Here is a 57,671-nt window from a genome sequence, read left to right as displayed (position 1 = left end):
ACAAGATCAAGGTCCCGAACTTCACGTTCAAGGACTGGCGTTCCGTGCAGAAGTGCCTACAGGCGTCCGGCTGGCGGTACGACAAGCGCACGATCGACGAGAACACCTACGGGAAGGACACCGTCATGGTGCAGTCCCCCAAGGAGGACTCGGACATCGACCCGAAGGACGTGAAGATCGAGTTCACCCTCTCCACGGGCAACCCGTCCTGAACGGCTTCAGCGCCTGACGCGAGGCGCGGCATCTGACGCGAAGGGCCCGGTCACCTTGTGACCGGGCCCTTCGCTTTTCTGGTACCGCTTATCGGCTGTCGGCTGTCGGCTGTCGGCTGTCGCTTAGAGGTAAGGCCCTCCGGACCGTCCCGCGATACCGCCGTCCTCTTCCTCCTCGCCACCGCCCACACCGGGCGGCAACGCGCGCCGCATCGACTCGAGCTGCGCCCGCGCGGCCATCTGCTGCGCGAAGAGAGCCGTCTGGATCCCGTGGAAGAGTCCCTCCAGCCAGCCCACGAGCTGGGCCTGCGCGATGCGCAGTTCGGCGTCGCTGGGCACTCCCTCGTCGGTGAAGGGCAGGGAGAGCCGTTCCAGTTCCTCGACGAGCTCGGGGGCGAGACCGTCCTCGAGCTCCTTGACCGAACTGGCGTGGATCTCCTTGAGCCGTACCCGGCTCGCCTCGTCCAGAGGTGCCGCCCGCACTTCCTCGAGCAGCTGCTTGATCATGCTGCCGATGCGCATGACCTTCGCCGGCTGTTCGACCATGTCCGTCACCGGGACCTCGCGGGATTCATCGTCTCCGCCGCCGCCGAGCGCCATTCCGTCCTGTCCGACAACCAGGACCTGGGGGCTCTCCGGCGACCTTTCGTTCCTCGGCATCTCCATGCCGCCATTCTCTCGCACGCGTACATCACACATCGGTGGTGCCCCCATTTGCCGCTGATCCACCGTGTACGAGGGGCCCGGTCGTGTCAGCCGCGGCGCAGCCGCACGGCGAGGAAGGCGAGACCGAGGCCGATGAGAACGAGCCCGCTGCCGAGCGGCAGGACGCGAAGGCCGGGGACGACCGGTCCCGCAGCGGTCCGCCGGATGGCTTCGCCCTGCTTGTCGGCCTGATCGACGGGGGGCGGCTTCGGCCTGTGGTCCGGTAGGGACAGCGCCGGAGAGGGCGGCGAGGACGGCGGCGGGGGCGGTGGCGGCACCGGATCGGCACGCCCCGGCCGGACCCGGCCCTCGCCAGGAACGCTTCCGGCACGGGTCTCGCTGGGGGAGGGATCAGCGGCGTACGAGAGTGATATCGGTGAGACGGATGAGACGGCCAGGAGCACCGCCAGGATCAGCAAGGGGCGAAGCCATGGATTCGTCGTCACGCCGGCCCCCTCCCGCTACCGGGTCGCCAAGATCAAGAGAGATCACTGAAGCTGCACCAAGCGTCACACAGCGGCACAACTCCGGCATCTCGACCGTCTCGGCAACCCGGCGGCGGGGTGAGTGCTCAGCGAACGAGCAGCACCTTCCCGATGTGCGAGCTCTCCTCCAGTACGCGGTGGGCGGTCGCCGCGTCACTCATCGCCACCGTCTGGTCGACGATCGGGCGTACGTGGCCCGCGGCGATCAGCGGCCACACGTGCTCGCGCACCGCCGCGACGATCGTTGCCTTCTCCGCGGCGGGACGGCCGCGCAGGGAGGTCGCGGTGACGGCGGCACGCTTGGTCAGGAGCGTGGCGATGTTCAGCTCGCCCTTGACGCCACCCTGCATACCGATGATCGCGAGCCGTCCGTTGATGGCGAGGGACTGCACGTTCCGGTCCAGGTACTTGGCGCCCATGTTGTCGAGGATGACGTCCGCGCCCGCGCCGTCCGTGGCGTTCTTGAGCTCCTCGACGAAGTCCTGCTCGCGGTAGTTGACGAGGATGTCCGCGCCGAGCTCCCGGCAGAAGTCGAGCTTCTCCTTGCTGCCCGCCGTGACCGCCACCTTGGCGCCGACGGCCTTCGCCAGCTGGATCGCCATGGTGCCGATACCGCTGGAGCCGCCGTGCACGAGGAACGTCTCGCCGGGACGGAGGTGGGAAATCATGAAGACGTTGGACCAGACCGTCGAGGTCACCTCGGGCAGCGCGGCCGCCGTGACGAGGTCGACGCCTTCGGGTACGGGCAGCAGCTGGCCGGCGGGGACGACGACCTGCTCGGCGTAGCCGCCACCGGCGAGCAGCGCGCACACCTCGTCGCCGATCTTCCATCCGGAGACACCGGCACCGATGTCGGTGACGCGGCCCGCGCACTCGAGCCCCGGATAGGGGGACGAGCCGGGTGGTGGGTTGTAGAAGCCCTGGCGCTGGAGCAGGTCGGCGCGGTTCACGGCGCTGGCGACGACGTCGACCAGCACCTCGCCCTCGCCGGGTACGGGATCGGGGACCTCGGCCCATACGAGCGCTTCGGGTCCACCGGCTTCGGGGATCGTGATCGCATGCATGCGGGCGAGGCTACTCTCTGCGGATTCCGGCCGGTCCGACTACGTGCGCAGACCGCCGCGCGGCGGTGTCCGACTACGTACGCAGTCCGCCGCGCGGCGGATTCGACCGGGCGTCGGGGGCCATCGGTGACGTCGGCGTAGCCCGCACGATGGTGATGAGACGGTCCATCAACTGCAGCTTCCCGACGGCAGGATCGTCGTACCCGAGCACCCGATGCCCGCGTACGACACTCACGACGAGGTCGTCCGTCTCGCGGACCCCCATCCCCACCTCGGCCTTTATCACCGGCCGTTCGACGAGATCGAGCCCGCTGCCCTGCTGGATCAGGTCCTCCATGACCATGCCCGCGCTGGGGCTGAGCACGGAGAGGCCGAGCAGCCGTCCCGCCGCACTGGCACTGGTGATCACCGCGTCGGCGCCGGACTGCCGAAGGAGGGGCGCGTTCTCCTCCTCGCGCACCGCGGCCACGATCTTCGCCGCGCGGTTCATCTGCCGGGCGGTCAGCGTGACCAGGACCGCGGTGTCGTCGCGCTGGGTCGCGATGATGATCTGCCGGGCGCGCTGCACCTCGGCACGGAGCAGCACATCGCTGCGCGTCGCATCACCGATGACACCCGCGTAGCCCTCCGCCGTGGCGGCGTCGACGACCTTCGCGCTCGGGTCGACGACCACGATCTGCTCGGGCTTCAGGCCGGTGGCGCAGACGGTCTGGATCGCGGAGCGGCCCTTCGTACCGAAGCCGACGACGACGGTGTGTTCACGCAAGTTGGACCTCCAGCGGTTCAGGCGCCATTCCTCGCGCGTACGTTCCGTGAGCACTTCGAGAGTGGTGCCGACCAGGATGATCAGGAAGAGCACGCGCAGCGGCGTGATCAGGAGGATGTTGCAGAGCCGCGCGCTGTCGCTGTACGGAACGATATCGCCGTAGCCGGTGGTGGAGAGCGTGACGGTGGAGTAGTAGGCGGCGTCGAGGAAGTCGAGCGCGTCGTCCGAGTTGTCGTGGTAGCCGCCGCGGTCGATCCAGACGATGAAGGTCGTCAGGGCGAGCACCGCGAGCGCCATGAGGAGCCGCTTGCCGACCTGCAGCAGGGGTCGCTCGACGACTCGGCGGGGCAGCTTGATGCGGTGGGTGACGAGGTGTTCGTCGGGGTGGCGGGCGATGGCGTCGTGTCCGGGAAGTTTCACGTGAAACACTCCCCGGCCACCGCGTCCGCACCCCACGGGAGGTCCAGGACCTCCAGCTCTTGGCCCTGCCGCCCGCCACCCGGCGCGACGACCGCGAGGCCGTCGGCCACCGCGATCCCGCGCAGCATGGCCGGACCGTTGTAGTGCAGCGGCACCGCGTGGTCGGCGCGGAGGGTGACGGGGACGAGCCGGGTGTCGTACGGGTGCCCGTGCACGTCCTCGCTCAGAGCAGCGGTGTACGGCGATGAGGCGGGGCGCCCCGAGAGCGTACGCAGCAGGGGCTCGGCCAGGGTCAGGAGGCCGGAGACCGCGGCGAGCGGATTGCCGGGCAGGCCGACGAGGTGCTGGTCGGGGCGGATGCGGGCGAGCAGCATGGGGTGCCCGGGGCGTACCGCGACGCCGTCCACGAGGAGTTCGGCGCCGATGCGGCGCAGGATGGGGTGGACGTGGTCGACCGGTCCTGACGCGGTGCCGCCGGTGGTGACGATGAGGTCGGCGGTCGAGGTGGTGATGGCCTCGTGGAGCGCATCGGCGTCGTCACCGAGCCTGCGCACTCCGATGACTTCCGCGCCGAGCGAGCGCAGCCAGGGCGGAAGCATGGGCCCGAGCGCGTCACGGATGAGGCCGTCGTGGGGGAGCCCGTCGGTCAGCAACTCGTCGCCCAGGATCAGCACTTCGGCTCTGGGCCGGGGCACCACGGGCAGTTCGTCGTACCCCGCCGCTGCCGCGAGGCCGAGCACCGCCGGGGTCACCGGGGTGCCCAGTGGCAGGAGTTGATCGCCGGAGCGGCACTCCTGGCCGCGCGGGCGGATGTCCTGCCCCTGCGTGACGTCCCGCCGGGGGTGCAGCCGCTCCTTGTCGTCGGTGAGGCCGTGCTCGCTGCGGATGACGGCGGTGGCCTCTCGCGGAATCCGTGCCCCGGTCGCGATCCGTACGGCCTCGCCGTCGGAGAGCGGGTCCGGCCGCCCGTGCCCGGCAAGAATCCCGTCGGCCCGAACGTCCCAGGGTCCGGGCCCGGCTACGGCCCAGCCGTCCATCGCGGAGGTGTCGAAGGAGGGCAGATCGGTGAGGGCGACGAGGGGCGCGGCAAGAACGAGGCCGAGCGCTTGGCCCAGGGGGACGGTGCTCGGCTCGGCGGCGGAGGGAACGGGCCGGGGAGCGCGTCCGGCAGCAGTGCGGGCTGCGGGCCAGGGGGTGATGTCGCGGTGCTCGGGTTGGGTGGTGGGGTTGCTGAGAGTGGGGTTGCTGAGGGTGGAGTTGCCGCTGGGTCCACTCTCGGCGGGGGGTGCGGCGGGTGCCGCAGGACCGGACGGAGGCTGGGGCAGGGATTCGTTCCCCGGGTCACCCGAGGTGGCCGAGGTGCTCCGAAGGTCGCCGCCGCCTACGGGCGCACCGCCGGCGCGCCCGCCGGACCTGCGGTCATGGTCGTCGTTCACCAGGGCGAGAGCCTCGTCGAGCTCGGCGTCCGGCGCGGGCCGCCCACTCATCCGGCGTCCGGCCGCATGTCGGACCGTGCGTCCTGCCCCGGGTCGGGGCGGTCCACCTGCGGCGCCACGTCAGGCGCGGAGCCCGGTGGCGTCACGGCCGGGGCGGAGCCTGGTGCCGCCGCGTCAGGCGCGGCATCCGGCTTCTCGCCGGGGACGGCATCCGGCTTCCCGCCAGACCCCGTGTCGGTGCCGTCACCCTCCTCCGCCCACCGCGTGGCCAGCGCCGCCGCCTTGCGGGTGGCTTCGGCCACCGCCTCGGGCCCGCCGCCCTCGGCCCGCGCCGCCGCGTACCCCACCAGGAAGGTGGTCAGCGGAGCCGCAGGCCTGGCCACGCCGTGTGCGGCGTCGCGGGCGAGGTCGAGCAGCAAGCCGGTGTCGACGTCGAGCTCGATGCCCAGTTCGTCCTTGACTGCGGAAATCCATTCATCCAACACGTGCCCATGCTCCCTGATGCGCGCCCGTGCGGCGGCGATGTCGTCCCAGGTGTCGCAGTCGAAGGACGCGACCGGGTCAGCGACCCGGGTGAGTTCGAGCCGCGCGGTGAGCGACTTCAGCGGAAGCCCCGTCAGACCGTCGTGCTCAGCGGCGAGCAGCGTCATCCCGCGCTTCAGCGAGGCGCTGCGGTAGGCGGCGACCAGCGGCTGGTCCCGGCCTCCGGGGTCCCTCAGCACCGCGCCGTCCGCGCCGCTCTCCCGCAGCGCGACGAGAAGGCTCCGGACCGTCCGCTCCTCCAGGAACGGCAGATCGGCGGAGAGCACCACCACCTGCTTCGCCCCCGTGCGCCGCAGCCCCGCGTCGAGCGCGGCGAGCGGCCCCGCCCCGGCGGGTTCCTCGCGCGCCCACACCACGGGGCGCGCGGTCGGCCGGGGCCCGGCGACGACCACCGTCGTCCCCGCTCCGGAACACGCGCCGAGCACCCGGTCGAGCAGTGCCCGGCCGCCCACCCGTACGCCGGGCTTGTCCGCGCCGCCGAGCCGTCTGGCGCCGCCACCCGCGAGCACCACGGCGTCATACGGGGCGTCGTGCCGATCGTCGGGCGGGGCATCGGTCGGGGGGGCGTGCGAGGCGGCGGATACGGCGCCACCCGGAGCCCTCTGCGCGGTCATCCCCCGAGTATGGGCGCACGAAGGATCAATACCACCCCTCGGTGCACCCCTCTGTAGGGGGACTCACATCACCAGGGGGACACCGCGCCGAGGCTCACGACGCTGCCCCGAGCCTCCTCACACCGCCCGCAACAACACCGCGGGCTGCTCCACGCAGTCCGCCACGAACCGCAGGAACCCGCCCGCCGTACCGCCGTCGCACACCCGGTGATCGAAGGTGAGCGAGAGCTGCACGACGTGACGCACCGCCAACTCGCCCTGGTGTACCCACGGCTTGGGCACGATCCGGCCCACTCCGAGCATGGCCGCCTCGGGGTGATTGATGATCGGCGTGGAGCCGTCGACCCCGAACACGCCGTAGTTGTTCAACGTGAACGTGCCGCCCGTCAGTTCCCCCGGTGTCAGCTTCCCGTCCCGCGCCGCCTCCGTGAGCCGGATCAGCTCGGTGTTGACGGAGTCGGTGGTCCGCTTGTTCGTGTTCCGGACCACGGGGACGACCAGACCGCGGTCGGTCTGCGCGGCGAAGCCGAGATGGACGTCGGCGAGCCGGACCACCTCGCGCGCCTCCATGTCCACGGTGGAGTTGAGCATCGGGTAGCGGGCAAGGGCGGCCACGCTGATGCGGGCGAACAGCGCGAGCAGCGAGATCTTCCGCCCGTCGCCCTCCTTCACGGCGGCGTTCATCGCGGCGCGCGCCGCGAGCAGTTCGGTCGCGTCGGCGTCGACCCAGCAGGTGGCTTCCGGTATCTCACGCCTGCTGCGGGACATCTTGTCCGCGACGAGGCCCCTGATGCCGGTCAGCGGATAGCGGTCCTCCGCCGTCGGGTGCGTGAGCGTGTCCTCGTGCGGGGCGGTCTCCTGCGCGGTCGACTGGTGCGCGGTCGTCTCGTGCGCGGTCGCGGTCGTCCGGCCTTCCACGATGGCCGTCTCCACGTCGGCCCGCATGATCAGCCCGTCCGGACCCGTGCCCGTCAACTCCCGCAGCTCCACGCCGTTCTCACGGGCCAGCTTCCGCACGAGGGGCGAGATCACCGGTATCGGGCCGTCCGCGTGCGGGCGGTTGGCCGAACCAGCGGCCTCGGGCGTCCCGGCAGGCTCCCGCAGCCTCGGCGGCTGCTCCTGCCGTGCGGGCTGCCGTACGGAGCGTGGGGCGGGCTGCGGGGCAGGCTTCGGGGCGAACTGTGTGGCGGGCCCCGTCGACCGCACCCTTCTGCGCCGTGCGGGCGCCGCGGCCGTGCCGTACCCGACCAGGACGTTGCCGGAGGACTCCTCGGCGGCAGCCGCTTGCAGGGCCCGCTCCGCGGGCTCCTGCGGAGCCGGATCCGCGTTCCCTGCCGGGGCGCCGACGGCGACCGTCAACAGCGTCGATCCCACCGGAAGTTCCGTACCCTCTTCACCGAAGCGGGCCGTCACCACGCCTCCGTACGGGCAGGGCACCTCCACCATCGCCTTGGCCGTCTCCACCTCGACGACGGGCTGGTCCACGGCGACGACATCGCCGACCTGGACGAGCCAGCGGGTGATCTCCGCCTCCGTGAGCCCCTCGCCGAGGTCGGGCAGCTTGAACTCGAGGCTGTTCACGTTCAGACCGGGCGCCATCAGCTGTCCGCCTCCCACTGCAACCGCGCGACCGCGTCCAGGATCCGGTCCACGCCGGGCAGGTGATGCCGCTCGAGCATCGGCGGCGGATAAGGAATGTCGAACCCGGCGACGCGCAGGACCGGAGCCTGAAGGTGGTGGAAGCACCGCTCGGTGACGCGTGCGGCGATCTCCCCTCCGGGACCGCCGAACCCGCCCGACTCGTGCACGACGACCGCGCGCCCGGTCCGCCGCACGGAAGCGGCCACCGTCTCGTCGTCGAAGGGCACGAGGGAGCGCAGATCGACCACTTCGAGGTCCCAGCCCTCGGCGACCGCCGCCTCGGCAGCCTCCAGGCAGACGGGCACGGAAGGCCCGTACGTGAGGAGCGTGGCGCTGCGCCCGGTGCGCCGCACCACTGCCTTGCCGATGGGGTCGACGGCCTGCGGCGCGTCCGGGTTCCAGTCGGCCTTGGACCAGTAGAGACGCTTCGGCTCCAGGAAGACGACCGGGTCGTCGGAGGCGATGGAGGCCCGCAGCAGGCCATAGGCGTCGGCGACCGTGGCGGGCGTGACGACATGGAGCCCCGGGGTCGCCATGTAGTAGGCCTCGGAGGAGTCGCTGTGGTGCTCGACGCCTCCGATGCCACCGCCGTAGGGCACGCGCACCGTGATGGGCAGCGGCATCGCGCCCCGCGTGCGGTTCCGCATCCGCGCCACGTGGGAGATCAGCTGCTCGAAGGCGGGGTAGGCGAACGCGTCGAACTGCATCTCGACGACGGGCCGGAGCCCGTACATCGCCATGCCGACGGCCGTCCCCAGGATGCCCGCCTCGGCGAGCGGTGTGTCCGTACAGCGGTCCTCGCCGAACTCCTTGGTGAGTCCGTCGGTGACCCGGAAGACCCCGCCGAGCGCCCCGACGTCCTCTCCGAGGACGTGTACGGACGGGTCATCGGCCAGGGAGTCGCGCAGCGCGCGCCCGAGCGCCTGCGCCATGGTGGCCGGTTTGGCTGTCTTCTTGGTGGCCCGTTCGGCCGCGACCGTGCTCATCGCGCGTTCCCCTCGCCGTCCGCGTTCTCCGCGTCGTCTTCTGCCTCAAGTTCGGCCCGCAGCTGGGCCGCCTGCTCACGCAGTTGGGTGGTCTGCTCGGCGTACACATGGCTGAAGAGGTCCATGGGGTCCAGCGCGGGGTCCCGGTTCATGCGTTCGCGCAGGTCGGCTGCCATGGCCTCGGCGTCGTCGCGGACCGCCCGCGTCCGGTCCTCGTCGAGGAGGCCGCGCTCGGTCAGCTCCCGCTCCAGGAGCAGGATCGGGTCGTGCGCGCGCCAGGCCTCGACCTCGGCGTCCCCGCGGTATCGCGTGGCGTCATCGGCGTTCGTGTGGGCCTCCATGCGGTACGTCACCGCTTCGACGAGCGTGGGGCCGCCGCCCTGACGCGCGCGGGACACCGCGTCGCTCAGCACCTCGTGCACCGCCGCCGCGTCGTTGCCGTCCACCAGGCGTCCCGGCATTCCGTACCCGACGGCCTTGTGGGCGAGGGACGGGGCCGCCGTCTGCTTGTCGAGCGGCACGGAGATCGCGAAGCCGTTGTTCTGCACCAGGAAGACGACGGGCGCCTGCCAGACGGCCGCGAAGTTCAGTGCCTCGTGGAAGTCGCCCTCACTGGTGCCGCCGTCGCCGACCATGGCGAGCGCGACCACGTCGTCGCCCTTCAGGCGGGCGGCGTGCGCGAGCCCCACGGCGTGCGGGAGCTGGGTCGCGAGAGGGGTGCACAAGGGCGCTATGCGGTGCTCACGCGGGTCGTACCCGGTGTGCCAGTCGCCGCGCAGCAGGGTCAGCGCCTGGACGGGGTCGAGGCCACGGGCGACAGCGGCGAGCGTGTCCCGGTAGCTGGGAAAGAGCCAGTCCTGCTCCTGAAGGACGAGCGCGGCGGCCACCTCGCACGCCTCCTGGCCGGTGCTCGAGGGGTAGACGGCGAGCCTGCCCTGCTTCGTGAGGGCGGTCGCCTGCGTGTTGTACCGCCGTCCGCGCACCAGCTGTGCGTACAGGCGGCCCAGGAGCTCCTCGTCGGCCTTGCCGGCGGCCTCCGTGCCCAGGACGCGGTACGGCTCCGCGTCGGGCAGCAGCGGCGCGGGATCGGTCCTGAGCTGCCATGCGGGTGGCGGAGTGGGCCGGTAGACGCCCCGTTGCTCCATGACCGTCATGTCGGCACCTCCGTGTGGCAGCGATCTCCTCGTGGGAGCGGCAAAGAGGCACGACAACGTGAGGCGCCTCACCTACCGATTGTTCGGTCGTCGGCACATTTTGGCTACAGGCACCTCCAGGCTGTGGACAAACGGTTCTCCACAGCCTGGGATGGATGCAGTACGTCCATGGTAGGGAGGCGGGGGGACATGGCATCTGAACGAATGGCCGACGGGCGCGACGGTGATCGTCCGGAAAGCGGGTCCGGCGACCGCCAAGAGGGCCTGCCCCGCCCGCTCGACCCGATCGATCGCGACATCCTGCACATCCTGCACACGGACGGTCGCGCGTCGATACGGTCCGTGGCCGAGCGGGTCCATGTGTCACGGGCCAACGCGTACGCGCGCATCAACCGGCTCATCGACGATGGTGTGATCCGCGGCTTCGGCGCCCGGATCAACCACGAACGGGCAGGTCAGGGCGCGTCCGCGTACATCACACTCAAGATCGTCCAGAACACCTGGCGCACGGTGCGCGAGCACCTGCGCACGCTGCCGGGCGCCTCTCACATCGCGCTGGTCAGCGGTGACTTCGACGTGCTGCTCCTGGTGCACACACCGGACAACCGCGCGCTGCGCGAGCTGGTCCTGACCCGGCTGCAGTCCATCCCCGAAGTGCTCAGCACGCGTACGTTGCTGGTCTTCGAGGAGGACGACCTGGACCCGGAGAGCTGAGGAGAGCTGACCCGTCAGCCGCCGCTGCGCAGGCCCGCGAAGGCCAGTTGCACGACGGCGTCGGCGACCTGCTCGCCCGACGAGGCGCCACGGGCGTCGGGCTTGTACCACTCCACGATGGAGTTGATCATGCCGAAGAGCAGCCGGGTGGCGAGGCGCAGCTCGACGTCCGAGCGCAGGTCGCCGTCGGCGATGGCCTCCTTGAGCAGATCGGCGACCTGCTGGTCGAACTCCCTGCGCCGCTCCATGGCCCACCGCTCGGTGTCCGTGTTGCCGCGCACGCGAAGGAGCAGCGTCACATAGGGCAGCTCGGCGATCAGCACCTCGACGGTGCGGCGCGTGACGTGCTCCAGGCGCTGCACGGCGGTGCCCACGCGCGCGTGCTCCTCGGCGAGGATCCCGAAGAGCCCGTCGAGCGCCCGGCTCACCGCGCGGCGCAGCAACTCCTCCTTGCCGGACACATGGTGGTAGATCGAGGACTTGGAGATTCCGGCCGCCTTGGAGAGGTGCTCCATGGACGTGCCGTCGTATCCGCGCTCGTTGAAGACCCGGACCGCCACCGCCAGGAGGGTCTCCGGGGTATAGGTGTCGCGCCTGGTGGTGGTCATGCGGTGAGGTCCTCTCGCGCTGCCGCGCGGCGAAGCGCTCGGGACGGTGCGTAGCGGCCGGTGGGGTACTCCTGGTGCAGGCATTCCAGGATGTTGATGGCCCAGTGCAGGTTGAGCGCCTCGCCCCATTCGATCGGTCCACGCGGGTAGTTGACGCCCAGGAGCATCGCCGTGTCGATGTCCTCTCTGCTGGCGACACCGCGCGCGACGGCGTCCTGGGCGAAGTCGACGAGCATGGCGACGGTGCGGGACACGATCATCCCCGGGACATCGGCGATGACACTGACCTGCTTGCCCAGTGCCTGGAAGAGGCCCACGGCCTCGTGGAGCTGGTCCTCGCTCACCGCCACGGAGGGGGCCAGGGCGATCCTGGTCGCGGAACGGTAGTCCAGCGCGAGATCGAACTGGATCACCGCCCCCTCGGCGTCGTCCCCGGTGGAACCGTCACTCAGGAACATCCGCACACCGCTGGGCAGTTCGATATAGCCGGGGCGGTCGGGGTCGAAGGGCTCCTTGTACGGGATGTCGATCCCGGCTTCGTCGATCAGCTTGGCGACGTCGTGCGCCTGGAACAGGTCTCCGTGCAGCGTGACGGACGCCGGGGCCGGTGCGGGCGCCGCCGTGTGGGGCTCGGCGCGCGGGGTGTCGTCCCCGTACGCGTACCAGCCCTGACCCGACTTACGGCCCAGGCGGCGTGATTCGACGAGGCGGCGCTGGGCGAGCGACGGCGTGAACTTGGGGTCCTGGAAGAAGGACTCCCACACGGAGCGGGTGACGGCCTCGTTCACGTCCTGGCCGATGAGGTCCGTGAGTTCGAAGGGGCCCATCTTGAAGCCGCCGGATTCGCGCAGGACGGCGTCGATGGTGGCCGGGTCGGCGGCCCGCTCCTCATGGAGGCGCAGCGCCTCGGCGTAGAAGGGGCGGGCGATCCGGTTGACGATGAAGCCGGGGGTGTCCGCGCTGCGTACCGGCGTCTTGCCCCAGGCCCGCGCCGTCTCGTACGCGCGCGTGGCGGCCGTTTCGTCGGTCGCGGAGCCGCTGACGACCTCGACGAGGGGGAGGAGCGGCGCCGGATTGAAGAAGTGGAGGCCGACGAATCGGCCGGGCTTCTCGAGCGTGCCCGCGATGGCGGTGACGGAGAGGGAAGAGGTGTTGGTGGCGAGGAGACAGTCCTCGCCGACGATCTTTTCCAGCTCTTCGAAGAGGCTCTGCTTGACGGGCAGTTGTTCCAGGATTGCCTCGATGACGAGTCCGCACCCGGCAAGACCGGCGAGGCTGTCGACCGGTGTGATCCGGCTCCCGGCGGCCGACCGGTCGTCGGGGGTGAGCCTGCCCTTCTCGACGAGCCGGTCCAGGCGTGCGCCGATCGCGGCTGCCGCGGTCTTCGCCTGTCCCGCCACGGCGTCGTACAGCCGCACGGGATGGCCGGCCAGCAGGGCGACCTGGGCTATGCCCTGGCCCATGGTGCCGGTGCCGACCACGGCAACGGGGCTGCTGAGCTCGAGTGCTGTCATGCTCGCGATCCTCCCGCACGAGATGTCCGCCGGAGGGTGCGGGGGTGCCCGGCGAGAAGTTGTCCACAGGTTCGGCGGACCCCCTTGTCCCGACCGATCGTTCGGTTACTCTAGCTCTGTCTGTCTGTTCCTGCCCACTGCCCTGCCCAGCTCGCCGGCTCGACGAAGAGCCGGCTCGACGAGGAGTTGGTCCGATATGGCCGCCGAACTCACCGCGCACCAGCTGATCGCCACGCACCGGCCCACGCTCGACCAAGCGCTGGAAACGATCCGCACGCGCGCGTACTGGTCACCGCACCCCGAGCACCCCAAGGCCTATGGAGAGAACGGCAGCCTGAGCCTGCCCGAGGGCAAAGCCGCCTTCGACGCCCTCCTGGGCAGCCGCTTCGACCTCGACCAGCCGGGCACGGACGACTGGACAGGCGCGGAAGTCTCGCCGTACGGAACCGAGTTGGGCATCACCTACCCCCACCCGGACATCGACACGCTGCTGCCCGCGATGCGCGCCGGAATGCGCGCCTGGCGCGAGGCGGGCGCGGAAGTGCGCGCGGTGGTCTGTCTGGAGATCCTGTCGCGCATCAGCGCCCGCACGCACGAGATGGCGCACGCGGTCATGCACACCAGCGGCCAGGCCTTCATGATGGCCTTCCAGGCGGGCGGACCGCACGCCCAGGACCGCGGCCTCGAAGCGGTGACGTATGCGTACGCCGAGCAGGCGCGCACTCCTGACACCGCCGAGTGGTCCAAGCCCCAGGGCAAGCGCGACCCGATCGCCCTGGACAAGCGCTTCACGCCCGTGGCGCGCGGCATCGCGCTCCTGATCGGCTGCAACACGTTCCCGACGTGGAACGGCTACCCGGGCCTGTTCGCCTCCCTGGCCACCGGCAACCCCGTCCTGGTCAAGCCCCACCCGCGCGCGGTGCTGCCGCTCGCGCTGACGGTGCGCGTCGCGCGCGAGGTCCTCGCCGAGGCGGGCTTCGACCCGAACCTGGTGTGCCTGGCCGCCGAGCGACCCAGCGAAGGAATCGCCAAGACCCTCGCCGTGCGCCCCGAGGTCAAGATCATCGACTACACGGGCTCGACGGCCTTCGGTGACTGGCTGGAGGCCAACGCCCGCCAGGCGCAGGTCTACACGGAAAAGGCCGGCGTGAACACGGTCGTCGTCGACTCGACGGACAACTACAAGGGGATGCTGTCCAACCTGGCCTTCTCCCTGTCGCTGTACAGCGGCCAGATGTGCACGACCCCGCAGAACCTCCTGATCCCCCGGGACGGCATCGCGACCGACGCCGGAGCCAAGTCGTACGACGACGTGGTGTCCGACCTCGCCGCATCGGTGAACGGCCTGCTCGGCGACGACGCCCGGGCGAACGGCATCCTCGGCGCCCTCGTGAACCCGGACGTGAAGGCCCGCCTCGAGGCCGCGGCAGGTCTCGGCGAAGTGGCTCTCCCCTCACGGGAGATCAGCAACCCGGAGTTCCCGGACGCCGTGGTCCGCACCCCGGTGATCGTCAAGCTGGACGGCGCGAAGCCGGACGCAGAGGCGGTCTATCTGAACGAGTGCTTCGGCCCCGTCTCCTTCGCCGTCGCGGTCGACTCCTCCGCGGACGCCGTGGAGTTGCTGCGCCGCACGGTGCGCGACAAGGGCGCGATGACGGTCGGCGCGTACACGACGTCGGACGAGGTGTCCGGCGCCGTCGAGGAGACCTGCCTTGAGGAGTGCGCCCAGCTCTCCTTGAACCTCACGGGCGGCGTGTATGTGAACCAGACAGCGGCGTTCTCGGACTTCCACGGCTCGGGCGGCAACCCTGCGGCGAACGCCGCCCTGTGCGACGGCGCTTTCGTGGCCAACCGCTTCCGGGTGGTGGAGGTGCGCAGGGACGCCTGACGCCCCGCGGCGGGTTCAGGCCTCCGCGCCCGGAGGCCTGCCCGTCGGCCCGCTCGCCGACCAGTGGAAGAGCGTCATCCCGACGCTGGTGGCCAGGTTGTAGCTGGAGACCTGGGGCCGCATCGGCAGCGACACCAAGTGGTCGGCGCGCTCCCGCAGCTGCCCGGACAGGCCGCTGCGCTCGGACCCGAAGGCCAGCACGGCGTCGTCCGGCAGCTTGAGGCCTCGGATGTCCTCGCCCTCCGCGTCGAGCGCGAAGACCGGCCCCGGCGGCAGCTCGGAGACGTCCGTCCGCTCGACGGCCGTGGCGAAGTGCAGGCCGGCGCCGCCGCGTACGACCGTGGGATGCCAGGGGTCGATCGTGCCGGTCGTGACGACGCCCGTCGCCCCGAACCCCGCCGCGAGCCGGATCACGGCCCCGGCGTTGCCCAGGTTGCGCGGGTCGTCGAGGACGATGACGGGCGCGGTCCTCGGCATGCGGGCCAGCGCGTCGAGATTGGCCGCGCGGGAAGGGCGTACCGCGAGAGCGGCCACTCCGGTGGGATGCAGACGCGGCACAAGGGCGCGCAGGGTCGTGTCCGGGACCTGAACGAGGAGCGCGTCGAGGGCTTCCCTCACATCCGGCGCGAGCTCGTCGGCGAGGGCGAGGACAGCGGCCCTGTCACCGGCCAGCGCCGAGGGGATCACCGCTCCGAAGCGCAGCGCGTGCTTGATGGCATGGAAGCCGTCGAGGAGCACGGAGGTGTCCGCGATCCCCCGCCAGGCACGCACGGCATCGTCCGGATCACGCTGGTGCGTCCCGCTCATCCCGCGTACGTCCCGTTCATGAAGGGAAGCCTACGCGCGCGTGCTCGGTCGATTCCGGGGCCGGTTCCTCGTCCGACCCGCGCTGCCCCGGCACCGTGCCGCCGCGCGAGAACCGAGAAAACCGTGAGAACAGCGCTCCACGCGCGCGCGTCGTCCATGCACCGACCCGCCGCAGGAACGACGTCGGCAGGAACACCATGTCGGCCGCGATCATCGCGAGGGAGAAGAACGGCAGGCCGAGGACGACCGCGATGACCGCGTGCTCGCAGATCATGGCGGCGAGCAGAACGTTCTTGACGCGCCTGTTGAAGAGGGTGAAGGGGAAGGCGACCTGTACGGCGACCGTCCCGTACGTCACCAGCATCACCATGAGGCCGTGCGAGGCGAGCAGGTCGGAGAGCGCCGGCCAGGGGGAGAAGTAGTCGAGGCGCAGCGGGTAGTAGATGGCCGTGCCGTCCTGCCAGCGGCTGCCCTGGATCTTGTACCAGCCGGCCGTCGCGTAGATCAGACACGCCTCGACCATGATCACAAGGAGCGCGGCGTTGTGCGCGAGCTTGACGACGATGTCGAGCAGCTTGTGCGCCTCGCCATCGGGCGCGCGCCGTGAGACGGCCCACCACAGGCCGTGCGCCAGCCAGAGCCCCCAGAAGACCAGCGACCATCCCCCGCTGAGCTCCCCCATGAACGTCACCACGGAGAGACCGAGCCCAAGGACCCACCACAGCACGGGCCCGACCCTGTCGACGGGCGGCTCAGCCGTCTTCCCCCGCTCAGCCGTCTCCCCCCGCTCGACCGGTGTCTCCCCTTGTTCCACCGATGCCGCACGCGCGCGTGCGGCGCGCCGGGCGTCGAGCGACCAGACCTGACCACAGCGCGTGAACACCAGATAGGTCGCCATGAGGTGGATGACGTTGTCGCCGCCGTCGCCCATGAAGATGGAGCGGTTCTGCAGCGAGAGCACCCCGATCATGAAGATCACGGACATCGTGCGGGTGCGCCAGCCGAGCATCAGCAGGGCGCTGCTCAGGACGGCGAGCGCGTAGACGGTCTCGAACCAGATGCGCCCGTCGGACCACATCAGGGCCGTGAAGGCGTCGTTCTCCGCGATGAGCTGCTGGGCCATGTCCCAGCTCCACGGGCTGTCGGGCCCGTAGAGCTCGTGGCGGTGGGGGAGTTCGCGCAGCAGGAAGAGCAGCCAGGTCGCGGCGAACCCGATGCGGATCACGGCGGTCTGGCGGGGCCCCAGAGCGGACGAGGTGATCCGTTCGATGCCACGCCCGAGCTCGGAGCCGAAGCGGTTCATCGGGCGTCTCCCTCGGACTCCTGAGCCTTGCCCAGGGGCATGTCGTCGGCCGTCACGGACCACCACGACAACTGGCGGAGCACCGGTTTGGTGTTGACCTTCTCGTCGCTCCACTCAGGAGCCGTCACGTTCGTGGTCTTGGAGCGGACCTGGACGCGCTCGATGGTGGCGCCGCGCCCCATCGGCTCCTCGCGCTCGACGCGCATCACCACGATGCGGCGGATGTAGCGCTCCGAGAGCTCCCCGCGCAGACCGCGGGGACGATTCTGCGCGTCGTGCGCCCCCACATAGAAGTCCCAGGCCCTTCGCAGTTCGTTCTGCTGCGTGTGGCTGGGCAGCAGATTCCCGTCGATGGCGGCGCCGTCGCGCGCGGAGAGGCCGTACCAGCCGGTGGTCCGGATGGTTCCGTCATCTGTACGGATCTCGGCACGGGCCTGCACCGCGATGTTCTGCTGCATCGGGTTGGGCGCGAAGAGCTTCCAGTTCTGCTCGAACTCGGGGTAGATCCAGTCGTCGACGACCTGCCCGTGCTGCTTGGTCATGGTGTTCGCGGGGGCGACGTGGAGGAAGAGCATCCCGGTGTGGACGCAGGCCGTGACGGCGATGAGCGCCATCGCGAGCGCGCCCGCGACCTGGTAGCGCGGGGAGAGGGCGGCGAGGCCGGTGCGCTGCGGGGACGCGGCGGGGACGGCACCGGGGGGCGGCGGGGCGTCGACGGGCGGGCTCGGCGGCCCCTGCGCGTCAATCGGCGGCCCGCTCGGGTCTGCGGGTGGGATCGGCGGGTCGTGCGGGTCGTGCGGGTCGGCGGGTGGGATCGGCGGCTCGTTCGGGTCTGCGGGTGGGATCGGCGGCTCGTGCGCGTTGTTGTCGTTCGCGTCCATTCCGCCCCGATTCCCGATCCCGGACGGTGGTGCGTCCATCGGCCCACCCGTCACACGGCTCTCTACCGCCCGCTTCGCACCGGAACGGTACTCATGCCTGCGCGCCAGGCACAGCGTCCGTGAAGTTATCCACAGGGTTGACACCTTATGGCGCTGAGCCGCACCATTGAATTCCACGAACCGAACGATCGGTCGGTCGGTGGCTAAAGGTCGAGGGGGACCGCGATGGCGACAGCAGCCGAGCATCAGACGGCCCGGTCCGAGCAGGACCGGGCAGCGGCCGACGCCGCACGCACAGCGGCGCACGAATCCGCTTTCGACGCCGCGGTCGCGGCCGACGAGCGCATCGAACCGCGCGACTGGATGCCCGACGCCTATCGCGCCTCGCTGGTCAGGCAGATAGCGCAGCACGCCCACTCCGAGATCATCGGCATGCAGCCGGAAGCCAACTGGATCACGCGCGCACCGTCCCTGCGGCGCAAGGCCATCCTGATGGCCAAGGTGCAGGACGAGGCCGGCCACGGTCTGTATCTGTACAGCGCCGCCGAGACTCTCGGCACCAGCCGCGACGAGCTGCTCGACAAGCTGCACTCGGGCCGCCAGAAGTACTCGTCGATCTTCAACTACCCGACACTGACCTGGGCGGACGTCGGCGCGATCGGCTGGCTGGTGGACGGCGCCGCGATCACGAACCAGGTCCCGCTGTGCCGCTGTTCGTACGGACCCTATGCCCGCGCGATGGTCCGCGTCTGCAAGGAGGAGTCGTTCCACCAGCGCCAGGGGTATGAATCGCTGCTCGCCCTCAGCCGGGGCACCGAGGCCCAGCACGCGATGGCGCAGGACGCGGTGGACCGCTGGTGGTGGCCGTCCCTGATGATGTTCGGCCCGCCCGACGACGAGTCGTCGCACTCGGAGCAGTCGATGACCTGGAAGATCAAGCGCCACTCGAACGACGAGCTGCGCCAGCGCTTCGTGGACATCTGCGTCCCCCAGGCCGAGTCGCTCGGACTCACCCTCCCCGACCCGGACCTCGTATGGAACGAGGAGCGGGGACAGCACGACTTCGGCCCGATCGACTGGACGGAGTTCTGGGCGGTCCTCAAGGGCAACGGCCCCTGCAACGACCAGCGGATCACCCAGCGCAGGAACGCGCACGAAGAAGGCGCGTGGGTGCGCGAGGCAGCGGCGGCGTTCGCCGCCAAGCACGGGGAGGCGAAGGCATGAGCAGCTCGACCGAATGGCCGCTGTGGGAGGTGTTCGTGCGCTCCCGCCGCGGGCTCTCCCACACCCACGCGGGCAGCCTGCACGCACCGGACGCGGAGATGGCCCTGCGCAACGCCCGCGATCTGTACACCCGCAGAAGCGAAGGCGTCTCGGTCTGGGTCGTGCCGTCCACGCAGATCACCGCCTCCTCGCCCGACGAGAAGGACTCCTTCTTCGAACCGGCGGGCGACAAGCCCTACCGCCACCCGACCTTCTACGACATCCCGGACGGGGTGAAGCACCTGTGACCACGCCACTGACCCCCACGGCCACCGCCACCGCCCTCGCCCTGGGCGATGACGCGCTGGTGCTCTCGCACCGCCTTGGGGAGTGGGCGGGCCACGCACCCGTCCTCGAAGAAGAGGTCGCCCTCGCGAACATCGCCCTCGACCTGCTCGGCCAGGCACGCGTCCTGCTCTCCCTGGCGGGGGACGAGGACGAACTGGCCTATCTGCGCGAGGAGCGCGCCTTCCGCAACCTCCAGCTGGTCGAGCAGCCGAACGGCGACTTCGCCCACACCATCGCCCGCCAGCTCTACTTCTCCACCTACCAGACCCTGCTGTACGGCCAGCTGGCGAGCAAGGACAGCACATTCGCCCCGCTGGCGGCGAAGGCGGTCAAGGAAGTCGCCTATCACCAGGACCACGCGGAGCAGTGGACGCTGCGGCTCGGTGACGGGACGGCGGAGAGCCATGAGCGGATGCAGAGCGGTCTTGACGCGCTCTGGAGGTTCACCGGGGAGATGTTCCAGCCGGTGGAGGGCCTCGACGGCGCGCACGGCGCGCAAGGTGTCGACTGGCCGGCGCTGCGCGAGAGCTGGACGGCCTCAGTGACCGCCGTCATCGAGAAGGCGACCCTGACCGTGCCCACCGGTCCACAGGAAGGCGCCTGGGCCGCCGGCGCGGGCCGCCAGGGACTGCACACCGAATCCTTCGGGCGGATGATCGCCGAGATGCAGCACCTGCACCGCAGCCACCCGGGGGCGTCATGGTGACCACCGCCCTGGAAGAGGAGCTCCTGGCCCTCGCGGGCTCCGTGCCCGACCCGGAGCTGCCGGTCATCACGCTCGCCGAGCTCGGGGTCCTGCGCGGCGTGCACGTCCGCGGCATCGGCAAGGTCGACGTCGAGCTGACCCCCACGTACACCGGCTGCCCGGCCATAGAGGCCATGACCGCCGACATCGAGCAGGTGCTGCGCGAGCGCGGCATGGCGGAGATCTCCGTGCACACCGTGCTCTCTCCCGCCTGGTCGACGGACGACATCAGTGCCGAGGGCCGCCGCAAACTGGCCGAGTTCGGCATCGCGCCACCGCGCCCGCACAGCACCGGTGAGCCGATACCGCTCACCCTCTCGGTCCGCTGCCCGCACTGCGGATCGACCGACACCGAACTGCTCAGCCGCTTCTCGTCGACGGCCTGCAAGGCCCTGCGCCGCTGCGTCGCCTGCCGTGAACCGTTCGACCACTTCAAGGAGTTGTGATGGCACGCTTCCACCAGCTCCGGGTTGCGGCGGTCGAGCGGCTCACCGACGACTCCGTGACGCTGACCTTCGATGTGCCGCCCGCACTGCGCGAGCAGTATGTGTACGCACCGGGGCAGCACCTGGCCGTCCGCCGTTTCCTCGACGGCACCGAGATCCGGCGTACGTACTCGATCTGCGCCCCCGCGCCCCACCCCGAACGGCCGTCAGAGCCGCGGACCCTGCGGGTCGGCGTGCGCTTCGTCGAAGGCGGCGCCTTCTCGACGTACGCCCTGAAGGAAGTCGCCGTCGGCGATGAGCTGGAGGTGATGACCCCGGGCGGACGCTTCACGCTGGATCCGGCGCCCGGGCGCTATGCGGCGGTGGTCGGTGGCAGTGGGATCACGCCGGTGCTCTCCATCGTCACGACGCTCCTGGAGCGCGAACCGAGCGCCACGTTCTGCCTCATCCGCAGCGACCGCACGACCGCGTCGACGATGTTCCTGGAGGAGGTCGCCGACCTCAAGGACCGCTGGCCGGACCGGTTCCAGCTGGTCACGGTGCTCTCCCGGGAGGAGCAGCAGTCGGGGCTCGACTCCGGACGGCTCGACGAGGAGAGGCTCGGCAAGCTGCTGCCCGCGCTCCTGCCCGTCGAGGATGTCGCGGGCTGGTTCCTGTGCGGTCCGTTCGGTCTGGTGCAGGGAGCGGAGAAGACACTGCGCCGCCTGGGCGTGACACGTCAGCGCATCCACGAGGAGATATTCCACGTGGACGACGGCCTCACCTCGTCGGCGCTCACCTCGCAGTCGACCGCCGCCATAGCGGCCGCCCCCGCGCACAGCACCGTGACGGTGACACTCGACGGGCGCTCGGGCACCTGGCCGGTCCAGGAAGGGGAGTCCTTGCTGGACACCGTCCTTCGCAACCGCGCGGACGCGCCGTACGCGTGCAAGGGCGGGGTGTGCGGAACCTGCCGGGCCTTCCGGGTCTCGGGCGAGGTGCGGATGAACCGCAACTTCGCACTGGAGCCGGAGGAGACGGAGGCGGGGTATGTGCTCGCGTGCCAGTCCCATCCGGCCACGGACACCGTGGAGTTGGACTTCGACCGCTGAGACCCGCACTGCTGCCGTAACTGCTCCCTTCGCCGTTCCGTTCACTGCTCCCTTCGCTGTTCCCTTCCCGTAGAACCTGTTCTATCTTGACGACCCGTCAGAAACGGCGGACGTACGGGCTAGTACAGACACAGAGCCGTCGGGCCGGTGCACGGGAGGACAAGCAGTGGACTTCACCTTCACCGAGGAACAGCAGGCGGCCGTCGAGGCGGCGAAGGCGCTCTTCGCGTCCGTCGCACCCGACGGCGTGCCGAGCCCGGCCCTCGTGCCGGGCGCCGTCGCCGAGGACTTCGACCGTGCGCTGTGGGCCAAGCTCGCCGGAGCCGACCTGCTGAGCCTGCTCATCGACCCCGAGCACGGCGGTGCGGGCCTGGACGCCATCGCCCTCTGTCTGGTGCTGCGCGAGTCGGCGAAGAGGCTCGCCCGGGTTCCGCTCCTGGAGAGCGGCGCGGCGGCGTATGCCGTGCAGAGCTACGGCGGCGAGGAACTGAAGCAGCGGATCCTGCCCGGGGCCGCACGCGGAGAGCTCGTCCTGACCGTCGCGGCGAACGGCCGCAGCGGACACGGCCCCGCCGAACTGTCCGTCACCGCACGGCAGGACGGCGACAGCTGGCTGCTCGACGGCACGCAGACAGCCGTGCCCTGGGCACAGAACGCCGACTTCACCGTGGTGCCCGCCCACACCTCCGCCGGCCGGACCGTCCTCGCCCTGATCCCCCGCGTACACGAAGGCCTCACCCTCGCCGAGCAGGTGTCCACGAACGGTGAGCGCCTCGGCGAGCTCAGTCTGGATGCCGTACGGATCGGCGGCAGTGACGTCATCGAGGCCGACGGGGCCTGGGACTGGCTGCGCGATCTGCTCGCCACCGGGACCTGCGCGCTCGCGCTCGGTCTCGGCGAGGGCGTGCTGAGCATGACCAGCGAATACACCAGCAAGCGCGAGCAGTTCGGCTTCCCTGTCGCCACCTTCCAGGCCGTGGCAGTTCAGGCAGCCGACCGTTACATCGACCTGCGCGCGATGGAGGTCACCCTCTGGCAGGCCGCCTGGCGCATCAGCTCGGGCGCGAGCGGCGCGCTGCCCGCCACGGGAGACGTGGCCGTCGCCAAGATCTGGGCGTCGGACGGCGTACGCAGGGTCGTGCAGACGGCACAGCACCTGCACGGCGGCTTCGGTTCCGACACCGACTATCCCCTGCACCGCTATCACGCGTGGGCCAAGCAGCTGGAGCTGTCCCTCGGCCCGGCCGCGGCGCACGAGGAGGCACTGGGCGACCTGCTCGCCGCCCACCCCCTCGGCTGAGGCGGCCCCGGGTATCCCCAGGTATCTAGATCACGGTGCCCGGCTGACCCTTGTCGTCGATGACGGGGCGCCCCGCCGCCTGCCAGCTCTGCATGCCGCCGTCGACGTTCACCGCGTCGATACCCTGCTGGAGGAGGTACGTGGCGACCTGCGCCGAGCGTCCACCGACCCGGCAGATGACATTGACCTTGCCGTCCTGCGGGGCGGCCTCGGTCAACTCGCCGTAGCGGGAGACGAACTCGCTCATCGGGATGTGCAACGCACCCTCGGCGTGACCCGCCTGCCATTCCTCGTCCTCGCGGACGTCAAGCAGAAAGTCGCCGCCGGTGAGGTCGCCGACGCCGACCGTGGGCACGTGAGATCCGAAAGCCATGCCCTGACGCTACCCGACGGCCCGGCAGACCGACCAAGAGGCCGACGAGGTCAACGACGTCAATGAGGTCGGCTAAGAGGTCAGCCGCGCAAGCTCGCCCTCGCGCTCGGTGACCTGCGCGAGCAACTGCTCGGCGATCTCCTCGAGAAGCTGGTCCGGATCGTCCGGCGCCATCCGCAGCATCGCGCCGATCGCACCCTCCTCCAGCTCCCGGGCGATCACGGTGAGCAGCTCCTTGCGCTGGGCGAGCCACTCCAGGCGTGCGTAGAGCTCTTCGCTCTTGCTCGGCCACTGCTGCTCGGCCACGGGACCGGCGGCCCACTCCTCGGACAGCTCCCGCAGCAAGGCCTCGTCCCCACGGGCGTACGCGGCGTTCACCCGCGTGATGAACTCGTCGCGGCGTGCGCGCTCCTGGTCCTCCTGGGCCAGGTCGGGGTGGGACTTGCGGACGAGCTCGCGGTAGAGCTTGCGGGCCTCGTCGCTCGGCCGCACCCGCTGCGGCGGCCGCACCGACTGATCGGTCAGCATCGCGGCGGCCTCCGGATAGAGACCCTCGCCGTCCATCCAGCCGTGGAACAGCTCCTCGACTCCCGGCATCGGCATGACCCGCGCCCGCGCCTCGTCCGCCTTGCGCCGGTCCTCCGGGTCACCGCTCCGGGCCGCGAGGGCCTCGGCGATCTCCGCGTCCAGCTCGTCCAGGCGCGCGTACATCGGGCCGAGCTTCTGGTGGTGGAGCCGGGAGAAGTTCTCCACCTCGACCCGGAACGTCTCGACGGCGATCTCGTACTCGATCAGCGCCTGCTCGGCCACCCGGACCGCCTTCTCGAGACGGTCCTCCGGCCGCGCGGCGCCGCCCTGCCCCGCCGCCCCGTCAGGGGCCTCGCGACCAGCGGTCACGGGATCGGGATCAGGCGTCTGGGGCTGCGTCGGCTCGGTTTCCGGGGTCGTCACCCGTCCAGCGTAGGCCACCGTGACACGGCCCCGGACGAGTGGCGGTCCGCGCCGCCAGGTCCCCCCGGCAGACCCGCTCCGCACACCTCCGGTGGGGGCCCTCCCTCCCCCTCCCCCCCTCGCCCTCCCCGCCTCACACCTCCACCTCACACCCCCACCTCACACCCCCGCCTCCGCAGCCACCCGCCCCTCCTTGACCGCACGCACCAGCTCCCCGTGGTCCGCCTCCGTCCGGTTCGCGTACGTCACCGCGAACGCCGCCACCGCCGTGTCCAGCTCGTCGTTCTTCCCGACGTACCCGGCGATGAGCCGCGGATCGGCGCTGTGCGCGTGCGCGCGGGCCAGCAGAGCCCCGGTCATCCGGCCGTAGTCGTCGATCTGGTCGGCGGCGAGCGCCGCCGGGTCCACGCTGCCCTTGCGGTTCCTGAACTGCCGTACCTGGAAGGCCCGCCCGGCCACCGTCGTCCACCCCAGCAGGAAGTCGCTGACCACCTGCATCCGCTTCTGCCCGAGCACCACCCGGTGCCCCTCGTGCGCGACCTCCGGCACCGCGAAGCCCGCCGTGGGCAGATGCGGAAGCAGCACGGAGGGCCGCGCCTCCTTGACCTGGAGCACCAGCGGCTCGCCCCGGTGGTCGAGCAGCAGCACGACGTACGACCTCAGGCCCACGCTGCCCGTGCCCACGACGCGGAAGGCCACGTCCTGGATCGCGTACCGCGCGAGCAGCGGCAGCCGGTCCTCGGACAGCGTGCCCACGTACTCGCCGAGCGCGGAGGCGACCTCCTCCACCTCCGCGTCCGGTATCCGCCGCAGCACCGGCGGTGCGTCGACGAAGCGCCGACGCCCCGCGCGTCCGCCTTCGCCCTCGACGCGCTCGGTCGATTTGGCGGCGAACCGGGCGCTCGTGTTGTGCCGGGCCTTCTCGGAGACGCTCTCCAGGGTGCCGAGCAGGTCCCGGGCGTCCGTGTGCGAGACCAACTCCTCGTCCGCGATGGCGTTCCACGCGTCGAGCGCAGGAAGCTTCGCGAGCAGCCGCATCGTGCGGCGGTAGGACCCCACCGCGGCGAACGCCGCTTCCCGGCAGACGTCCTCGCCGGCCCCCGCCTCGCGCCCCGCGAGCACGAGGGATGCCGCGAGCCGCTTCACGTCCCACTCCCAGGGCCCGTGCCCCGTCTCGTCGAAGTCGTTCAGATCGATGATCAGGCCGCCCCGCGCGTCCGCGTACAGGCCGAAGTTCCCCGCGTGCGCGTCGCCGCATATCTGGGCACCTATCCCCGTCACCGGGGTCCGCGCGAGGTCGTACGCCATCAGACCGGCGGAACCGCGCAGGAAGGCGAAGGGTGAAGCGGCCATCCTGCCCATCCGGATCGGCGTGAGCTCGGGGAGCCTGCTGCGGTTGGCCTCTTCCACTGCTTCGACCGGATCGGGCCGTCCTTCGTCCTCGGCGAACCACTCGTGCGAGGCGCGGCTGACCTGCTCACGCAGCGCCTTGCCCGCCCGCTTCGGCGAAACCCCGGAAACCCCCGAACCCGCCGGGTCACCCGAACCCGCCGGACCCGCCGAATCCGCCGACTCCTGCGAGGCCCACTCCGCGAACCCCTTCACGTACGGCAGCCGCGCACCGTTGATCCCCGCCATGACCACCCCCACCGTCCAGACCGTCACACCGTCACAGGCGGCCCTTCCTGGGCCTCACCTGCTGGGCCTCACCTGGCATGAAGGTACCGCCGGGCGCCCATCGTCGTCAGAGCCTGTGGACAACCCACGGCCTGTGGACAACTCGACACGCCGACCAGCCGCTCGTGACATACATCACCAAGCCGGAGCACCTCTGGAACAAGTGCCCCAGCACAACGAGAAGCGGGCCCCCACCAGGACTTTCGTCCTGATGGAGACCCGCTCCACATGGTGCGCGAGGGGGGAGTTGAACCCCCACGCCCTTTCGGGCACTGGAACCTGAATCCAGCGCGTCTGCCTATTCCGCCACCCGCGCATGGGTGTTGTCTTGGGCTTCTCACCGCTCCGTGCCGCTTGTTGCGAACACTGTTCGGTGCGAGCGCCTTCCGACATCCAGAAGATTAGCACGCTGGCGAGGGTGGATTCACATCCGTATTCGGGGGCACCTGCCCAGGTGATCCGCCGAGATCCGGGCCCGACCGACCGACTTCCGCCGTACTCGGCGAAGCTGCACAGCCGGGTGCGGGACACTGGTTTGAGGCCCCCTCTACGATCCCTGTCAGAGGAGCTGTCGGAGGAGTTGTGAGAGGCGACACTCATCGACTGGGCAGACAGGGGGAACCAGCCGATTTCCCGCTGCGTGGATACGATCAGTAAGCAGTACCAGGATGACTACGACGGAGGAGGTGCCCCATGGGAGTCATGAAGAAGTTCGAACAGCGACTCGAAGGTCTCGTCAACGGCACCTTCGCCAAGGTGTTCAAGTCCGAGGTCCAGCCCGTCGAGATCGCCGGCGCCCTTCAGCGCGAGTGCGACAACAACGCGACGATCTGGAACCGCGAGCGGACCGTCGTCCCCAATGACTTCATCGTGGAACTCAGCGCGCCCGACTTCGAACGTCTGAGCCCGTACTCGGGACAGCTCGGCGACGAACTCTCCGGAATGGTGCGCGAGTACGCCAAGCAGCAGCGGTACAGCTTCATGGGCCCCATCAAGGTCCACCTGGAGAAGGCCGAGGACCTCGACACGGGTCTGTACCGGGTGCGCAGCCGCACGCTCGCGTCCAGCACCTCGCAGAGCCCGGAGAGCGCCCCCGGCGGCTCCACGGGCCCCTCGGGCCCGGGCGCCACGAGCGCCGGCCACAGCCCCGCCAGGCCCCCCGCGGGCGGCGCAGGCGGCGGCTACGGCTACCCACAGCCCCCTCAGCCCTCCAGCGCGCCTCCCCCCATGCCCGCCGCGCCGCCCCCGGGCGGCCGTCCCGGCGGGGCCTCACCGGCACCGAGCCGCCCCCAGGGACCCGGCGCCGGGCCTCTTCCGGGTGCGCAGGTGCGGCGCTGGATCGAGATCAACGGCAACCGCCATCAGATCTCCCGCCCGACGCTGGTGCTGGGTCGCAGCACCGACGCCGATGTGCGGATCGACGACCCCGGCGTATCGCGCCGGCACTGTGAGATCCGGACCGGAACGCCCTCGACGATCCAGGATCTCGGGTCTACCAACGGCATCGTGGTAGACGGGCAGCACACCACCCGCGCTACGCTCCGCGACGGCTCGCGGATCGTCGTGGGCCAAACCACCATCGTTTATCGGCAAGCCGAAGGGTGAAGCGGGGGCAATGTCAGAGCTGACCCTGACGGTCATGCGGCTGGGTTTCCTAGCCGTTCTGTGGCTGTTCGTGATCGTGGCCGTCCAGGTCATCCGTAGCGACCTGTTTGGAACACGTGTCACACAGCGCGGCTCGCGCCGTGAGAACGCGCGACCGCAGCAGGCCGCACGCCAGCAACAACAGCAGGCGGCAACGCCACCTCCCCAGCGCCAGCAGCAGGGGGGCGGACGGCAGCGCCGTGGCGCCCCCAGCAAGCTGGTCGTATCCGAAGGGATCCTCGCGGGCACGACGGTCGCCCTGCAGGGTCAGACGATCTCGCTGGGCCGGGCACACGATTCGACGATCGTGCTCGACGACGACTACGCGTCGAGCAGGCATGCCAGGATCTACCCGGACCGTGACGGCCAGTGGATCGTCGAGGATCTCGGGTCCACCAACGGCACGTATCTGGACCGGACCCGACTCACCACCCCGACGCCCGTTCCGCTGGGCGCGCCGATCCGCATCGGCAAGACCGTCATCGAGCTGCGGAAGTAGTACGACAATGAGCGAGCGGAGCGAGCGAGCCGACGCGGTCCACACACTGGACGCCAGCGCGCTCCCGACCGGAGGGTGGGCACCGTGCGGATGTACCCGGAGCCGACGGGCGAGGTGCGCATGAGTCTGTCTTTGCGCTTCGCCGCCGGATCGCACAAAGGCATGATCCGGGAGGGGAACGAGGACTCCGGTTACGCCGGTCCACGTCTCCTCGCGATCGCCGACGGCATGGGGGGCCAAGCCGCGGGTGAGGTGGCGAGCTCCGAGGTGATCTCGACGCTCGTCACCCTCGACGACGACGTGCCGGGATCGGACATCCTCACGTCGCTCGGCACCGCCGTGCAGCGGGCCAACGACCAACTGCGCCTGATGGTCGAGGAGGACCCCCAGCTCGAGGGCATGGGGACGACCCTGACCGCCCTCCTGTGGACGGGCCAGCGTCTGGGCCTCGTCCATGTGGGCGACTCACGTGCCTACCTCCTTAGGGACGGCGTCCTCACGCAGATCACCCAGGACCACACCTGGGTGCAGCGCCTCGTCGACGAGGGCCGGATCACCGAGGAAGAAGCCACCACCCACCCGCAGCGCTCTTTGCTGATGCGCGCGCTGGGCAGTGGCGAGCACGTCGAACCGGACCTCTCCATCCGTGAAGTCCGTTCCGGCGACCGCTATTTGATCTGCTCGGACGGTCTCTCCGGCGTCGTCTCGCACCAGACGATGGAAGACACCCTCGCGAGCTACCAAGGCCCGCAGGAGACCGTGCAGGAGCTCATCCAGCTCGCGCTGCGCGGCGGTGGACCCGACAACATCACGGTGATCGTCGCCGATGTCCTGGACATCGACAGCGGCGACACTCTCGCGGGACAGCTCTCCGACACCCCCGTGGTCGTCGGCGCGGTCGCCGAGAACCAGCTCCAGTCGCAGGACGACGGCGCCATGCAGACCCCCGCGGGGCGCGCGTCGGGTCTTGGCCGTCCGGTGCCTCCGCAGCCCTCAGGAGGCGGCTTCGGGCCGCCCGGGAGCGGCGACACGGCCGGGTACGTTCCCGAGGGGAGCTTCGGCGCGTACAGCGACGAGGACTTCGTGAAGCCCGGCGGCGGCCGCAAGTGGCTCAAGAGATCGCTCTACACCGTGCTCGCCCTGGCGGTCATCGGCGGCGGCCTGTACGGCGGCTACCGCTGGACCCAGACCCAGTACTTCGTAGGCACGAACGAGAAGAACGTCGCCCTGTACCGCGGCATCGACCAGGATCTGGCGTGGGTCAGCCTGTCGAAGGTCGAGGAGAACTACCCGAAGATCGAACTCAAGTACCTGCCGCCGTACCAGCGCAAGCAGGTCGAGGCGAGCATCGAAGAGGGCAACCTCGACGACGCCAAGAGCAAGATCGAGGAGCTCGGCCTGCAGGCCTCGGCCTGTGAGAAGGACGCCAAGCGCCGCGAGGCCGAGCGTGAGAACGCCAAGCCCGGCGAGGGCGAGGCGGGCGGCACCACCGGTCTGTCCGCCAAGGCCCCCACCGACGATCCGACCGATCCGAACGCCCCGTCGTCGGGCACGAACGACAAGAACGACAAGAACAGCACGACCGACAAGAACAAGTCCAAGACCGCACCGACTCCCACACCCGGCCCCAGCCTCTCCCAGGACGAGGAGAAGCTGGTCCCGCTGTGCGGTAAGCAGTAAGCAGCCGTTGGGGGCCTCTGCACGCCATGAGCAGTAGCACTACACACACGTCGACCATCGGCGCGATCGGGGCGCCGAGCAGGCGCAACACCGAGCTCGCGCTCCTCGCGTTCGCCGTCGTCATCCCGCTGTTCGCCTACATCAACGTAGGTCTCGCGATCGACGGCAAGATGCCGACCGGCATGCTCGGTTACGGCTGTGGTCTCGGGCTGCTCGCGTCCGTGTCCCACATCGTGGTGCGCAAGTTCGCGCCGTACGCCGATCCGCTGCTGTTGCCCCTGGCCACGCTCCTGAACGGCCTCGGTCTGGTCGTCATCTGGCGGCTCGACCAGTCGGAGCGGCTGCAGAACCTCGCCAACTTCAGCCCGGCCGCGCCGAACCAGCTCATGTACTCCGCGATCGGCATCGCCCTGTTCGTCGGCGTACTGCTCCTGCTCAAGGACCACCGCGTCCTGCAGCGCTATACGTACATCTCGATGGTCGGCTCCCTGGTTCTGCTGCTGTTGCCCCTGGTTCCCGGGCTCGGCATGAACGTGTTCGGCGCCAAGATCTGGATCCGCGTCGGCGGATTCTCCATCCAGCCCGGCGAGTTCGCGAAGATCGTCATCGCGATCTTCTTCGCGGGCTACCTGATGGTGAAGCGCGACGCCCTGGCCCTTGCCAGCCGCCGCTTCATGGGCCTGTACCTGCCGCGTGGCCGTGACCTGGGCCCGATCGTCGTCGTCTGGATCATCTCGATCCTGATCCTGGTCTTCGAGACCGACCTCGGTACGTCGCTGCTGTTCTTCGGCATGTTCGTCGTGATGCTGTACGTGGCCACGGAGCGCACCAGCTGGATCGTGTTCGGCATGCTGATGTCCGCGGTCGGCGCGGTCGGCGTCGCCTCCTTCGAACCGCACGTCAAGCAGCGCGTCGCCGCGTGGCTCGACCCCCTGCACGAGTTCGAGCTGAGCCAGCAGGGCGTGATCGGGCACTCCGAGCAGGCCATGCAGGCCCTGTGGGCCTTCGGATCCGGCGGCACCCTCGGCACCGGCCTCGGCCAGGGCAATTCCGACCTGATCAAGTTCGCCGCCAACTCGGACTTCATCCTCGCCACCTTCGGCGAGGAGCTCGGCCTCGCCGGAATCATGGCGATCATGCTCATCTACGGGCTGATCGTGGAGCGCGGTGTGCGCACGGCCCTCGCCGCGCGCGACCCGTTCGGCAAGCTCCTCGCGATCGGCCTGTCCGGCGCCTTCGCCATCCAGGTCTTCGTGGTCGCGGGCGGCGTCATGGGGCTCATCCCGCTGACGGGTATGACCATGCCGTTCCTCGCGTACGGCGGTTCATCGGTGATCGCCAACTGGGCGCTGATCGGCATCCTGATCCGCATCAGCGACACGGCCCGCCGCCCCGCGCCCGCCCCCGCTCCGAATCCCGACGCCGAGATGACCCAGGTGGTCCGACCGTGAACAAGCCCCTGCGCCGGATCGCGATCTTCTGCGGGCTCCTCATCCTCGCCCTGCTCGCCCGGGACAACTGGCTCCAGTACGTCCAGGCCGACACCCTCGCGAAGGACGAGAAGAACCCCCGCGTCACCATCGAGCGGTATGCCACGCCACGCGGCGACATCATCGTGGACGGCAAGCCGGTCACCGGCTCCAAGGAGACCGGCGGCAGCGACCTCAAGTACAAGCGGACGTACAAAGAGGGCCCCATGTGGTCCCCGGTCACCGGCTTCGCCTCGCAGAGCGTCGGCGCGACGCAGCTGGAGTCCATCGAGGACGGCATCCTGACCGGCAACGACGACCGGCTCTTCTTCCGCCGCAGCCTCGACCTGCTGACCGGTGAGAAGAAAGAGGGCGGCAACGTCGTCACGACGCTCAACTCGGACGCGCAGAAGGCCGCGTACAAGGGTCTGAAGGGCCTCGGCAAGGGCGCGGTCGCCGCGCTCGACCCCTCCACGGGCGCGATCCTGGCCCTCGCCTCCGCTCCTTCGTACGACCCCTCCAGCTTCGCCGGAACGGACGGGGCCGCCTTCCAGAAGCTGGACAAGAACAAAGACCAGCCGATGCTGAACCGCGCGCTGCGCGAGACGTACCCGCCGGGCTCCACCTTCAAGGCGGTCACCGCCGCGGCGGCCCTGGAGCACGACCTGTACAGCGACATCGACGCGCCCACCAAGTCCCCGCTGCCGTGGACGATGCCCGACACCCAGACCCCGCTGCCGAACGAGGGCAACATCCCCTGCAAGAACGCCTCGCTGCGTGAGGCGCTGCGGGTGTCCTGCAACACCGTCTTCGGCAAGATCGGCTCGGACCTCGGCAAGGACAAGATGCTCGAGACGGCCGAGAAGTTCGGCTTCAACGAGCAGCAGTTCGTGCCGGTCCGCTCGAACGCCTCCGTCTTCCCCAAGAAGATGGACAGGCCGCAGACCGCGCTCTCCTCCATCGGCCAGTTCGAGACGGCCGCGACGCCGCTGCAGATGGCCATGGTCGCCTCGGCCATCGCCAACGACGGCAAGCTGATGGAGCCGTACATGGTCAGCGAGCTGCAGGCGCCGAACCTCGACGTGATCGAGAAGCACTCGCCCAAGGAGATGAGCCAGCCGCTCTCCGAGGAGAACGCGCAGAAGCTCCAGGACATGATGCAGACGGTCATCAACGAAGGCACCGGCAAGAACGCCAAGATCCCGGGCGTCACCGTCGGCGGCAAGACCGGTACGGCTCAGCACGGCGTCGACAACAGCGAGAACCCCTACGCCTGGTTCATCAGCTACGCCAAGACCGACTCCGGTTCGCCGGTGGCCGTCGCCGTGGTCGTCGAGGACAGCAAGGCCGGCCGCGACGACATCTCCGGTGGTGGTCTGGCCGCCCCCATCGCCAAGGACGTGATGCAGGCGGTCCTCGACAGCAAGAAGTGACCCCCGTCACGACTCCTCCACATCAGTGCACGTTGCGATACCGGTCCTGTATCGGGTGACGGTGGCGGCCGGGTCACGTAAGGCGAGCCGGGTACGGTATGCCCGGACAGCACACCGCCGGACCACACAAGGGTGCGGTCGGGACTGACGGAGAGGGCTGGAATAGCTATGGAAGAGCCGCGTCGCCTCGGCGGGCGGTACGAGCTGGGCCAGGTGCTCGGCCGAGGCGGGATGGCGGAGGTTTACCTCGCGCACGACACCCGCCTCGGACGCACCGTGGCGGTGAAGACGCTGCGGGTCGACCTCGCGCGTGACCCGTCGTTCCAGGCCCGGTTCCGCCGTGAGGCCCAGTCGGCCGCCTCGCTCAACCATCCTGCGATCGTCGCGGTCTACGACACCGGCGAGGACTACGTGGACGGGGTCTCGATCCCGTACATCGTGATGGAGTACGTCGACGGGTCCACCCTGCGAGAGCTGCTGCACTCCGGGCGCAAGCTGCTGCCCGAGCGCGCCATGGAGATGACCATCGGCATCCTCCAGGCCCTGGAGTACTCGCACCGCAACGGCATCGTCCACCGCGACATCAAGCCCGCGAACGTCATGCTGACGCGCAACGGCCAGGTCAAGGTCATGGACTTCGGCATCGCCCGCGCGATGGGCGACTCCGGGATGACGATGACGCAGACGGCGGCGGTCATCGGCACCGCGCAGTACCTCTCGCCGGAGCAGGCCAAGGGCGAGCAGGTGGACGCGCGAAGCGACCTCTACTCCACGGGCTGCCTGCTCTACGAGCTCCTGACCGTCCGCCCGCCGTTCGTGGGCGACTCACCGGTCGCGGTCGCCTACCAGCACGTACGGGAAGAGCCCCAGTCCCCCAGCGTCTTCGACGGCGAGATCACGCCGGAGATGGACGCCATCGTCCTGAAGGCCCTCACCAAGGACCCGGACTACCGCTACCAGTCGGCCGACGACATGCGCGCCGACATCGAGGCCTGCCTCGACGGCCAGCCCGTCCAGGCCACCGCAGCCATGGGCGCGGTCGGCTACGGCGGCCACCCGGACGACCAGCAGACGGCGATGCTGCGCCCGCAGAACGGCGGCGGCCAGACATCGATGATGCCGCCGGTCGGCCCGGACGACGGCTACGACGACCATTCACGCCGTCGCCCGAAGAAGAGCAATACCTCCACGATCCTGCTGGTGCTCGCGGGTCTCCTTGTCCTGGTGGGCGCGATCCTGATCGGGAAGTGGGCGTTCACCGGCGGCGGTGGCAACGATTCGATCAAGGCACCGAACTTCGTCGGCGAGAAGCTCGCCGACGCCAAGCAGTCGGCCAAGAACGTGGACCTCGTACTCGACGACTCCGAGCACAAGCCGTGCGAGAAGTACCCGAAGGGCGAGATCTGCGCCCAGGACCCGGGCGCGAACGCCACGGTCAAAAAGGGCGACACGATCAACGTGACGGTCTCCACGGGGGCGCCGAAGGTCGCGGTACCGAGCGTCATCGGCCTGAACATCGAAAAGGCCACCGAAAAGCTCGAGAGCCCCAAGTACCAGTTCAAGGTCGAGCCCAACCAGGTGGAGTCGCCCGAAACCCCCGGTGATGTTCTCGAACAGGACCCGACATCTGGCACTGAGGTGCAAAAGGGCAGCAAGATCACCCTTGACGTGGCCAAGAAGGCCGCCAAGTCCGTGGTCCCCGACGTCAGCGGCAAGACCTGCGAAGAGGCCAAGGCCCAGCTGAAGAGCAACGACCTCGTCGGTACGTGCGAGGAAGAAGAGAACGCGGACGTCGATCCCGGCAAGGTGTTCTCGCAGAGCCTCGCCCCGCAGACCGAGGCCGACCCGAACTCCACGGTCACGCTGAAGGTCGCCAAGGCCGCCGAGAAGGCCACCGTGCCCACTCTCACCGGCCAGAAGCTCAAGGACGCCCGCAAGGCCATCGAGGACGCCGGTCTGACGGTCGGCACCATCACGGGCCCGCAGGACGACGACGCCCTTGTGGTCCTCTCCCAGCCCTCCGCCAACGAAGAGGTCGATCCCGGCTCCGGGGTCAACCTGACCACGGCGGGCGGCAACCAGGGCGACAACGGCGGCGGGAACGACGGAGGCGGCTTCCTCGGAGGCAACGCGGGCTTCTCCCGCCACAACAAGGACTGACCCCGCCTGACCCCGCCGCAGTACTTACTGCAGCACACGGGAAGAGCCCCGGAGACCGCCGAGCAGGCGGTGTCCGGGGCTCTTCCCGTGTGTGGTGCCGATGCCGGACTCACTCCAGCTCGGCCGGCGGCGTCCGCTTGTTGTCGACCTTCTCGACCCGCTCCAGCTCGCCCCACACCACGTAGCGGTAGTTGGACGTGTAGACCGGCGTGCACGTCGTCAGGGTGATGTAGCGGCCCGGCTTCTTCGCGCCGGATTCCTTCGGGACCGGGTTCAGGACGTTCACGTTGTACTTCGACGTCTCGGGCAGGGTCGAGTACACCTTGTACACGTACCACTTGTCCCGGGACTCGAAGACGATCGCGTCGCCCTTCTTGATCTTGTCGATCTTGTGGAACTTCGCGCCGTGGCCGTCGCGGTGCGCGGCCAGCGTGAAGTTGCCTTCCTTGTCCTCGGGAAGGGCCGACTTGATCGGGTCCTCGTAGTAGCCCGCGACACCGTGGTTGAGCACCTTGCTGCTGGTGCCTTTGCTGACCAGGACCTCGCCGCCGCCCATCGCGGGGACATGGAGGAAGCCGATGCCGTCCTTGGTGTTCAGGTTCCCCGGGCCGCCCGCCCAGCGATCGCGCACCTTGTCGCCCTGCTGGTGCGCCTCGCGGTCCGCGACGACGTTGGTCCACCACAGGGAGTAGGCGACGAAGAGACCGAGCACCAGGCCCGCGGTGATGAGGAGTTCACCGAAGACGCTGACCGCCGTGGCGATGGGACCGCGGCCCCGCGGCCGTGGTGTCCGCGCGGGTGCGGGCGTCTCGGCCTGCTCCTCGTCGTGGTCGGCGTGGTCGGCGTGGTCGGTCGTCGCTGCCACTGGATCTGCCCCGTTCTCACCGTGCTAGTTGACGAGCGCGCTCGGCTTTCCCTTGCCGCGCGGCCGTTCCTCGACCATCTTGCCCCAGACGATCATTCGATACTTACTCGTGAATTCCGGGGTACAGGTGGTCAGTGTGATGTACCGGCCCTCTTTGGTGAAGCCCGAACCGGGAGGGACAGGGCCGATCACCGAGGTGTTGCTCGGCTGGGTCTGCGGCAGGATGCTCGCCATCTTGTAGACGAAGTACTCGTCCTGCGTCTCCACGACGATGGGGTCGCCCGGTTCGAGCTGATTGATGTACCGGAACGGCTCGCCATGGGTGTTGCGATGCCCGGCGACCGCGAAGTTGCCCTTCTTGGCGTCCGGCATGGGCGTCTTGGTGGCGCCCTCGTTGTAGTGGCCGACCATGCCGCGGTCCAGGACCTTCGCCTTGTCGATGCCCTCGGCGATCGGCACGACCACGTCGAGGCGCGGGATGTGCAGGAGCGCGAAGCCCTGGCCCGGCGCGAAGACGCCCGGCTTGCCCTTGCCCTTCGCCCACGACTCCTGGAGGTCGCTCGCGGCGCCGTCGGCCTGCTGGTGGGCGCGGATGTTCGTCCACCACAGCTGGTAGGTGACGAAGAGAAGCATCAGCACGCCTACGGTGATGAACACCTCGCCGATCCCCCGGCTCACCACGGCCCCGGCGGAGGGCCTGCGGGCGCGCTCGGCGCGACGGGCCTCCACACGGGAGAGGGGGGCCACGGACTTCGCAGACTCCACAGACTCCGTGGAAGGGCGCGGGGCGGCGCGAGAGGGGCCCTTCTTGGCGGCCTTGCGACGGGCTGCCCGGCCTCCGCCTTCCGGCGGCACTTCGGTCGGCACTTCGGCGACCGGCTCCGGGTCGACTATTCGGCGCGTGTCCGCCGTCCTCAGCCCTACCGTCTCGTCGTCGAACGGTGGTTGGGACTGTTGGGGTTGGGGCTGCTGGGGCTGTTGAGGTTGGGGCTGTTGGGGTTGCGGCTGCGGGGCCTCAGGTATCGATTCGTACGTCGGCTTCCGCACCCCGTGCCAGTCACGGGCGTACCCCTCGGGGTCGTACCACTCCTGCTCCGGTTCCGGAGCCTGCGGTTCAGGCTGCGGAACCGGCTCCGGCTCCGCGGGCCCGCTGCGGAACCACGGCGAAGGATGCTGACCCGGCAGTGGATCGGTCAGCGGATCGGCGAGGTGGTCGACGGCCGCCTCGAACGCCCCGGGCTCCTCAAACGCCCCGGACTCCCCGTGCGACGCGTACTGCTCGTCGTGCGGAAGTCCTGAGGAGTCGCGCTCGGGGCGCAGCGCGGTCACGCCGTGGCCCTGCCCACCACCGGGGCAAGACCGCTCGACCGACCGACCGCCCCCTCGTCCCCGCACTCGACCAGCCAGTTGGCGAGCATGCGGTGGCCGTGCTCGGTGAGCACCGACTCGGGGTGGAACTGCACGCCCTCGACCGGCAGCTCACGGTGGCGCAGGCCCATGATGATGCCGTCCTCCGTACGCGCGGTCACCTCGAGCTCGGCCGGAACCGTGGTCGGCTCGGCGGCGAGCGAGTGGTAGCGCGTCGCGATGAACGGCGACGGAAGGCCGGCGAAGACGCCCTTGCCGCCGTGCGTCACCGGGGACGTCTTGCCGTGCAGCAACTCCGGCGCACGGTCCACCACGCCGCCGTACGCCACCGCCATCGACTGCATGCCGAGGCAGACGCCGAAGACGGGCACACCGGTGTCGGCGCAGTGCCGCACCATGTCCACGCAGACGCCGGCCTGCTCGGGTGTGCCAGGTCCCGGCGAAAGGAGGACACCGTCGAAGCCGTCCTGGGCGTGGCGCAGCTCGACCTCGTCGTTGCGCACGACCTCGCACTCGGCACCCAGCTGGTAGAGGTACTGGACGAGGTTGAAGACAAAGCTGTCGTAGTTGTCGACCACGAGGATGCGGCGGGGACGGCCTTCGGTGCTCACCGGGCGCACCGGGCTCACAGGACTCGCAGGGCTCACTGGCCGTCCACCGTCACGTCGTTGAAGGGAAGCAGCGGCTCGGCCCAGGGGAAGACGTACTGGAAGAGCACGTAGACCGCAGCGAAGACGAGCATCAGTGAGAGCAGCGCCCGCACCCATGCGTTTCCCGGCAGATGCCGCCAGATCCAGCCGTACATGCCGTCCCTTCCGTAGCCGTACGGCACCAGACTAACGGCGCAGTGCCTCCGGTTTCCCGGCCTCGACGGGCTGGGTCGCATCGAGGTGCGCCCAGACGATCAACCGGTGGCTGTGGCCCCACTCTGGCTCACAGGTTGTAAGGGTGAGGTAACGGCCAGGACCGTCGAATCCGGACTTTCGCGGAACCGCGTCGATGACGCCGATGTCGCCGGGCAGCGTCTTGTAGGGCTTCTTGTCGATGCGGTACGTGAACCAGGTGGCGCCGTCGGTCAGGACCACGGGGTCGTTCGGACGCAGCTTCGGGAAGTCCTTGAACGGGTCCCCGTACGTGCGGCGATGGCCGGCCACGGAGAAGTTGCCCCGCTGGCCGAGCTGCGCGGTGTCCCCGTAGTGACCGAGCCCCTTCTTAAGGATGTCGGTCCCGGTGCCCTGGAGCACCGGCTTGTTCCACGTGAAACCGAACCGCGGGATGTACATGACGGCGAAGGGCTTGCCGTCCTCGTAGGGATCGGGCTTCTTCGGCGACGACGTCGTTGAAGGCTCGTCGTCCGTACGCGCGGGCACCGAACCCCGCGCCCACTGGTCCTGCAGCCTGTCGATCTGGCCGTCCATGGCGTTGTCGGCCTTCACTCCGGTCCAGAACAGGACGTACACCACGAAAAGCACGATCAACGTGCCGACGGTGATGCACAGTTCGCTGAACGTCCTGACGAGCACTCGCACCGACACAGGCTCCCCCAGCGGCTTGCTCCACGGGCGGTTTACTCCACGGGCTTCGCGTAGTGGAGATCCACTGTGCCCGAGTAGCCGGGAAGAGTCATCGCCCCGTCGTCATCGACTTTCCAGCCGAGGCCGTACGCGTTGACGTACAGCATGTAGTTCTGGATCTGCGGAGAGGCGGCGAGCGCCGTCTTGAGCTTCTCCGGGTCGCCCACCGCCGTCACCTTGTACGGCGGCGAGTAGACGCGGCCCTGGAGGATCAGGGTGTTTCCCACGCAGCGGACGGCGCTGGTGGAGATGAGCCGCTGGTCCATGACCTTGATGCCCTTGGCGCCGCCCTGCCAGAGCGCGTTGACCACGGCCTGGAGGTCCTGCTGGTGGATGACCAGGTCGTTGGGCTGGGGCTCGGGGTAGCCGGGGAGCTTGGCGGTGGCGTTCGGCGGGGCGTCGGCGAGGGTGACGGAGACGGCGTCACCGCTGAGCTTCTTGGTGCCCGCGTTCTTCTCCAGGGCCTTGAGCCGCGCGTCGTCGGCCTTCGTGCCGCCGTTGTCGCGCTCGGCCAGGGACTCGACGTCGTCGCGCAGCGAGCCGTTGGACTCGTCGAGCTTGCCGTTCTTGTGGCTGCGCTCCTCGATCAGGTCGGAGAGCTTCAGCAAAGACGCGTCGGTACGGATGTTCGTACCCTTGGCCGTGTTGAAGCTGGTGAAGAAGATGAGGCCCGCGAGCGCGAAAACGGCGGCCGTCAGGAGCCGGACCGGCCGCCAGCGAGGACGGCGACCCGGACCTGCGGGGGAGTCGGCAAGATTGCTCAACGTACCCTTATCTCCTTCAGCGCCGCGGAAGCACTACGCTAACGGACGCCCGGGGGAGGGCTCAGCTCCCCGTATCGACAGGAGAGACCCTCGTGCCGAAGTCACGGATCCGCAAGAAGGCCGACGATTACACGCCGCCCGCGAAGAAGGCGACGAACATCAAGCTGACCAGCCGTAGCTGGGTGGCTCCGGTGATGCTAGCGATGTTCCTCATCGGGCTCGCCTGGATCGTCGTCTTCTACGTCACCGACGGCAAACTGCCGATCGACCCGCTGGGCAACTGGAACATCGTGGTCGGCTTCGGCTTCATCGCCGCGGGGTTCGGCGTCTCCACGCAGTGGAAGTAGCGCCGTTCCACCGGCTGCGAACACGCTCTTCGGAGCGGTGAGAGCAAGCCTTGCCCTGAGTTATCCACAGCGCTATCCACACTGGGGACCAAACTGGGGAAAAGAAAGACGATCTGTGGATAACCCTCGTGATGTTGACGCCGGTATGACTGGTCGATCGTCATCCGAGCCACCACTGGCCCCTTGTCCTTCCTGGGGAAACCCAGGTCAGTGACAAGGGGCACAGCTGTTCCCCACAACATGCACAAGATCCGGCACACGCTGTGGACAACCTGGGGCTTCGGACGGTGTCCGAGCCCCGACAGCCGGTTTCAGAAGTCTTCAGAAGTCTTCAGAAGTCGGTTTCAGACGAGCTGAGCGGTCCTGATGATCACGGTCGCAAGGACCACGACAAGGACCACGGCACAGGTCCCCCACTGCACGAGCGATCGCCGCTCGCGGGGCGCGTGCACCATCCCGTACGCGATCGCGACACCGGCGACCAGACCGCCGACGTGCGCCTGCCAGGCGATACCGCTCCAGGTGAACGTGAAGAGCATGTTCAGCGCGAGCAGCGCGATGACCGGGCGCATGTCGTAGTTCAGGCGCCGCATCAGGACCGCGGTGGCGCCGAGCAGGCCGAAGATGGCTCCGGATGCCCCGAGCGAGGCGTCACTCGCGTCGACGAGGACATAGGTGAGCGCGCTGCCGGCCAGGCCGGAGAGCAGGTAGAGCGCGAGGTAGCGGGCGCGGCCGAGCGCGGCTTCCAGGGGGCCGCCGAGCCACCACAGGCCCAGCATGTTGAACGCGATGTGCCAGATCTCCTGGTGCGCGAACATGGACGTGACCAGGCGGTACCACTGGCCCTCGGCGATGCCCTCGGTCGGCGCGTACGGATAGGGCGGCCATTCGCCGAGCAGGACGAGATCGCCGACGAGCCGCTCGTTCACCTGGATCGCGATGAACACCAGGACGTTGATCGCGATCAGGATCTTGGTGATCAGACGCGGATCGGCGGCGATCGAGCCGCCCGCGATGGTGCGCGGCTGGTTGGCCGCGGGCGCGTGCCCGGTGCCCGATCCCTCGCTCACGCACGCGGGGCACTGGAAGCCGACCGAGGCGCTGATCATGCACTCCGGGCAGATGGGGCGCTCGCAGCGGGTGCAGCTGATGCCGGTCTCGCGGTCCGGATGCCGATAGCAGCGGGGCAGGCTCGATGCGTCCTGTGGCCCCTGCGGGCTGCCTGGTGCCTGATCCATGGGGTCCCCTCAATATCCGTACGAAGGCATGGCTACGCCCACACGTGCGAACGCGCCGCCCCGCCCTTCCTTACGGATGGGCGGGGCGGTTTGGTTCCCTCGCGGGGTGCGCCGGTGTCAGTGAAGTGCGCTGATGTCGGCGAAGTGCGCCGATGTCAGCGGGGTGCGCCGGTGTCAGGCGCCGCGGGTCTCGATGACGACGGACTCGATGACCACGTCGTTCACCGGGCGGTCGGTGCGCGGGTTGGTCTGCGTGGCCGCGATCTCGTCGACGACCTTCTGGCTCGCCTTGTCGGTGACCTCACCGAAGATGGTGTGCTTGCGGGTGAGCCAGGCGGTCGAGGAGACCGTCACGAAGAACTGGGAGCCGTTGGTGCCCGGGCCCGCGTTGGCCATGGCGAGCAGGTAGGGCCTGTCGAAGGCGAGGTCGGGGTGGAACTCGTCCTCGAACTCGTAGCCCGGGCCGCCCGTGCCGTTGCCCAGCGGGTCACCGCCCTGGATCATGAAACCGCTGATGACGCGGTGGAAGACGGTGCCGTCGTAGAGCCTGCCCGAGGTCTTCTTGCCGGTCTCCGGGTTTACCCACTCGCGCTCGCCCTGGGCGAGCTCGACGAAGTTCTTGACCGTCTTCGGCGTGTGGTTGGGGTGCAGCAGCACCTCGATGTCGCCGCGGTTGGTCTTCAGGGTGGCGTAAAGCTGCTCGGCCACGGTCCGCCTTCCGTTGTCTTCTCTGACGCCCCGATCCTCGCACGGCCCGATTGGGACGAGTACCCACCGAGTGGGCGCGCGCCGGGACGATCCGTGGCATTGTCGGCGAAGAACTCTCCTTGTACCGATTTGATCAAATTGATCGCACCCGGATGCCCGCCCTCTCATGCCTCGGAGTCATCCGGAAGGCATGATCCTTGAAAGGGTGGAAAGGTGACATACCTATAAGCCACCGAGGAGGAGGATCCCGTGACCCGCATCGACAGCGTGCGCGCCGCGACCGGTTCCGCGAGGGACAGCGTGCGGCATGCCGCGGAGGCGGTGGCCCCCTACGCCGGCACGGCCAAGGAACAGGCCGTCCAATACGCGCACGAAACCCGCGTACGTCTCGCACCCAAGGTGTCGCAGGCCGCTGAGCAAGCCCGTGTCCAGTACGGCGCTCACGTCGGCCCGCGCATCGAGCAGGCCCGTACGCACGTGCCGCCGAAGGTCGACCACGCCGCGCACGAGGCCGCCGTCCGCACCCGCAGGGCTGCCGGGCAGACCCGCAAGGCCGCCAAGCAGGCCGCCGAGTACTCGAAGCCGCGGATCGAGCACGCCGTGGCCGCGACCGCGCCCGTCCGCGAGGAGGCGGCGTCCCGCGGCTCCGCGGCGCTGTCCGCCCTGCGCGGTGAGGTCTCTCGCAAGGAGATCCAGCGGCTGACCCGCAGGCACAACCGCCGCGCTCGCGCCGGGCGCGTGGCCAAGGGCCTCATCGTCCTGGGCGTCCTGGCGGGTGGTGCGGTCGCCGCCTGGAAGTGGTGGGACAAGCAGGCCAACCCGGACTGGCTCGTCGAGCCGCCGGCCGCGACGGAGGTCCCCGACAGCACGCCGCTGACCTCGGTCGACGGCAGCGGTCAGACGTCCCTGGACCCCGAGGTCCAGGCCAAGCAGGCCGAGTCGGAGGCCGCACAGCGCGACGACCTGCGCTGAGCCGAACAACGCCGTAGGGCGGGACCACCTCACAGGTGGTCCCGCCCTACGGCGTTTCACCAGGGCGCCCCCGCCCCCCGTACGGCGAACACGGTCGCGGAGTTGCCCCTTCGGGGACCGCTCAGCACGACTCCTCCAGGTAAGTACGCGTCAGAGCACCGGCGCGCGTGAACCAGTCGGCGAGTACGGCGATCTCGTCCGCCGAGTAGTCCGCGAAGAGCTCTGCGAGGAGCGCGTAATACGGGCCGTGGACCGCCTGCACACGCTCGGCGGCTTCTGGGACCGCGGTGATGCGCACCCGGCGCCGGTCGGCGGGGTCGGGCCGGCGGATCACGAATCCGCCGCGCTCCAGGCGGTCGACGATGCCGGTCACCGCTCCCGTCGTGACGTGCGCGTGCTCGGCCAAGTCGCCCGCAGTCACCGGAGAGTCCCCGGCCTCCAGGACGCGCGCGAAGCAGACGAGGTCCGTGACGCTCAGACCCAGGTTCCGGGCGAACTCCTGCTGGCCGACGAGGCGCGTCGCGACGAGTTCGTCCATGGCGCTCATCGCGTCCGAGGCAGCGGGGCGGGGCTTGCCTTCCATTGAATTCCCTTAGTGCATGAGATAAATTCCTCACCCGGTAAGCCATCGTAGGACCTGCGGGTACGAGGGGGTAGGTGCGTGAGTGGGCAGCACGATGACGGGCACACCATAGCGGGATGGGTCGGGACTGCTGTCGCCACAGTCGGGGCTCTGGTCATGGGCGTCGGCGTCATCGGCTGGAGCCCGGGGATCTGGGTGGGGCTGGCCACCTTGGTGGCGGCGGCGCTGATCACGTGGGTTCTGCACCTGGCCGGTTGGGGCAAGCCGCCCGGCCTGCGGGCTGCCGCCCAGCAGGGCCTCAAGGTGCGGGACCGCGTGGCGCGCGAGGGGCACGCGGACTGCCTCGGGTGCCGAATGGCCGGAAGGCGCGGTACTCCAGTGGGCGTGGCTTAGCCGTCGCCCCGATGGAAGCCGTCGGCTGCGCCGGGGCGGAGCCCGGGTTGCCCGTCCGGTGTCAGTCTCGGAGGCCTTGATCGACCCGCCGTAGTCCCGGTGGCGCAGGATTTGAGAGGGGCCACGTCGACGACGTGGCCCCTTTTTGTTCCGGCTGTCCCTACGCGACTTTGCTCCGGCTGCCCCTACGCGACGGCGTCCAACGCCGGTGCGACGACGGCGAAGGCCTGGTCGGTCAGCGTGGCGGGGTCCTCGGCGCCGTCGCTGTCGCTCCATCGCTGCAGCACGGTGTCGAAGGCGACCAGGGCCATTCCGGCGGCCAGTTGCGGGTAGAGGTCCGCCTTGGAAGCCGCGTTCAACCGGTTGGCCACTTCCACCGCGAGCTCGTCGCGCCACTGCGCCTGTCGCTCCAGGAAACGGGCGAGCAGGGAGGGGGTGCCCAGAATCAGCTGGACCACGCGCAGCGCCTGATCGGCATGGCCGGCGCAGGCGTCGATGGAGGCCCAGATGGTGTGCCGCAGTGCGACGGACGGCGGCTCCTGGGCGGGGCGGCCCGCGAGTTCCGCGCACATGACGGTGCCCATTTCGGCCAGGAACTGGATGACCACGTCCTCCTTGGACGCGAAGTACCGGAAGAAGGTCCGCTTGGACACGCCCGCCGCAGCGACGATCTCGTCGATCGTGACCGCTTCGAACCCCTTCTGGGCGAGCAGCCTCAGCGCGGCTCCGGTCAGCTCGTCCGAGACGAGTTGACGCTTGCGTTCGGCCAGGCTCACTCCGGGATGGGTAGTCACCCTCCCAGCCTACATCTCATGCCTTCGATGTCACCAAGGCGCGGCTTGACACTGAATGCCACATGAGGCAGCTTGTGCCGCATGAGCGATAAGCAGCACTGGACCGCCGAGCAGATTCCCGACCAGAGCAAGCGCGCGTTCGTCGTCACCGGGGCCAACAGCGGCCTCGGCCTGGCGACGACCCGGGCACTCGCGAGCAAGGGTGCGCACGTGATCCTCGCCGTGCGGGACGAGGCCAAGGGGCGCCGGGCGGTCGCGGAGATCACCGCCGAGCACCCGGACGCCGAGCTGGAGGTCCGCCAGGTCGACCTGGCGGACCTGGACTCGGTCCGTGCCTTCTCCGACCGGCTGCACGCCGACCGGTCGAGCCTGGACGTGCTCATCAACAACGCCGGTCTGATGGCGCCGCCACGGACCCTCAGCCCGCAGGGCAACGAAGTGCAGTTCGCGGCCAACCACCTCGGCCACTTCGCGCTCACCGGCCTGCTGCTCGACCTGCTCGCGGTCGGCAACGACCCCCGTGTGGTCACGGTGAGTTCGCCCAACCACCGCAAGGCGAGCATCTTCTTCGACGACATCTCCGGCGAGCAGAAGTACTCGCCCATGGGGTACTACGACCAGTCGAAGCTGGCCAACGCCGTCTTCGGCTGGCAGCTCCACCAGCAGCTGACGGCCGTCGGCAGCCCGGTGCGCAGTCTGCTCGCCCACCCCGGCTACACCTCCACCAACCTGCAGACGAGTGCGCCCGTCGCCATGGTGAAGTTCCTGTTCGGCCGGCTGCTCCTCCCGCTGGCCCAGTCCCCTGCCCAGGGCGCGCTGCCCTCGCTCTACGCGGCGACCGCTCCGGGTGTCGAGGGCGGGCAGTTCATCGGCCCCGACGGCATGGGCGAGCTGCGCGGTGCGCCGAAGCGGGTGGAGCTGGCTCCGAGGGCCTCCGACGCCACGACCGGCCGTCGGCTCTGGGAGCTGTCGGAAGAGCTGACCTCCGTGCGGTTCGGGTTCCCGGCCGCTGCCTGAGTCACCCGAAAGGTACGAACGTGGCAGGTACGAACGTGGCAGGTACGAACGTGGCCTCGAACACCACCGGGAGCAGTCCCTGGATCCGCCGGTACAACCCGGCCGAGAACGCGCGCGCGAGGCTGCTGTGCCTGCCGCACGCCGGCGGATCCGCGTCGTTCTACCTTCCGCTCTCCCGGGAGCTCGGGCCCGACGTCGATGTCCTCACCGTTCAGTACCCGGGACGCCAGGACCGTCGGCACGAGCCGTGCATCGACTCCGTCACCGGGCTGGCCGACGCGCTGGTCGACGAGGTGCTTCCCTGGGCGGACCGGCCGTTCGCGATCTTCGGGCACAGCATGGGCGCCATGGTCGCCTTCGAGCTCGCCCTGCGTCTTGAGCGCCGGGGAACGCGGCCGCTCGTGGTCTTCGCCTCCGGGAGGCGCGCACCCTCCCGGAGACGCGAGGACACCGCTCCCGTACATCTGCGCGACGACAAGGGCATGATCGCGGAGTTGCGGGCACTCAGCGGTACCGACGCACGGGTCTTCGAGGACGAGGAGCTCCTGCGGATGGCGCTGCCCGCCATCCGCAGCGACTACAGGGCTGCCGAGACCTACCGTTATGTTCCGGGGCCTCGGCTGGCCGCTCCTGTCCATGCGCACGTGGGCACCGAAGATTCCAAGGTGACCCTCGACGAGGCGCGCTCGTGGGCGGACCACACGGACGGCGGTTTCGCCTTGCACACCCACCCGGGCGGCCATTTCTATCCGACCGGACAGATGCCGAGGGTTGCCGCCGCGGTGTCCCGGGAGATTTCGGGGCTCCTCTTGCAGAAAAGCCTATAGCGGGCATACGGCGGTGGCACAAAGTGACCGGCGGTCGTGTGAACTACCTCACTATCCAAAACATCGAACGCCTTTCGGTCGACTGTCTTGTAAGTTGAATCGACATTCGAATACGAGTCACGCAAGGCGTTGAAAGACGTGGGGGACGTGGGGGACGTGATCGAAATAGATGTTGACAGCCTGCCAGCATACCCGTTCATAGGTCCGGACGACAATCCATTTATTCCAGTCAAGGAAGCCGACCTGGAGCGGCTCGGGGGGCCCATAGGTAAAGTACGGCTTCCTTTCGGGGGATGGGCCTGGCTCATCACCCGACACCAGGACGTGCGGCAATTGCTGCGGCACCCCGGTTTCAGCTCCGATCAGTACAAGCCCGGTTTTCCGGTGCTGAACCCGATTCCGCCGAAGCAGGACGACGCCTCGGGTCTGTTCATCTTCATGGACGGCGAGGCGCACAGCCGACTCCGGCGGATGCTGACCGCCGAGTTCATGATCAAGAACATCCGGCGGATCGAGCCGCTCATCGAGGAGACGGTGATCGAGGCGCTGGAGCGGATGCGGGGCCTCGGGGCGCCCGTGGACCTGATGTCCGAGTTCGCGCTGCCGGTGCCGTCGATGACGATCTGCCACCTGCTCGGCGTCCCGTACTCCGACCAGGACTTCTTCCAGCACCACAGCCGCGTGATCATGGACCGCGAGTCCGGCCCTGCTGAGGTCGACGAGGCTCTCGGCGCTCTTGCCGGCCTGCTGGGTGACCTGGTCGAGGCCAAGCGGACCGACCCCGGCGACGACCTGCTCAGTCGGCTCGTGATCGAGCGTGTGGTGCCTGGGGAGCTCCGGAAGGACGAGCTCGTCAGTCTGGCCATGCTCCTGCTCGTCGCGGGGCACGAGACCACCGCGAACATGATCGGCCTCTCGGCCCTCGTGCTCCTCCAGCATCCCGAGCAGCTTGACGCCCTGCGCGAGGACCCGAGCCTGGCGCCGGGCCTGGTCGAGGAGCTGCTCAGATACCTCACGGTCGTGCGCACCGGACTGCCCCGCCTCGCCATGGAGGACGCGGAGATCGGCGGTCAGAAGATCCGCGCGGGCGAGGGCGTCGTGGCGATGCTGGCGATGTCCAACCGGGACAGCTCGGTCTTCGGCGACCCGGAGCTGTTCGACCCGGTACGGCGCGAGGCGCACCGGCACATGGCGTTCGGCTTCGGCCTGCACCAGTGCATCGGCCAGCCGCTGGCGCGGGCCGAACTGCGGGTGGCCCTCGTCGAACTGGCCCGCCGCTTCCCCGGGCTGCGGTCCGAGACGGCTCTGGCCGACGCGGCGCAGCGCCCCATGGCGGTGACGTTCGGCGTGGCCGAGCTTCCGGTGACGTGGTGACCATGCGCATCACGGTGAACAGGGAGCTGTGCGTGGGCTCCGGGAACTGCGTGGAGATCGCCCCGGAGGTGTTCGACCAGGACGATCAGGAGGGTCTGGTGGTGCTGCGGATGACCGAGCCGCCCGAGGATCTCCAGGAGTCCGTCGACCTGACCTCTCAGATGTGTCCGGTGGGCGCGATCGAGGTCCAGAAACACGTGCCCACTCAATAGTCGTGTCACCGCCTGGTCATGTGGTGAAGCGATACCGGGGGAAAGCATTTCGATCCGCATCGCGGAACCGGCCCGAAGCCTGAGATCTCTGTTGGGCGGGCGGAGGGCCGGTCACGGATCCGTTACTCGCGAGTACTGAAATTCACGAAGGCGTGGAGCTTAATATTCCGTTTCTCGTGCGCCCGGATTCATTCGACTGCTGCCACCTTCGGGCATTTTGACTCGATTGGCGCGAGTGTGCCGAAAAGGCTCCTGAGGTCTATCGGCACGCGTTCTTGGCCCCCTGTAGGAATTCTGTACCGCAGGGGGAGAGTGTGATGAATTAGCCGGGGGGCGTTCGAGTTGAACGGAAGAATTCAAGCACGAGTTGTCGTATTCGATCCGCATCCGTACGCGCGGCTCGGCATTCGCAGAGCACTTGAGCAGGATCCCGCACTCGTCGTGGCCGGTGAGGCGGGCGACATCGTCGAACTCCTTTCGGCGGTGGAGGCGTACGCACCGGATGTCGTCGTGGTGGAAGGGCAGCTACGGATCCACCATCTGCGGGAGCTCACCGGGATCGACGCCGCCCTGGTCGTCGTGGGGGACGTGGACACCGCCACGCACTGGATCCGCTTCACCCAGGCGAACGTGCGTGCCCTCGTCCACTACGACGATCCCGAGGAGGAGCTGGTCGAGGCGGTCCGCCGGGCGATCGACGGCACCGGCTACGTCTCTCCTGGCCTCAGCGGGGCGCTGCTCAAGCTCACGCGCGCCATGCTGCCGCGGCACCTGTCGGCGGTGCCCACGCACGCACCGCTGACCTCACGCGAGTCCGAGGTGCTCCAGCTGGTGCGCAGGGGCATGGCCAACAAGGCGATCGCCCGCCGCATGGGTCTCAGCGAGAAGACGGTCAAGTTCCATGTCTCCAACGTGCTCGCGAAGGCGCACGTGGAGTCCCGGGCCCAACTGATCGCCTCGGCTGCGGCCATGTGAGAGCGGAGCGGGGCAACGGAGCGGGGGTGTGCGCACGGTTCGACCGTGCGTACACCCCCGTCCTCGTGCCCGGGGCGAAGCCTGGTCGAAGGTCCAGGTTCCACGGGGCGGACCTGGACCGAAGCCCAGCTGTCGAACCCCGCCCTCTGGCCGAAGTACTGCCTACGGCCGGAACCAGATACTCGCCGTATGAAGCCATCCATGTCAGGTCAGCGGGAGACCGACGGCGCCCACGACACCGCCGTCGCAGTGATCGGAGCCTCGGTCCGCGTCCCCTCGGCGTCCAGCCCGGCGGAGTTCTGGCGCCTGCTGACGGAGGGCACCGACGCCGTCACCTCCTGGCCGACGGAGCGCGGCCCCGGCAGCCGGTCCTGGCGTGCTGGCTTCCTGGACGACGTCGGCACCTTCGACGCCTCCTTCTTCGGCGTGGAGCCCGACGAGGCGGCCGCGATGGACCCGCAGCAGCGGCTCGCCCTTGAGCTGGTCTGGGAGGCGATGGAGGACGCCGGCGTTCGCGACGACCGGCTGCGGGGCTCACGCACCGGAGTGTTCGTCGGCGTCTCCTCCGACGACTACGCCGCCCTCGCCGCCCGCAGCGACCGGGCGGGCAGGGGCGAACTGCACGACTTCACGGGCCGGCACCGCGCCATCATCGCCAACCGGGTCTCCTGGTCCCTCGGACTGCAGGGCCCCAGCTTCGCCGTCGACGCGGCGCAGGCCTCGTCGCTGGTCGCCGTCCACCTGGCCTGCGAGAGCCTGCGCAGCGGAGACTCCGACCTCGCCTTCGCCGGCGGCGTGAACCTGATCCTCTCGCCGGAGAGCATGCGGACCACGGCCGGTCTCGGCGCCCTGTCCGCCAAGGGCCGCTGCGCCACCTTCGACGAGAGCGCCGACGGGTTCGTACGCGGCGAGGGCGGCGGAGTGGTCCTGCTCAAGCCGCTCGCCCGGGCCATCGCCGACGGCGACCCCGTCTACTGCGTCATCCAGGGCAGCGCCGTGAACAACGACGGCGGCGGCGACCGGCTCACCGACCCCGACGTCGCCGGCCAGCGGGACGTCCTGCGCCGCGCCTACGCCGACGCCCGGATCAGCCCCGAAGCCGTCCAGTACGTCGAACTCCACGGCACCGGCACCCCCGTCGGCGACCCCGTAGAAGCCACGGCCGTGTCCGACGTCATCGGCCGGAGCACCGAGGGGGTCAGGCCCCTGCGGGTGGGATCGGTGAAGACGAACGTCGGCCACCTGGAGGCCGCCGCCGGCATCGTGGGCCTGCTCAAGGCCGCCCTGTCCCTGCGCCACCGCCGGCTGCCGCCCAGCCTGCACTTCAGCACCCCCAACCCGGCGATACCCCTGTCCGAGCTGAACCTGCGGGTACAGACCGAACTCGACGTCTGGCCTGCCCCCGACGCCCCGCTCGTGGCGGGCGTCAGCTCGTTCGGCATCGGCGGCACCAACTGCCATGTGGTCCTGGCCGAAGCGCCGTACACCGGACGGCCCGACACCCCGGTCACCCGCCCCGCGACCGGCCGCCCCGTGCCCTGGGTGCTGTCCGCCCGCACCGGCCGCGCCCTGGACGCGCAGGCCACCCGTCTGCTCAGCCACCTCCAGCAGCAGCCTGCGGTGAACGTCGCCGACATCGCCCGGTCGCTGGCGGTCGGCCGGTCCACGTTCGAGCACCGCGCCGTCGTCGTCGGAACGGACAGGGACGAGCTCACGGCGAGCCTGGAACGTCTCCACGACGAAGCGGTCAACGGTGTCGCCACGACCGGCAGGACGGCCTTCCTGTTCTCCGGCGTCGGGTCCCACCGCGTCGGCATGGGGCGGGAACTGTACGCGACGTACCCGGTCTTCGCCGACGCCCTCGATGAGGTGCTCGACCACTTCGTCCCCGGTCTCGACCTGCGCGAGGTGCTGCTCGGCGACCTCGACGACGACGCGTCAGCCGAAGCCCTCGACGGCATGCGCTACATGCAGCCCGCCCTGTTCGCCTTCCAGGTCGCCCTCTACCGCCTGGTCACCTCCTGGGGCGTCGCACCGGACCTGCTCGTCGGCCACTCCTTCGGCGAGATCGTCGCCGCCCACGTGTCCGGGGCCCTGCCCCTGGCCCACGCGGCCGCCCTCGTCGCCGCGCGCGGCGAACTGATGGAGGAACTGCCCCCCGGCGGCGCCATGATCGCCGTCGAGGCGACCGAGGAGGAACTGCTCGCGGCTCTCGACGGCGTCGACGACGTCGCGGTCGGCGTCGTCAACGGGCCGCGGGCCGTCGTGCTCTCCGGAGCCGACGAGGCGGTCACCCGGATCGCGGACGAGTTCCGCGCCCGCGGCCACCGCACAAACCGGCTGCGGGTCCAGAACGCCGCCCACTCGCCGCTGATGACGCCCATGCTGGAGGAGTTCGGCCGCAGGATCCGCGGCCTCGCCGTCTGTGAACCCGGCATCCCGATCGTCTCCACCGTCACCGGGCGGACCGGGGCCGCCCTGACGGAGGACTACTGGATCGGACACCTCGGCGCCACCGTCCGCTTCCACGACGCGATCGCCGCCTGCCGCGAGCAGGGCGTGACCCGGTTCGTCGAACTCGGCCCGGGCAGCGTACTGACCCCGCTCGTCCCGACGTCCGAGACGGACCTCGCGGTGGCCTTGCAGCACCACGACCGGCCCGAGCCGCAGGCGTTGCTCACCGGGCTCGCCGAGGCCTGGGCCACCGGTGTCCCCGTCGACTGGGCCGAGGCGATCGGTGAGGCCCGCACCGTCGACCTGCCCACCTACGCCTTCCAGCGCCGCCGCTACTGGCTCGACGAACGCCCGGCCACCGCCGAGGCCGAGGAGCACCTGAGCTCCGCGACGCTCGCCCTGCGCGACCGCATCCGCAGCGAGCCGGACGGATTCCTGGTCCGCTGGCTGGCCGGTCACCTGGCGGAGACCATCGGCTCTGCCCCGGCCGGCCACGACGCGACCTTCCGCGACCTGGGCCTGGACTCCATCCTCTCCGTAGAGCTGCGCAACCGCCTGGTGTCGGCGACCGGCCTGCGCATGCCCGCGAGCGTCCTGTTCGACTATCCGACGCCGAGAGCGCTCGCCGCGCACCTGCACGACCGGATCGTCGGTGTCCTCGACGCCGCCGAGGACACCCGGGCCGCCGCCGCCCCGACGACTGCGGCCGACGAGGACCCCATCGTCATCGTCGGCATGGCCTGCCACCTGCCCGGCGGGATCGACTCGCCGCAGGAGTTGTGGCAGGCGCTCGTCGACGGCGTGGACGCCACGTCGGAGTTCCCCACCGACCGCGGCTGGGACCTGGCGAGCCTCTACGACCCGGACCCGAACCACCCCGGCACCACCTACGCGCGCCGGGGCGGATTCCTGTCCGGGGCAGGTGAGTTCGACGCGGAGTTCTTCGGGATCAGCCCGCGTGAAGCCGTGGCGATGGACCCGCAGCAGCGGCTGCTTCTGGAGACCGCCTGGGAGGCCCTGGAGCGGACCGGTGTCGACCCGACCTCACTGCGCGGCAGCAGGACCGGCGTGTTCGTCGGTGCCACGAACATGGAGTACGCCCCGCGCCTGGACGCCCCGGCCGACGGCACCGAGGGCTTCCGCCTCACCGGCAACACCACCAGCGTGGCATCGGGCCGTATCTCGTACCTGCTGGGTCTTGAAGGCCCGGCGCTGACCGTGGACACGGCGTGCTCCTCGTCGCTGGTCGCGCTGCACCAGGCGGTGCAGTCGCTGCGCAGCGGGGAGTCCACCCTGGCTCTGGCCGGCGGTGTGACGGTGCTGTCGACGCCGGGCATGTTCGTCGAGTTCTCCCGTCAGCGCGGCCTCGCCCCCGACGGCCGCTGCAAGCCGTTCTCCGACGACGCCGACGGCACGGGCTGGGCCGAGGGCGTGGGCATGGTCGTGGTGGAGCGGCTTTCCGACGCCGAGCGCCACGGTCACCAGGTTCTGGCGGTCGTGCGTGGTTCGGCGGTGAACCAGGACGGCGGCAGCAACGGTCTGACCGCGCCGAACGGTCCTTCGCAGCAGCGGGTGATCCAAGACGCGCTGACCAGTGCGCGGCTGGGTTCGGCCGACGTGGACGTGGTGGAGGCGCACGGCACCGGCACGTCGCTGGGTGACCCGATCGAGGCGCAGGCGCTGCTGGCGACGTACGGCCAAGGGCGGGACGAGGAAAGGCCGTTGTGGCTGGGTTCGATCAAGTCGAACATCGGGCACACGCAGGCGGCGGCGGGTGTCGCGGGCATCATCAAGATGGTGCAGGCCATGCGCCACGGCGTCATGCCGCGCTCGCTGCACGTGGACGAGCCCTCGCACCATGTGGACTGGGAGTCCGGTGCCGTCAGCGTGCTGACGTCCCAGCAGGAGTGGCCCGAGCCGGAACGGCCGCGGCGTTCCGCGGTGTCGTCGTTCGGTATCAGCGGGACGAACGCGCACGTGATCCTCGAAGCGCCGCCGGTCACGGAAGAAGAGCGGTCGGCGGCCGAGCCGGTACGCGACGGCGTCGTGCCGTGGGTGCTGTCGGCGCGGAGCGAGACGGCGTTGGAGCAGCAGGCGGCCCGGCTGCTCGCCCGGATCGGGGAGGACTCCGGCCTCGATACCCGGGATGTCGGGTTCACGCTGACGACGGGGCGTGCGGCCCTTGAGCACCGGGCGGTGGTTCTCGGTGGTGGTGGCTCGGAGTTTGCCTCCGGTCTGAAGGAGTTGGCCGTCGGCCGCCCGGCGACAGGTGTTGTCGCGGGGCGCGCGGCGTCCTCTGGTGCCTCTGACGGTGTGGTGTTCGTGTTCCCGGGTCAGGGTTCGCAGTGGATCGGCATGGCCCGTGAACTGCTGGAGTTCTCGCCGGTGTTCGCGGCGCGGATGGCGGAGTGCGCCGCCGCTCTGGAGCCCTACGTCGAGGGCTGGTCGCTGCTGGAAGTGGTGCGGGGCGGCGATGAGGAGGTGTTGCGGCGCGTTGATGTGGTGCAGCCGGTCCTGTTCGCGGTGATGGTGTCGCTGGCAGATTTGTGGCAGTCGTTGGGGGTGCGTCCGGCCGCGGTGGTCGGGCATTCCCAGGGCGAGATCGCGGCCGCATGTGTGGCCGGGGCGCTGACGCTGGAGGATGCGGCGCGGGTGGTGGCGCTGCGCAGCCGCGCGATCCTGCGGCTGTCGGGGCGTGGCGGCATGGTCTCGGTGCTGGCTCCCGAGGAGCAGGTGACCGGACGGCTGTCGGATGGACTGCAGGTCGCGGTGGTCAACGGGCCCGAGCAAGTCGTGGTCTCCGGCACTCCCGACGAGCTCGACGCCTTGATCGCCGGGTGTGAGGTGGACGGGATACAGGCGCGTCGTATCGCGGTCGACTACGCCTCGCACTCGCCGCAGGTCGAAGATTTGAAGGGGGAACTCCTCGACGTACTCGGTGAAATTGAGCCCCGCAGCGGTCGGGTCCCGTTGTTCTCGACGGTGTACGGCGAGGCGATCGACACCGCGGTGATGGATGCGGAGTACTGGTTCACCAACCTGCGTCAGACCGTCCGCTTCGACGCCGCCCTGGAGGCACTGCTTGAGGCGGGGCACCGCGTCTTCGTCGAGAGCAGCCCCCACCCCGTGCTGACGGGCGCGGTGACCCAGGCCGCGGAGAGCAGCGGCGTGGCCGGTGTGATCGCGGTCGGCACGCTCCGCCGCAACGAGGGCGAGGAGTCCCGGCTGCTGCAGAGCCTGGCCGAGGTGTTCGTCGCGGGCGTCGACGTGGACTGGTCACCGTGGGTAGCGGGCGGACAGCTTGTCGAGCTGCCGACCTACGCCTTCCAGCGCCGCCGCCACTGGCTACCGGCGAGCCGTTCGGTGGTGGACGCCGCCGGGCTCGGACTACATGCGGCCGGGCACCCGCTGCTCGGCGCGGCCGTGCGCCTCGCGTCCCAGGACGGACTTGTCCTCGCCGGTCAGCTCTCGCCGCACACCCACCCGTGGCTGGAGGACCACGCCGTGTTCGGCACGGTCATCCTTCCCGGCACCGCCTTTGTCGAGCTGGCGCTGCATGCCGGTGGCGAGGTCGGCTGCGAGGTGCTGGAGGAGCTGACGCTGGAGCGTCCGCTGGTGCTGTCGGGGGACGCGTCGGTGGCGGTGCAGGTGTCGGTGGGGGCTGCGGACGATGCGGGGCTCCGGCCGGTCGCTGTCCACTCCCGGGTCCAGGACACGGACGTGGACGCGGGGGTGAAGTGGGTCCGGCACGCTGTGGGAGTACTGGCCGCCGGCCCGGTGGTGGCGCAGGAGAGGCTGGAGGGCGCGTGGCCGCCCGCAGGAGCCCAGCGCGTTGACATCGCCGACGCGTACGAGCGGCTGGCCGATGTGGGATACGGATACGGGCCCGTGTTCCAGGGCCTGCACGCCCTCTGGAGCGCGGGGGACGAGTTGTTCGCCGAGGTGCGGTTGCCGACCGAGGCGGACGAGTTCGGCGTTCACCCGGCACTGCTGGACGCAGCGCTACACCCGTTGCTGGCCGGAGAGCTGTGGGTGCCGTTCTCGTGGAGTGGGGTGCGGCTGCATTCAGTGGGCGCGTCCGCCCTGCGGGTACGGCTGACGCGGAACGCCGATGGCGCTGTGCGGCTCGTGGCGTTCGACGGTGCGGGCCTGCCGGTGGTGACGGTGGACGAGTTGCGGTTGCAGCCGATGTCGCAGGAGCAGCTGGGTGCGGCGATGGCCACTGATCCGCTGTTCGAGGTGCAGTGGACAGATGTTCCGGTTCCGGACGGTGCCGGGGGTGTGCCGGCGGAGGTCGTGGTCGAGTACGTCGAGCCCGGCGGAGACCTCCGTACGGTCGTGGCCGAGGTACTGGAGACACTCCAGAAGTTCTTGGCCGCGTCGGCGGACGACGCGCGGCTCGCCGTGGTCACCCGGGGCGCGGTCATGGAGCAGCCCGACCCGGCGACGGCGGCCGTGTGGGGTCTGCTGCGCTCGGCCCAGACCGAGCACCCCGGGCGGATCCTGGCCCTCGACACGGCGGAGGGCGAGGACCCCAAGGAGGCCCTGGCGCTGGCTGTTGCCTGCGGTGAGCCGCAAGTTGCTGTGGCCGGGGGGCGGTTGTTCGTGCCGCGGTTGGTGCCGGTTGCCGTGGACGCGGGAGTGGTACCGGGGTGGAAGCCGGACGGGACGGTGCTGATCACCGGTGCGGGCGGGGCGTTGGGCGGATTGGTGGCCCGCCATGTGGTGGCCGAGCACGGAGTGCGACATCTGTTGCTGGTCGGGCGTCGGGGCGCTGAGGGCTCGCAGGAGCTGGTCGATGAGCTGACGGCGACCGGCGCGACGGTCTCGTTCGCGGCCTGTGACGTGGCCGACCGAGCCGGGCTGACGGCGGCACTGGCCGGCATTCCCGCCGGGCATCCCCTGACCGCGGTGATTCACGCAGCGGGAGTACTCGACGACGGCGTCGTGACCGCCCTGACACCAGAGCGCCTAGACACAGTCATGCGGCCCAAGGTCGAGGGTGCACGGCTGCTGGATGAACTGACGCGTGATGCGGACCTGGCGGGCTTCGTCCTGTTCTCGTCGGCCGCCGGTGTGATGGGCACCGCAGGACAGAGCAACTACGCGGCGGCAAACGCCTACCTGGACGCGCTGGCCCAGTCACGCCGGGCGGAAGGCCTCACGGCGACCTCGCTCGCCTGGGGTCTATGGACCAGCGACAGCACAATGACCGCCCACCTCGACAACGCCGACCTCGCCCGGTTGTCGCGGAGCGGCCTGGGATCGATGTCGACGTCCCAGGGCCTCGCGCTGTTCGACGCGGCCCTCGCCGCCGACCGGGCGACCATCGTCCCGGCCCGGTTCGACCTGCCGGCTCTGCGGAACCAGGCAGCACAGGGCAGTCTGGCGCCCGTCTTCAAGTCCCTGGTCCGGGCGCCCGCAGTCCGTGCGGTGGCGCCCACTGCCGAGGAAGCCTCGTCGTGGAGCGCGGGCATGGCGGCTCTGGATGCCGCGGACCGTGCGGCTGCACTGCTCGAACTGGTCGGTTCACAAGCCTCATTGGTGCTCGGGCATGGCTCGGCGTCCTCGGTGGACGCGGACCGGGCCTTCCGCGAACTGGGCTTCGACTCACTGACCGGCCTGGAACTACGCCAACGGCTACAGACCGCGACCGGCCTGCGGCTGCCCTCCACCCTGGTCTTCGACTACCCCACCCTGACCGCACTCGTCGGCTTCCTGGACCAACAGATCCAAGGCACCCACACCGGCCCGACCGCCCCTGCGCGGGTCGTGGCGGCCACGGACGACGACCCGATCGTCATCGTCGGCATGGCCTGCCGCTACCCCGGCGGTATCGACTCGCCCCAGGAGCTGTGGCAGGCAACCCTGAACGGTGTCGACGCGATCACCGAGTTCCCCACCGACCGCGGCTGGGATCTGGCGAGCCTCTACGACCCGGACCCGAGCCACCTCGGTACGAGCTACGCGCGCCGGGGCGGGTTCCTGTCCGGGGCAGGTGAGTTCGACGCGGAGTTCTTCGGGATCAGCCCGCGTGAGGCTGTGGCGATGGACCCGCAGCAACGGCTGCTTCTGGAGACCGCCTGGGAGGCCCTGGAGCGCACCGGTGTCGACCCGACCTCACTGCGCGGCAGCAGGACCGGCGTGTTCGCCGGACTGATGTACCACGACTACGGGTCCTGGATGGCGGAGGCGACCGAGGACGTCGAAGGCCTGATGATCACCGGCAACAGCGGTGGTGTCGCCTCGGGCCGTATCGCTTACCAACTGGGTCTTGAGGGCCCGGCGCTGACCGTGGACACCGCCTGCTCGTCGTCGCTGGTGGCCCTGCACCTGGCAGCGCAGGCCCTGCGCAACGGCGAGTGCACCCTGGCACTGGCCGGCGGCGTGACCGTGATGTCCACACCGACGACATTCGTGGAATTCTCCCGACAACGGGCCATGTC

51 protein-coding genes and 1 tRNA gene (1 of these 52 running past the window's edge) are annotated in these 57,671 nt (G+C 69.7%); 24 read left to right on the top strand and 28 right to left on the bottom strand.

All coding sequences use genetic code 11. The annotated features are described in order from the left end of the window. Window positions 1–212, top strand: the end of a protein-coding gene (locus ACWFRJ_RS28535) for a protein kinase domain-containing protein (protein WP_453536873.1). It extends 1,432 nt beyond the left edge of the window; only the last 212 of its 1,644 coding nucleotides appear in the window; its start codon lies off the left edge, out of view; the stop codon is at window positions 210–212. A gap of 123 nt (window positions 213–335) precedes the next feature. Here ACWFRJ_RS28535 and ACWFRJ_RS28530 read toward each other — a convergent pair whose 3' ends face one another. From ACWFRJ_RS28530 to pdhA, 9 genes are all read right to left on the bottom strand, one after another. Further along, window positions 336–878 carry a bacterial proteasome activator family protein gene (locus ACWFRJ_RS28530; RefSeq protein WP_383269622.1) on the bottom strand — a complete coding sequence of 181 codons (543 nt, stop codon included), beginning with the start codon at window positions 876–878 and terminating at the stop codon, window positions 336–338. A gap of 86 nt (window positions 879–964) precedes the next feature. After that, window positions 965–1,363, bottom strand: a complete 399-nt coding sequence (locus ACWFRJ_RS28525; protein WP_453536870.1) for a hypothetical protein — start codon at window positions 1,361–1,363, stop codon at window positions 965–967. A 125-nt stretch (window positions 1,364–1,488) separates the two neighbouring features. After that, window positions 1,489–2,466 (bottom strand): NAD(P)H-quinone oxidoreductase, encoded by a 978-nt coding sequence (locus tag ACWFRJ_RS28520; RefSeq protein WP_453536866.1) that lies wholly within the window; start codon window positions 2,464–2,466, stop codon window positions 1,489–1,491. Window positions 2,467–2,539: 73 nt separating this feature from the next. Further along, a complete protein-coding gene (locus tag ACWFRJ_RS28515; protein WP_453536863.1) occupies window positions 2,540–3,652 on the bottom strand; it encodes a potassium channel family protein in 1,113 nt (370 codons plus the stop codon). Continuing rightward, window positions 3,649–5,139 carry a molybdopterin molybdotransferase MoeA gene (locus tag ACWFRJ_RS28510; RefSeq protein WP_453536860.1) on the bottom strand — a complete coding sequence of 497 codons (1,491 nt, stop codon included), beginning with the start codon at window positions 5,137–5,139 and terminating at the stop codon, window positions 3,649–3,651. The genes ACWFRJ_RS28515 and ACWFRJ_RS28510 overlap by 4 nt, the downstream gene beginning before the upstream one ends. Beyond that, a complete protein-coding gene (locus ACWFRJ_RS28505) occupies window positions 5,136–6,245 on the bottom strand; it encodes an NTP transferase domain-containing protein (protein WP_453536857.1) in 1,110 nt (369 codons plus the stop codon). The genes ACWFRJ_RS28510 and ACWFRJ_RS28505 overlap by 4 nt, the downstream gene beginning before the upstream one ends. A 117-nt stretch (window positions 6,246–6,362) precedes the next feature. Further along, window positions 6,363–7,844: a dihydrolipoamide acetyltransferase family protein gene (locus tag ACWFRJ_RS28500; RefSeq protein WP_453536854.1), complete on the bottom strand. Its 1,482-nt coding sequence runs from the start codon at window positions 7,842–7,844 to the stop codon at window positions 6,363–6,365. Further along, window positions 7,844–8,872, bottom strand: a complete 1,029-nt coding sequence (locus tag ACWFRJ_RS28495; RefSeq protein WP_453536851.1) for an alpha-ketoacid dehydrogenase subunit beta — start codon at window positions 8,870–8,872, stop codon at window positions 7,844–7,846. Before ACWFRJ_RS28495 ends, ACWFRJ_RS28500 begins: the two co-directional genes overlap by 1 nt. Beyond that, window positions 8,869–10,026: a pyruvate dehydrogenase (acetyl-transferring) E1 component subunit alpha gene (pdhA, locus tag ACWFRJ_RS28490; RefSeq protein ID WP_453536848.1), complete on the bottom strand. Its 1,158-nt coding sequence runs from the start codon at window positions 10,024–10,026 to the stop codon at window positions 8,869–8,871. The genes ACWFRJ_RS28495 and pdhA overlap by 4 nt, the downstream gene beginning before the upstream one ends. Before the next feature lie 204 nt (window positions 10,027–10,230). On the opposite strand from pdhA, the gene ACWFRJ_RS28485 reads away from it, so the two are divergent. Continuing rightward, a complete protein-coding gene (locus ACWFRJ_RS28485) occupies window positions 10,231–10,740 on the top strand; it encodes an Lrp/AsnC family transcriptional regulator (RefSeq protein ID WP_453537642.1) in 510 nt (169 codons plus the stop codon). 14 nt (window positions 10,741–10,754) lie between these two features. On the opposite strand, the gene ACWFRJ_RS28480 is transcribed toward ACWFRJ_RS28485, so the two are convergent. Both ACWFRJ_RS28480 and ACWFRJ_RS28475 read right to left on the bottom strand, forming a co-directional pair. Further along, window positions 10,755–11,348: a TetR/AcrR family transcriptional regulator gene (locus ACWFRJ_RS28480; RefSeq protein ID WP_453536845.1), complete on the bottom strand. Its 594-nt coding sequence runs from the start codon at window positions 11,346–11,348 to the stop codon at window positions 10,755–10,757. Continuing rightward, on the bottom strand, window positions 11,345–12,862 hold the full coding sequence (locus ACWFRJ_RS28475; RefSeq protein ID WP_453536842.1) for a 3-hydroxyacyl-CoA dehydrogenase: 1,518 nt from the start codon (window positions 12,860–12,862) through the stop codon (window positions 11,345–11,347). The genes ACWFRJ_RS28480 and ACWFRJ_RS28475 overlap by 4 nt, the downstream gene beginning before the upstream one ends. 196 nt (window positions 12,863–13,058) lie before the next feature. Between ACWFRJ_RS28475 and paaN the strand changes: the two genes are divergently transcribed. Further along, entirely contained in the window at window positions 13,059–14,750 is a 1,692-nt protein-coding gene (gene paaN / locus ACWFRJ_RS28470) for a phenylacetic acid degradation protein PaaN (RefSeq protein ID WP_453536839.1), read from the top strand. Between the two features lie 15 nt (window positions 14,751–14,765). On the opposite strand, the gene ACWFRJ_RS28465 is transcribed toward paaN, so the two are convergent. The 3 genes from ACWFRJ_RS28465 to ACWFRJ_RS28455 are packed head-to-tail and all read right to left on the bottom strand — an operon-like array spanning window position 14,766 to window position 17,780. Further along, a complete protein-coding gene (locus ACWFRJ_RS28465; protein WP_453536836.1) occupies window positions 14,766–15,557 on the bottom strand; it encodes a TrmH family RNA methyltransferase in 792 nt (263 codons plus the stop codon). Between the two features lie 16 nt (window positions 15,558–15,573). After that, complete coding sequence (locus ACWFRJ_RS28460; RefSeq protein WP_453536833.1) at window positions 15,574–16,860, bottom strand: HTTM domain-containing protein; 1,287 nt, start codon at window positions 16,858–16,860, stop codon at window positions 15,574–15,576. Then, window positions 16,857–17,780, bottom strand: a complete 924-nt coding sequence (locus tag ACWFRJ_RS28455; RefSeq protein WP_453536831.1) for a DUF5819 family protein — start codon at window positions 17,778–17,780, stop codon at window positions 16,857–16,859. Before ACWFRJ_RS28455 ends, ACWFRJ_RS28460 begins: the two co-directional genes overlap by 4 nt. A 186-nt stretch (window positions 17,781–17,966) precedes the next feature. Between ACWFRJ_RS28455 and paaA the strand changes: the two genes are divergently transcribed. The 6 genes from paaA (at window position 17,967) to ACWFRJ_RS28425 (ending at window position 22,874) form a co-directional block, all read left to right on the top strand. After that, window positions 17,967–18,965, top strand: coding sequence for a 1,2-phenylacetyl-CoA epoxidase subunit PaaA (gene paaA / locus ACWFRJ_RS28450; RefSeq protein WP_453536828.1), 999 nt, complete (start codon window positions 17,967–17,969; stop codon window positions 18,963–18,965). Beyond that, window positions 18,962–19,252, top strand: a complete 291-nt coding sequence (gene paaB / locus ACWFRJ_RS28445; protein WP_453536825.1) for a 1,2-phenylacetyl-CoA epoxidase subunit PaaB — start codon at window positions 18,962–18,964, stop codon at window positions 19,250–19,252. Before paaA ends, paaB begins: the two co-directional genes overlap by 4 nt. Continuing rightward, window positions 19,249–19,998: a 1,2-phenylacetyl-CoA epoxidase subunit PaaC gene (gene paaC, locus ACWFRJ_RS28440; RefSeq protein WP_453536822.1), complete on the top strand. Its 750-nt coding sequence runs from the start codon at window positions 19,249–19,251 to the stop codon at window positions 19,996–19,998. Before paaB ends, paaC begins: the two co-directional genes overlap by 4 nt. Continuing rightward, the gene (gene paaD, locus ACWFRJ_RS28435; RefSeq protein WP_453536819.1) at window positions 19,992–20,483 is read left to right on the top strand and encodes a 1,2-phenylacetyl-CoA epoxidase subunit PaaD; all 492 of its coding nucleotides are present in this window, start codon (window positions 19,992–19,994) and stop codon (window positions 20,481–20,483) included. Before paaC ends, paaD begins: the two co-directional genes overlap by 7 nt. Next, the gene (locus ACWFRJ_RS28430; RefSeq protein WP_453536816.1) at window positions 20,483–21,574 is read left to right on the top strand and encodes a 2Fe-2S iron-sulfur cluster-binding protein; all 1,092 of its coding nucleotides are present in this window, start codon (window positions 20,483–20,485) and stop codon (window positions 21,572–21,574) included. Before paaD ends, ACWFRJ_RS28430 begins: the two co-directional genes overlap by 1 nt. Window positions 21,575–21,740: 166 nt before the next feature. Beyond that, window positions 21,741–22,874, top strand: a complete 1,134-nt coding sequence (locus ACWFRJ_RS28425; protein WP_453536813.1) for an acyl-CoA dehydrogenase family protein — start codon at window positions 21,741–21,743, stop codon at window positions 22,872–22,874. A gap of 25 nt (window positions 22,875–22,899) precedes the next feature. Here the strand turns inward: ACWFRJ_RS28425 and ACWFRJ_RS28420 are convergent, their stop codons facing one another. The 4 genes from ACWFRJ_RS28420 to ACWFRJ_RS28405 all read right to left on the bottom strand — a co-directional run bounded on the left by ACWFRJ_RS28420 (window position 22,900) and on the right by ACWFRJ_RS28405 (window position 26,191). Then, entirely contained in the window at window positions 22,900–23,229 is a 330-nt protein-coding gene (locus ACWFRJ_RS28420; RefSeq protein ID WP_453537640.1) for a rhodanese-like domain-containing protein, read from the bottom strand. A 90-nt stretch (window positions 23,230–23,319) separates the two neighbouring features. After that, window positions 23,320–24,198 carry a J domain-containing protein gene (locus ACWFRJ_RS28415; RefSeq protein ID WP_453536810.1) on the bottom strand — a complete coding sequence of 293 codons (879 nt, stop codon included), beginning with the start codon at window positions 24,196–24,198 and terminating at the stop codon, window positions 23,320–23,322. 159 nt (window positions 24,199–24,357) lie between these two features. Next, entirely contained in the window at window positions 24,358–25,836 is a 1,479-nt protein-coding gene (locus ACWFRJ_RS28410) for a DUF2252 domain-containing protein (protein ID WP_453536808.1), read from the bottom strand. Between the two features lie 268 nt (window positions 25,837–26,104). Continuing rightward, a tRNA-Leu gene (locus ACWFRJ_RS28405) sits at window positions 26,105–26,191 on the bottom strand. 377 nt (window positions 26,192–26,568) lie between these two features. On the opposite strand from ACWFRJ_RS28405, the gene ACWFRJ_RS28400 reads away from it, so the two are divergent. From ACWFRJ_RS28400 to pknB, 6 genes are all read left to right on the top strand, one after another. After that, entirely contained in the window at window positions 26,569–27,480 is a 912-nt protein-coding gene (locus tag ACWFRJ_RS28400) for an FhaA domain-containing protein (protein WP_453536805.1), read from the top strand. A gap of 10 nt (window positions 27,481–27,490) precedes the next feature. Next, the gene (locus tag ACWFRJ_RS28395) at window positions 27,491–28,018 is read left to right on the top strand and encodes an FHA domain-containing protein FhaB/FipA (RefSeq protein ID WP_389902531.1); all 528 of its coding nucleotides are present in this window, start codon (window positions 27,491–27,493) and stop codon (window positions 28,016–28,018) included. Window positions 28,019–28,138: 120 nt separating this feature from the next. Then, entirely contained in the window at window positions 28,139–29,698 is a 1,560-nt protein-coding gene (locus ACWFRJ_RS28390; protein ID WP_453536800.1) for a Stp1/IreP family PP2C-type Ser/Thr phosphatase, read from the top strand. Window positions 29,699–29,724: 26 nt separating this feature from the next. Further along, window positions 29,725–31,149 carry an FtsW/RodA/SpoVE family cell cycle protein gene (locus tag ACWFRJ_RS28385; protein WP_453536797.1) on the top strand — a complete coding sequence of 475 codons (1,425 nt, stop codon included), beginning with the start codon at window positions 29,725–29,727 and terminating at the stop codon, window positions 31,147–31,149. Continuing rightward, window positions 31,146–32,600: a peptidoglycan D,D-transpeptidase FtsI family protein gene (locus tag ACWFRJ_RS28380; protein WP_453536794.1), complete on the top strand. Its 1,455-nt coding sequence runs from the start codon at window positions 31,146–31,148 to the stop codon at window positions 32,598–32,600. Before ACWFRJ_RS28385 ends, ACWFRJ_RS28380 begins: the two co-directional genes overlap by 4 nt. A 168-nt stretch (window positions 32,601–32,768) precedes the next feature. Continuing rightward, on the top strand, window positions 32,769–34,760 hold the full coding sequence (gene pknB, locus ACWFRJ_RS28375; protein ID WP_453536791.1) for a Stk1 family PASTA domain-containing Ser/Thr kinase: 1,992 nt from the start codon (window positions 32,769–32,771) through the stop codon (window positions 34,758–34,760). A gap of 109 nt (window positions 34,761–34,869) precedes the next feature. Here pknB and ACWFRJ_RS28370 read toward each other — a convergent pair whose 3' ends face one another. The 6 genes from ACWFRJ_RS28370 to ACWFRJ_RS28345 are packed head-to-tail and all read right to left on the bottom strand — an operon-like array spanning window position 34,870 to window position 39,331. Next, on the bottom strand, window positions 34,870–35,625 hold the full coding sequence (locus ACWFRJ_RS28370) for a class E sortase (protein ID WP_453536788.1): 756 nt from the start codon (window positions 35,623–35,625) through the stop codon (window positions 34,870–34,872). A 24-nt stretch (window positions 35,626–35,649) separates the two neighbouring features. Further along, a complete protein-coding gene (locus ACWFRJ_RS28365; protein ID WP_453536785.1) occupies window positions 35,650–36,954 on the bottom strand; it encodes a class E sortase in 1,305 nt (434 codons plus the stop codon). Continuing rightward, window positions 36,951–37,604, bottom strand: coding sequence for an aminodeoxychorismate/anthranilate synthase component II (locus ACWFRJ_RS28360; protein WP_453536782.1), 654 nt, complete (start codon window positions 37,602–37,604; stop codon window positions 36,951–36,953). Before ACWFRJ_RS28360 ends, ACWFRJ_RS28365 begins: the two co-directional genes overlap by 4 nt. A gap of 32 nt (window positions 37,605–37,636) precedes the next feature. Then, window positions 37,637–37,798, bottom strand: a complete 162-nt coding sequence (locus ACWFRJ_RS28355; RefSeq protein WP_361466628.1) for a hypothetical protein — start codon at window positions 37,796–37,798, stop codon at window positions 37,637–37,639. Window positions 37,799–37,829: 31 nt separating this feature from the next. After that, the gene (locus ACWFRJ_RS28350) at window positions 37,830–38,522 is read right to left on the bottom strand and encodes a class E sortase (protein WP_453536779.1); all 693 of its coding nucleotides are present in this window, start codon (window positions 38,520–38,522) and stop codon (window positions 37,830–37,832) included. A 38-nt stretch (window positions 38,523–38,560) separates the two neighbouring features. Next, window positions 38,561–39,331 (bottom strand): DUF881 domain-containing protein, encoded by a 771-nt coding sequence (locus ACWFRJ_RS28345; RefSeq protein ID WP_453536776.1) that lies wholly within the window; start codon window positions 39,329–39,331, stop codon window positions 38,561–38,563. Window positions 39,332–39,423: 92 nt separating this feature from the next. Here ACWFRJ_RS28345 and crgA point away from each other — a divergent pair, with 92 nt between their 5' ends. Continuing rightward, on the top strand, window positions 39,424–39,678 hold the full coding sequence (gene crgA, locus ACWFRJ_RS28340; RefSeq protein ID WP_160506128.1) for a cell division protein CrgA: 255 nt from the start codon (window positions 39,424–39,426) through the stop codon (window positions 39,676–39,678). 344 nt (window positions 39,679–40,022) lie between these two features. Here crgA and ACWFRJ_RS28335 read toward each other — a convergent pair whose 3' ends face one another. Together ACWFRJ_RS28335 and ACWFRJ_RS28330 are read right to left on the bottom strand one after the other, a co-directional pair. Continuing rightward, entirely contained in the window at window positions 40,023–40,916 is an 894-nt protein-coding gene (locus ACWFRJ_RS28335) for a rhomboid family intramembrane serine protease (RefSeq protein ID WP_453536773.1), read from the bottom strand. A gap of 174 nt (window positions 40,917–41,090) precedes the next feature. Continuing rightward, window positions 41,091–41,624, bottom strand: coding sequence for a peptidylprolyl isomerase (locus ACWFRJ_RS28330; protein ID WP_453536770.1), 534 nt, complete (start codon window positions 41,622–41,624; stop codon window positions 41,091–41,093). Between the two features lie 249 nt (window positions 41,625–41,873). Between ACWFRJ_RS28330 and ACWFRJ_RS28325 the strand changes: the two genes are divergently transcribed. Beyond that, window positions 41,874–42,596, top strand: coding sequence for a DUF5324 family protein (locus tag ACWFRJ_RS28325; protein ID WP_453536767.1), 723 nt, complete (start codon window positions 41,874–41,876; stop codon window positions 42,594–42,596). 121 nt (window positions 42,597–42,717) lie between these two features. On the opposite strand, the gene ACWFRJ_RS28320 is transcribed toward ACWFRJ_RS28325, so the two are convergent. Beyond that, window positions 42,718–43,179 carry a MarR family winged helix-turn-helix transcriptional regulator gene (locus ACWFRJ_RS28320; protein WP_453536764.1) on the bottom strand — a complete coding sequence of 154 codons (462 nt, stop codon included), beginning with the start codon at window positions 43,177–43,179 and terminating at the stop codon, window positions 42,718–42,720. 78 nt (window positions 43,180–43,257) lie between these two features. Here ACWFRJ_RS28320 and ACWFRJ_RS28315 point away from each other — a divergent pair, with 78 nt between their 5' ends. After that, window positions 43,258–43,572 (top strand): HGxxPAAW family protein, encoded by a 315-nt coding sequence (locus tag ACWFRJ_RS28315; RefSeq protein WP_453536761.1) that lies wholly within the window; start codon window positions 43,258–43,260, stop codon window positions 43,570–43,572. Between the two features lie 185 nt (window positions 43,573–43,757). Here ACWFRJ_RS28315 and ACWFRJ_RS28310 read toward each other — a convergent pair whose 3' ends face one another. Further along, window positions 43,758–44,366 (bottom strand): TetR family transcriptional regulator, encoded by a 609-nt coding sequence (locus tag ACWFRJ_RS28310; RefSeq protein WP_453536758.1) that lies wholly within the window; start codon window positions 44,364–44,366, stop codon window positions 43,758–43,760. A gap of 81 nt (window positions 44,367–44,447) precedes the next feature. On the opposite strand from ACWFRJ_RS28310, the gene ACWFRJ_RS28305 reads away from it, so the two are divergent. From ACWFRJ_RS28305 to ACWFRJ_RS28280, 6 genes are all read left to right on the top strand, one after another. Next, entirely contained in the window at window positions 44,448–45,383 is a 936-nt protein-coding gene (locus tag ACWFRJ_RS28305; protein WP_453536755.1) for an oxidoreductase, read from the top strand. A gap of 20 nt (window positions 45,384–45,403) precedes the next feature. Continuing rightward, the gene (locus ACWFRJ_RS28300) at window positions 45,404–46,210 is read left to right on the top strand and encodes a thioesterase II family protein (protein ID WP_453536752.1); all 807 of its coding nucleotides are present in this window, start codon (window positions 45,404–45,406) and stop codon (window positions 46,208–46,210) included. 384 nt (window positions 46,211–46,594) lie between these two features. After that, window positions 46,595–47,584 carry a cytochrome P450 gene (locus ACWFRJ_RS28295; protein ID WP_453536749.1) on the top strand — a complete coding sequence of 330 codons (990 nt, stop codon included), beginning with the start codon at window positions 46,595–46,597 and terminating at the stop codon, window positions 47,582–47,584. Between the two features lie 2 nt (window positions 47,585–47,586). After that, entirely contained in the window at window positions 47,587–47,796 is a 210-nt protein-coding gene (locus ACWFRJ_RS28290) for a ferredoxin (RefSeq protein ID WP_453536746.1), read from the top strand. Window positions 47,797–48,138: 342 nt separating this feature from the next. Further along, a complete protein-coding gene (locus ACWFRJ_RS28285; protein WP_453536743.1) occupies window positions 48,139–48,771 on the top strand; it encodes a response regulator transcription factor in 633 nt (210 codons plus the stop codon). Window positions 48,772–48,960: 189 nt separating this feature from the next. Then, the coding region (locus ACWFRJ_RS28280; protein WP_453536740.1) for an SDR family NAD(P)-dependent oxidoreductase at window positions 48,961–57,671 on the top strand (8,711 nt) is incomplete at its 3' end.

This window comes from Streptomyces sp. NPDC055239 (assembly GCF_053606205.1).
This window is presented reverse-complemented; position numbering and strand designations above follow the sequence as displayed.

Coding starts and splice junctions, on each gene's coding strand:
- ACWFRJ_RS28430 (WP_453536816.1), top strand. CDS start 20,483: ATGGCACGCTTCCACCAGCTCCGGGTTGCGGCGGTCGAGCGGCTCACC.
- paaB (WP_453536825.1), top strand. CDS start 18,962: ATGAGCAGCTCGACCGAATGGCCGCTGTGGGAGGTGTTCGTGCGCTCC.
- pknB (WP_453536791.1), top strand. CDS start 32,769: ATGGAAGAGCCGCGTCGCCTCGGCGGGCGGTACGAGCTGGGCCAGGTG.
- ACWFRJ_RS28455 (WP_453536831.1), bottom strand. CDS start 17,780: ATGGACGCACCACCGTCCGGGATCGGGAATCGGGGCGGAATGGACGCG.
- pdhA (WP_453536848.1), bottom strand. CDS start 10,026: ATGACGGTCATGGAGCAACGGGGCGTCTACCGGCCCACTCCGCCACCC.
- ACWFRJ_RS28510 (WP_453536860.1), bottom strand. CDS start 5,139: ATGAGTGGGCGGCCCGCGCCGGACGCCGAGCTCGACGAGGCTCTCGCC.
- ACWFRJ_RS28290 (WP_453536746.1), top strand. CDS start 47,587: ATGCGCATCACGGTGAACAGGGAGCTGTGCGTGGGCTCCGGGAACTGC.
- ACWFRJ_RS28335 (WP_453536773.1), bottom strand. CDS start 40,916: ATGGATCAGGCACCAGGCAGCCCGCAGGGGCCACAGGACGCATCGAGC.
- ACWFRJ_RS28460 (WP_453536833.1), bottom strand. CDS start 16,860: ATGAACCGCTTCGGCTCCGAGCTCGGGCGTGGCATCGAACGGATCACC.
- ACWFRJ_RS28485 (WP_453537642.1), top strand. CDS start 10,231: ATGGCCGACGGGCGCGACGGTGATCGTCCGGAAAGCGGGTCCGGCGAC.
- ACWFRJ_RS28500 (WP_453536854.1), bottom strand. CDS start 7,844: ATGGCGCCCGGTCTGAACGTGAACAGCCTCGAGTTCAAGCTGCCCGAC.
- paaN (WP_453536839.1), top strand. CDS start 13,059: ATGGCCGCCGAACTCACCGCGCACCAGCTGATCGCCACGCACCGGCCC.
- ACWFRJ_RS28495 (WP_453536851.1), bottom strand. CDS start 8,872: ATGAGCACGGTCGCGGCCGAACGGGCCACCAAGAAGACAGCCAAACCG.
- ACWFRJ_RS28320 (WP_453536764.1), bottom strand. CDS start 43,179: ATGGAAGGCAAGCCCCGCCCCGCTGCCTCGGACGCGATGAGCGCCATG.
- ACWFRJ_RS28480 (WP_453536845.1), bottom strand. CDS start 11,348: ATGACCACCACCAGGCGCGACACCTATACCCCGGAGACCCTCCTGGCG.
- ACWFRJ_RS28395 (WP_389902531.1), top strand. CDS start 27,491: ATGTCAGAGCTGACCCTGACGGTCATGCGGCTGGGTTTCCTAGCCGTT.
- ACWFRJ_RS28410 (WP_453536808.1), bottom strand. CDS start 25,836: ATGGCGGGGATCAACGGTGCGCGGCTGCCGTACGTGAAGGGGTTCGCG.
- ACWFRJ_RS28390 (WP_453536800.1), top strand. CDS start 28,139: ATGAGTCTGTCTTTGCGCTTCGCCGCCGGATCGCACAAAGGCATGATC.
- ACWFRJ_RS28385 (WP_453536797.1), top strand. CDS start 29,725: ATGAGCAGTAGCACTACACACACGTCGACCATCGGCGCGATCGGGGCG.
- paaA (WP_453536828.1), top strand. CDS start 17,967: ATGGCGACAGCAGCCGAGCATCAGACGGCCCGGTCCGAGCAGGACCGG.
- ACWFRJ_RS28305 (WP_453536755.1), top strand. CDS start 44,448: ATGAGCGATAAGCAGCACTGGACCGCCGAGCAGATTCCCGACCAGAGC.
- ACWFRJ_RS28465 (WP_453536836.1), bottom strand. CDS start 15,557: ATGAGCGGGACGCACCAGCGTGATCCGGACGATGCCGTGCGTGCCTGG.
- ACWFRJ_RS28505 (WP_453536857.1), bottom strand. CDS start 6,245: ATGACCGCGCAGAGGGCTCCGGGTGGCGCCGTATCCGCCGCCTCGCAC.
- paaD (WP_453536819.1), top strand. CDS start 19,992: ATGGTGACCACCGCCCTGGAAGAGGAGCTCCTGGCCCTCGCGGGCTCC.
- ACWFRJ_RS28520 (WP_453536866.1), bottom strand. CDS start 2,466: ATGCATGCGATCACGATCCCCGAAGCCGGTGGACCCGAAGCGCTCGTA.
- ACWFRJ_RS28400 (WP_453536805.1), top strand. CDS start 26,569: ATGGGAGTCATGAAGAAGTTCGAACAGCGACTCGAAGGTCTCGTCAAC.
- ACWFRJ_RS28475 (WP_453536842.1), bottom strand. CDS start 12,862: ATGACAGCACTCGAGCTCAGCAGCCCCGTTGCCGTGGTCGGCACCGGC.
- ACWFRJ_RS28530 (WP_383269622.1), bottom strand. CDS start 878: ATGGAGATGCCGAGGAACGAAAGGTCGCCGGAGAGCCCCCAGGTCCTG.
- ACWFRJ_RS28355 (WP_361466628.1), bottom strand. CDS start 37,798: ATGTACGGCTGGATCTGGCGGCATCTGCCGGGAAACGCATGGGTGCGG.